This window comes from Streptomyces sp. NPDC050564, from assembly GCF_044457265.1.
Taxonomy (GTDB): Bacteria; Actinomycetota; Actinomycetes; order Streptomycetales; family Streptomycetaceae; genus Streptomyces.
Window position 1 is genome coordinate 188,542 of record NZ_JBITGS010000010.1, and the last position, 55,455, is coordinate 243,996.

The 55,455-nt window shown below is 69.0% G+C and carries 55 protein-coding genes, 1 tRNA gene, 1 pseudogene and 1 riboswitch (1 of these 58 only partly in view); of the genes and pseudogenes, 29 read left to right on the forward strand and 28 right to left on the reverse strand.

What is annotated here, in order from left to right:
• Window positions 1-136: 136 nt before the first annotated feature.
• Entirely contained in the window at window positions 137-592 is a 456-nt protein-coding gene (locus tag ACIBK0_RS18165) for a type II toxin-antitoxin system PemK/MazF family toxin (protein ID WP_399080737.1), read from the reverse strand.
• A gap of 260 nt (window positions 593-852) precedes the next feature.
• Here ACIBK0_RS18165 and ACIBK0_RS18170 point away from each other — a divergent pair, with 260 nt between their 5' ends.
• Window positions 853-1,605: an MBL fold metallo-hydrolase gene (locus tag ACIBK0_RS18170; RefSeq protein WP_399080739.1), complete on the forward strand. Its 753-nt coding sequence runs from the start codon at window positions 853-855 to the stop codon at window positions 1,603-1,605.
• Between the two features lie 69 nt (window positions 1,606-1,674).
• Here ACIBK0_RS18170 and ACIBK0_RS18175 read toward each other — a convergent pair whose 3' ends face one another.
• A complete protein-coding gene (locus ACIBK0_RS18175) occupies window positions 1,675-2,940 on the reverse strand; it encodes a PTS transporter subunit EIIC (protein WP_399080741.1) in 1,266 nt (421 codons plus the stop codon).
• Window positions 2,941-3,191: 251 nt separating this feature from the next.
• Window positions 3,192-4,481 carry a PTS transporter subunit EIIC gene (locus ACIBK0_RS18180; protein WP_399080743.1) on the reverse strand — a complete coding sequence of 430 codons (1,290 nt, stop codon included), beginning with the start codon at window positions 4,479-4,481 and terminating at the stop codon, window positions 3,192-3,194.
• Window positions 4,482-4,655: 174 nt separating this feature from the next.
• Between ACIBK0_RS18180 and ACIBK0_RS18185 the strand changes: the two genes are divergently transcribed.
• The 4 genes from ACIBK0_RS18185 to rdgB all read left to right on the forward strand — a co-directional run bounded on the left by ACIBK0_RS18185 (window position 4,656) and on the right by rdgB (window position 6,902).
• Window positions 4,656-4,889, forward strand: coding sequence for a PTS glucose/sucrose transporter subunit IIB (locus ACIBK0_RS18185; protein ID WP_362501359.1), 234 nt, complete (start codon window positions 4,656-4,658; stop codon window positions 4,887-4,889).
• 93 nt (window positions 4,890-4,982) lie between these two features.
• Complete coding sequence (gene rph / locus ACIBK0_RS18190; protein WP_399080746.1) at window positions 4,983-5,729, forward strand: ribonuclease PH; 747 nt, start codon at window positions 4,983-4,985, stop codon at window positions 5,727-5,729.
• A gap of 145 nt (window positions 5,730-5,874) precedes the next feature.
• Window positions 5,875-6,267, forward strand: a complete 393-nt coding sequence (locus tag ACIBK0_RS18195; RefSeq protein ID WP_399080748.1) for a hypothetical protein — start codon at window positions 5,875-5,877, stop codon at window positions 6,265-6,267.
• Window positions 6,268-6,299: 32 nt separating this feature from the next.
• Window positions 6,300-6,902: an RdgB/HAM1 family non-canonical purine NTP pyrophosphatase gene (gene rdgB / locus ACIBK0_RS18200; RefSeq protein ID WP_399080750.1), complete on the forward strand. Its 603-nt coding sequence runs from the start codon at window positions 6,300-6,302 to the stop codon at window positions 6,900-6,902.
• A 52-nt stretch (window positions 6,903-6,954) separates the two neighbouring features.
• Here the strand turns inward: rdgB and ACIBK0_RS18205 are convergent.
• The 3 genes from ACIBK0_RS18205 to bcp form a co-directional block, all read right to left on the reverse strand.
• Window positions 6,955-7,039 (reverse strand) — tRNA-Leu (locus tag ACIBK0_RS18205).
• A gap of 53 nt (window positions 7,040-7,092) precedes the next feature.
• Window positions 7,093-7,551, reverse strand: coding sequence for an HNH endonuclease (locus tag ACIBK0_RS18210; RefSeq protein WP_399080752.1), 459 nt, complete (start codon window positions 7,549-7,551; stop codon window positions 7,093-7,095).
• A gap of 424 nt (window positions 7,552-7,975) precedes the next feature.
• Entirely contained in the window at window positions 7,976-8,443 is a 468-nt protein-coding gene (gene bcp, locus ACIBK0_RS18215) for a thioredoxin-dependent thiol peroxidase (RefSeq protein ID WP_399080754.1), read from the reverse strand.
• A 134-nt stretch (window positions 8,444-8,577) separates the two neighbouring features.
• On the opposite strand from bcp, the gene ACIBK0_RS18220 reads away from it, so the two are divergent.
• The 3 genes from ACIBK0_RS18220 (at window position 8,578) to sugE (ending at window position 9,820) form a co-directional block, all read left to right on the forward strand.
• A complete protein-coding gene (locus ACIBK0_RS18220) occupies window positions 8,578-8,916 on the forward strand; it encodes a DUF3618 domain-containing protein (RefSeq protein ID WP_399080756.1) in 339 nt (112 codons plus the stop codon).
• A 98-nt stretch (window positions 8,917-9,014) separates the two neighbouring features.
• The gene (locus ACIBK0_RS18225) at window positions 9,015-9,317 is read left to right on the forward strand and encodes a co-chaperone GroES (RefSeq protein ID WP_187285621.1); all 303 of its coding nucleotides are present in this window, start codon (window positions 9,015-9,017) and stop codon (window positions 9,315-9,317) included.
• Between the two features lie 66 nt (window positions 9,318-9,383).
• A riboswitch (guanidine-III (ykkC-III) riboswitch) is annotated at window positions 9,384-9,470 on the forward strand.
• Between the two features lie 29 nt (window positions 9,471-9,499).
• Entirely contained in the window at window positions 9,500-9,820 is a 321-nt protein-coding gene (gene sugE / locus ACIBK0_RS18230) for a quaternary ammonium compound efflux SMR transporter SugE (RefSeq protein WP_399080759.1), read from the forward strand.
• 42 nt (window positions 9,821-9,862) lie between these two features.
• On the opposite strand, the gene ACIBK0_RS18235 is transcribed toward sugE, so the two are convergent.
• Window positions 9,863-12,343: a transglycosylase domain-containing protein gene (locus tag ACIBK0_RS18235; RefSeq protein ID WP_399080761.1), complete on the reverse strand. Its 2,481-nt coding sequence runs from the start codon at window positions 12,341-12,343 to the stop codon at window positions 9,863-9,865.
• Between the two features lie 202 nt (window positions 12,344-12,545).
• On the opposite strand from ACIBK0_RS18235, the gene ACIBK0_RS18240 reads away from it, so the two are divergent.
• From ACIBK0_RS18240 to ACIBK0_RS18255, 4 genes are all read left to right on the forward strand, one after another.
• Complete coding sequence (locus tag ACIBK0_RS18240) at window positions 12,546-13,346, forward strand: ABC transporter permease (RefSeq protein ID WP_399080763.1); 801 nt, start codon at window positions 12,546-12,548, stop codon at window positions 13,344-13,346.
• Between the two features lie 25 nt (window positions 13,347-13,371).
• The gene (locus ACIBK0_RS18245; protein WP_399080949.1) at window positions 13,372-14,223 is read left to right on the forward strand and encodes an ABC transporter permease; all 852 of its coding nucleotides are present in this window, start codon (window positions 13,372-13,374) and stop codon (window positions 14,221-14,223) included.
• 11 nt (window positions 14,224-14,234) lie between these two features.
• On the forward strand, window positions 14,235-15,245 hold the full coding sequence (locus ACIBK0_RS18250) for an ATP-binding cassette domain-containing protein (protein WP_399080765.1): 1,011 nt from the start codon (window positions 14,235-14,237) through the stop codon (window positions 15,243-15,245).
• 63 nt (window positions 15,246-15,308) lie between these two features.
• On the forward strand, window positions 15,309-16,169 hold the full coding sequence (locus ACIBK0_RS18255) for a DUF1707 domain-containing protein (protein ID WP_399080767.1): 861 nt from the start codon (window positions 15,309-15,311) through the stop codon (window positions 16,167-16,169).
• Window positions 16,170-16,274: 105 nt separating this feature from the next.
• On the opposite strand, the gene ACIBK0_RS18260 is transcribed toward ACIBK0_RS18255, so the two are convergent.
• Window positions 16,275-17,657, reverse strand: a complete 1,383-nt coding sequence (locus tag ACIBK0_RS18260) for an SGNH/GDSL hydrolase family protein (protein ID WP_399080769.1) — start codon at window positions 17,655-17,657, stop codon at window positions 16,275-16,277.
• A gap of 207 nt (window positions 17,658-17,864) precedes the next feature.
• Here ACIBK0_RS18260 and ACIBK0_RS18265 point away from each other — a divergent pair, with 207 nt between their 5' ends.
• The 3 genes from ACIBK0_RS18265 to ACIBK0_RS18275 all read left to right on the forward strand — a co-directional run bounded on the left by ACIBK0_RS18265 (window position 17,865) and on the right by ACIBK0_RS18275 (window position 21,347).
• Window positions 17,865-19,229, forward strand: coding sequence for a DUF445 domain-containing protein (locus tag ACIBK0_RS18265; protein WP_399080771.1), 1,365 nt, complete (start codon window positions 17,865-17,867; stop codon window positions 19,227-19,229).
• Between the two features lie 51 nt (window positions 19,230-19,280).
• Complete coding sequence (locus tag ACIBK0_RS18270) at window positions 19,281-20,783, forward strand: MFS transporter (protein ID WP_399080773.1); 1,503 nt, start codon at window positions 19,281-19,283, stop codon at window positions 20,781-20,783.
• A gap of 99 nt (window positions 20,784-20,882) precedes the next feature.
• Window positions 20,883-21,347 carry a hypothetical protein gene (locus ACIBK0_RS18275; protein ID WP_399080775.1) on the forward strand — a complete coding sequence of 155 codons (465 nt, stop codon included), beginning with the start codon at window positions 20,883-20,885 and terminating at the stop codon, window positions 21,345-21,347.
• Between the two features lie 99 nt (window positions 21,348-21,446).
• Here the strand turns inward: ACIBK0_RS18275 and ACIBK0_RS18280 are convergent, their stop codons facing one another.
• Together ACIBK0_RS18280 and ACIBK0_RS18285 are read right to left on the reverse strand one after the other, a co-directional pair.
• Window positions 21,447-21,956, reverse strand: coding sequence for a levansucrase (locus ACIBK0_RS18280; protein WP_399080777.1), 510 nt, complete (start codon window positions 21,954-21,956; stop codon window positions 21,447-21,449).
• Window positions 21,957-22,072: 116 nt separating this feature from the next.
• Window positions 22,073-22,549: a DUF2269 family protein gene (locus tag ACIBK0_RS18285; protein WP_399080779.1), complete on the reverse strand. Its 477-nt coding sequence runs from the start codon at window positions 22,547-22,549 to the stop codon at window positions 22,073-22,075.
• Window positions 22,550-22,756: 207 nt separating this feature from the next.
• Between ACIBK0_RS18285 and ACIBK0_RS18290 the strand changes: the two genes are divergently transcribed.
• On the forward strand, window positions 22,757-23,800 hold the full coding sequence (locus ACIBK0_RS18290) for a GlxA family transcriptional regulator (RefSeq protein WP_399080781.1): 1,044 nt from the start codon (window positions 22,757-22,759) through the stop codon (window positions 23,798-23,800).
• Between the two features lie 107 nt (window positions 23,801-23,907).
• Here ACIBK0_RS18290 and ACIBK0_RS18295 read toward each other — a convergent pair whose 3' ends face one another.
• Together ACIBK0_RS18295 and ACIBK0_RS18300 are read right to left on the reverse strand one after the other, a co-directional pair.
• Window positions 23,908-24,210, reverse strand: a complete 303-nt coding sequence (locus ACIBK0_RS18295; protein WP_399080783.1) for a hypothetical protein — start codon at window positions 24,208-24,210, stop codon at window positions 23,908-23,910.
• Between the two features lie 39 nt (window positions 24,211-24,249).
• A complete protein-coding gene (locus tag ACIBK0_RS18300) occupies window positions 24,250-24,528 on the reverse strand; it encodes a DUF3500 domain-containing protein (RefSeq protein ID WP_399080785.1) in 279 nt (92 codons plus the stop codon).
• A 53-nt stretch (window positions 24,529-24,581) separates the two neighbouring features.
• Between ACIBK0_RS18300 and ACIBK0_RS18305 the strand changes: the two genes are divergently transcribed.
• Entirely contained in the window at window positions 24,582-25,286 is a 705-nt protein-coding gene (locus ACIBK0_RS18305) for a hypothetical protein (RefSeq protein ID WP_399080787.1), read from the forward strand.
• A gap of 41 nt (window positions 25,287-25,327) precedes the next feature.
• On the opposite strand, the gene ACIBK0_RS18310 is transcribed toward ACIBK0_RS18305, so the two are convergent.
• Entirely contained in the window at window positions 25,328-25,867 is a 540-nt protein-coding gene (locus ACIBK0_RS18310; protein ID WP_399080789.1) for a hypothetical protein, read from the reverse strand.
• 191 nt (window positions 25,868-26,058) lie between these two features.
• Here ACIBK0_RS18310 and ACIBK0_RS18315 point away from each other — a divergent pair, with 191 nt between their 5' ends.
• Window positions 26,059-27,333, forward strand: coding sequence for a transcriptional regulator (locus tag ACIBK0_RS18315; protein WP_399080791.1), 1,275 nt, complete (start codon window positions 26,059-26,061; stop codon window positions 27,331-27,333).
• On the opposite strand, the gene ACIBK0_RS18320 is transcribed toward ACIBK0_RS18315, so the two are convergent.
• The 11 genes from ACIBK0_RS18320 to ACIBK0_RS18370 form a co-directional block, all read right to left on the reverse strand.
• Window positions 27,314-27,976: an HAD family hydrolase gene (locus tag ACIBK0_RS18320; RefSeq protein ID WP_399080793.1), complete on the reverse strand. Its 663-nt coding sequence runs from the start codon at window positions 27,974-27,976 to the stop codon at window positions 27,314-27,316. The genes ACIBK0_RS18315 and ACIBK0_RS18320 overlap by 20 nt on opposite strands.
• 59 nt (window positions 27,977-28,035) lie before the next feature.
• Entirely contained in the window at window positions 28,036-29,388 is a 1,353-nt protein-coding gene (locus ACIBK0_RS18325) for a DNA cytosine methyltransferase (RefSeq protein ID WP_399080795.1), read from the reverse strand.
• A gap of 9 nt (window positions 29,389-29,397) precedes the next feature.
• On the reverse strand, window positions 29,398-31,245 hold the full coding sequence (locus ACIBK0_RS18330) for a DUF6339 family protein (RefSeq protein ID WP_399080797.1): 1,848 nt from the start codon (window positions 31,243-31,245) through the stop codon (window positions 29,398-29,400).
• Window positions 31,242-32,069 carry a hypothetical protein gene (locus ACIBK0_RS18335; protein WP_399080799.1) on the reverse strand — a complete coding sequence of 276 codons (828 nt, stop codon included), beginning with the start codon at window positions 32,067-32,069 and terminating at the stop codon, window positions 31,242-31,244. Before ACIBK0_RS18335 ends, ACIBK0_RS18330 begins: the two co-directional genes overlap by 4 nt.
• A gap of 65 nt (window positions 32,070-32,134) precedes the next feature.
• Entirely contained in the window at window positions 32,135-34,132 is a 1,998-nt protein-coding gene (locus ACIBK0_RS18340; protein WP_399080801.1) for a hypothetical protein, read from the reverse strand.
• Window positions 34,129-35,154, reverse strand: a complete 1,026-nt coding sequence (locus ACIBK0_RS18345; protein ID WP_399080803.1) for a PD-(D/E)XK motif protein — start codon at window positions 35,152-35,154, stop codon at window positions 34,129-34,131. The genes ACIBK0_RS18340 and ACIBK0_RS18345 overlap by 4 nt, the downstream gene beginning before the upstream one ends.
• Window positions 35,151-37,706 carry a Z1 domain-containing protein gene (locus ACIBK0_RS18350; RefSeq protein ID WP_399080805.1) on the reverse strand — a complete coding sequence of 852 codons (2,556 nt, stop codon included), beginning with the start codon at window positions 37,704-37,706 and terminating at the stop codon, window positions 35,151-35,153. Before ACIBK0_RS18350 ends, ACIBK0_RS18345 begins: the two co-directional genes overlap by 4 nt.
• 164 nt (window positions 37,707-37,870) lie before the next feature.
• Entirely contained in the window at window positions 37,871-38,281 is a 411-nt protein-coding gene (locus ACIBK0_RS18355) for a very short patch repair endonuclease (RefSeq protein ID WP_399080807.1), read from the reverse strand.
• Between the two features lie 152 nt (window positions 38,282-38,433).
• On the reverse strand, window positions 38,434-39,453 hold the full coding sequence (locus tag ACIBK0_RS18360) for an SEC-C metal-binding domain-containing protein (RefSeq protein ID WP_399080809.1): 1,020 nt from the start codon (window positions 39,451-39,453) through the stop codon (window positions 38,434-38,436).
• A gap of 256 nt (window positions 39,454-39,709) precedes the next feature.
• The gene (locus ACIBK0_RS18365; RefSeq protein ID WP_399080811.1) at window positions 39,710-40,147 is read right to left on the reverse strand and encodes a DUF3592 domain-containing protein; all 438 of its coding nucleotides are present in this window, start codon (window positions 40,145-40,147) and stop codon (window positions 39,710-39,712) included.
• Between the two features lie 91 nt (window positions 40,148-40,238).
• Entirely contained in the window at window positions 40,239-41,714 is a 1,476-nt protein-coding gene (locus ACIBK0_RS18370) for a beta-1,6-galactanase (RefSeq protein ID WP_399080813.1), read from the reverse strand.
• Between the two features lie 347 nt (window positions 41,715-42,061).
• Between ACIBK0_RS18370 and ACIBK0_RS18375 the strand changes: the two genes are divergently transcribed.
• The gene (locus ACIBK0_RS18375; protein WP_399080815.1) at window positions 42,062-42,859 is read left to right on the forward strand and encodes a class E sortase; all 798 of its coding nucleotides are present in this window, start codon (window positions 42,062-42,064) and stop codon (window positions 42,857-42,859) included.
• 184 nt (window positions 42,860-43,043) lie between these two features.
• On the opposite strand, the gene ACIBK0_RS18380 is transcribed toward ACIBK0_RS18375, so the two are convergent.
• Both ACIBK0_RS18380 and ACIBK0_RS18385 read right to left on the reverse strand, forming a co-directional pair.
• Entirely contained in the window at window positions 43,044-43,640 is a 597-nt protein-coding gene (locus ACIBK0_RS18380) for a tetratricopeptide repeat protein (RefSeq protein ID WP_399080817.1), read from the reverse strand.
• Between the two features lie 25 nt (window positions 43,641-43,665).
• Window positions 43,666-45,081, reverse strand: coding sequence for an MFS transporter (locus ACIBK0_RS18385; protein WP_399080819.1), 1,416 nt, complete (start codon window positions 45,079-45,081; stop codon window positions 43,666-43,668).
• 114 nt (window positions 45,082-45,195) lie between these two features.
• Between ACIBK0_RS18385 and ACIBK0_RS18390 the strand changes: the two genes are divergently transcribed.
• From ACIBK0_RS18390 to ACIBK0_RS18405, 4 genes are all read left to right on the forward strand, one after another.
• The gene (locus ACIBK0_RS18390) at window positions 45,196-45,801 is read left to right on the forward strand and encodes a winged helix-turn-helix transcriptional regulator (protein ID WP_399080821.1); all 606 of its coding nucleotides are present in this window, start codon (window positions 45,196-45,198) and stop codon (window positions 45,799-45,801) included.
• Window positions 45,802-45,854: 53 nt separating this feature from the next.
• Complete coding sequence (locus ACIBK0_RS18395; protein ID WP_399080823.1) at window positions 45,855-46,172, forward strand: DUF6412 domain-containing protein; 318 nt, start codon at window positions 45,855-45,857, stop codon at window positions 46,170-46,172.
• A gap of 96 nt (window positions 46,173-46,268) precedes the next feature.
• Window positions 46,269-47,024: a YidC/Oxa1 family membrane protein insertase gene (locus tag ACIBK0_RS18400; RefSeq protein ID WP_399080951.1), complete on the forward strand. Its 756-nt coding sequence runs from the start codon at window positions 46,269-46,271 to the stop codon at window positions 47,022-47,024.
• 161 nt (window positions 47,025-47,185) lie between these two features.
• Window positions 47,186-48,043, forward strand: a complete 858-nt coding sequence (locus ACIBK0_RS18405; protein WP_399080825.1) for a fumarylacetoacetate hydrolase family protein — start codon at window positions 47,186-47,188, stop codon at window positions 48,041-48,043.
• 110 nt (window positions 48,044-48,153) lie between these two features.
• Here ACIBK0_RS18405 and ACIBK0_RS18410 read toward each other — a convergent pair whose 3' ends face one another.
• Window positions 48,154-48,618 (reverse strand): heme-degrading domain-containing protein, encoded by a 465-nt coding sequence (locus ACIBK0_RS18410; protein WP_399080828.1) that lies wholly within the window; start codon window positions 48,616-48,618, stop codon window positions 48,154-48,156.
• Window positions 48,615-49,700: a Gfo/Idh/MocA family oxidoreductase gene (locus ACIBK0_RS18415; protein WP_399080830.1), complete on the reverse strand. Its 1,086-nt coding sequence runs from the start codon at window positions 49,698-49,700 to the stop codon at window positions 48,615-48,617. Before ACIBK0_RS18415 ends, ACIBK0_RS18410 begins: the two co-directional genes overlap by 4 nt.
• Before the next feature lie 165 nt (window positions 49,701-49,865).
• Between ACIBK0_RS18415 and ACIBK0_RS18420 the strand changes: the two genes are divergently transcribed.
• From ACIBK0_RS18420 to ACIBK0_RS18445, 6 genes and pseudogenes are all read left to right on the forward strand, one after another.
• Window positions 49,866-51,038, forward strand: a complete 1,173-nt coding sequence (locus tag ACIBK0_RS18420; protein ID WP_399080953.1) for an ROK family protein — start codon at window positions 49,866-49,868, stop codon at window positions 51,036-51,038.
• A gap of 285 nt (window positions 51,039-51,323) precedes the next feature.
• Window positions 51,324-52,220, forward strand: coding sequence for a hypothetical protein (locus tag ACIBK0_RS18425; RefSeq protein WP_399080832.1), 897 nt, complete (start codon window positions 51,324-51,326; stop codon window positions 52,218-52,220).
• A gap of 243 nt (window positions 52,221-52,463) precedes the next feature.
• Entirely contained in the window at window positions 52,464-53,234 is a 771-nt protein-coding gene (locus ACIBK0_RS18430) for a GntR family transcriptional regulator (protein ID WP_399080834.1), read from the forward strand.
• Between the two features lie 183 nt (window positions 53,235-53,417).
• Window positions 53,418-54,542, forward strand: coding sequence for a TIGR03364 family FAD-dependent oxidoreductase (locus ACIBK0_RS18435; RefSeq protein WP_399080836.1), 1,125 nt, complete (start codon window positions 53,418-53,420; stop codon window positions 54,540-54,542).
• Window positions 54,536-55,273 (forward strand): HAD family hydrolase, encoded by a 738-nt coding sequence (locus ACIBK0_RS18440; protein ID WP_399080838.1) that lies wholly within the window; start codon window positions 54,536-54,538, stop codon window positions 55,271-55,273. Before ACIBK0_RS18435 ends, ACIBK0_RS18440 begins: the two co-directional genes overlap by 7 nt.
• Window positions 55,270-55,455, forward strand: a pseudogene (locus tag ACIBK0_RS18445) (ATP-binding cassette domain-containing protein); its annotated part runs 36 nt beyond the window's last position; the annotation flags it as partial. The gene ACIBK0_RS18440 and the pseudogene ACIBK0_RS18445, both read left to right, overlap by 4 nt.

A 55,455-nucleotide genomic window follows, 5' to 3' on the forward strand; every position in this document is an offset into this window, starting at 1 on the left:
TTTTTTCCCCCCCCCACCCCCACCCCCCGACCTTTCCGGGGGCGCTCCCCCCCACACCCCATTTTTTAAACACAGCGCGCGGGCCCCCCCCCCCCCCGGGCGCGGCGGGCCCCCCCCCCCCGTCCAGCACCTCGCCTCAGCCCGCCAGGTAGCGCACCTGGTCCCACAGCACCGGGTCCACGATCCCCACCCGGCGACGGAAGTCCCACACCGGGACGTCCCGCAGCTCATCCGTCTCCAGGAAGCTCGCCCGCCCGTGCGCGTCCCCCACGGCCCCCGGCGGCAACGGAATCACTCCGGCCCGCTCATCGTGGTACTTGCTGGTGATCTTCGCGACGGTAGCGCGATCCCCCCGCACGGCCAGCACCAGACAGGGTCGGTCCTTGACCCCTGGCCCGTCCTCGTACGGAACGTTCGCCCACCAGATCTCCGCCGGCCGCGGCCGAGGCGCGCCCCGCCGCAGACCCGCCCGTCCGGGCGGACGGGTACGCCGGGCAGGCCGACGCCCACGGCGCCCCCAGCCGTCCACCAGCGTCGCGACCAACGCGAGCAGCACCACCGCCGCCAGCGCGAGCCACCAGGACGTGTCCATACCGAAGAAGGTACCGGCGCGTATCCCCGCCCGCCCCCTGCCCGGAGCGACCCGCCGGGGCTCGGCCCACTCCACGTCCATCCGAACCGGTGACAGCACAGGTGAGTTCGCCCACAACGGCCCCTGGCGGAGGAGCGACCGGCCCTTTTGCGCCTTACGCTCGACGGACCGCACGACCCCCGTTTTCCGTAACTGCTCCGAGTATCTGCAGCCCGCATCTACTCTCTGCACTTCCTGCCAGCGCGGAGGTTCCAGCTCTTATGAAGCTCACCGTCGTCGGCTGCTCCGGGTCGTTCCCGTCCGCGGAATCGGCCTGCTCGAGCTACCTCGTAGAGGCCGACGGCTTCCGGCTGCTTCTCGACATGGGCAATGGTGCCCTTGGCGAGCTGCAGCGCCACTGCGGTCTCTACGACCTCGACGCGATCTTCCTCAGCCATCTGCACGCCGACCACTGCATCGACATGTGCGCGTACTTCGTCGCGCGCTACTACCGCCATGACGGCGGCCGCTGCGATCCGCTCCCCGTCTACGGACCCGAGGGCACCGAGCAGCGCCTGACCACCGCGTACGGGGACACCCCCACCGCCTCCTCGATGAGCGAGGTCTTCGACTTCCACACGGTCAAGCCGGGCACCTTCGAGATCGGCCCGTTCACCGTGCACACGGAGCGGGTGCGCCACCCTGTGGAGGCGTACGGCATCCGAGTGGAGCACGAGGGGAATGCGCTCACGTACTCCGGGGACACGGGAGTGACCGAGGCCCTGGACGAACTCGCCCGCGACACCGACCTGTTCCTGTGCGAGGCCGCGTTCACCCACGGCAAGGAGAACATCCCCGACCTGCACCTCAACGGCCGCGAGGCGGGCGAGACCGCCGCCCGCGCCGGCGCCCGCCGCCTGCTGCTCACCCACGTTCCGCCGTGGACGGACCCGCAGATCAATCTGGAGGACGCGCGGGCGGCGTACACGGGTCCGGCGGAACTGGCGATGCCCGGACTGTCGTACGAGATCTGACGGCCGGACCCCTACGCACGACAAGGCCCCCGGAGATCGCTCCGGGGGCCTTGTCGCGTGTCGGGGAGGCTACTTGGCCTCGGCCTTCTGCAGCTCCGCCAACTCCTCGTCGGACTCGCGGCCCGGCGTCGGCAGATTGAACTTGGTGATCGCGAAGCGGAAGACCACGTAGTAGACCGCCGCGAAACACAGGCCCACCAGGACCAGGCCCCACGGGTTGGTCGCGATGCCGAGGTTCAGGCCGAAGTCGACCGCGCCGGCCGAGAAGCCGAAGCCGTCCTTCATTCCGAGGGCCCAGGTCAGCGCCATGGAGACACCGGTCAGCACCGCGTGGATCGCGTACAGGACCGGCGCGATGAACATGAAGGTGAACTCGATCGGCTCGGTGACACCCGTGACGAAGGAGGTCAGCGCGAGCGAGAACATCATGCCGCCGACGACCTTGCGGCGCTCGGGACGGGCGCAGTGCACGATCGCGAGGCAGGCGGCGGGCAGCGCGAACATCATGATCGGGAAGAAGCCGGTCATGAACTGTCCGGCGCTCGGGTCACCGGCCAGGAAGCGCGAGATGTCACCGCTCTTGCCGTGATATTCGCCGGCCTGGAACCAGGGGTAGGAGTTCAGCAGGTGGTGCATGCCGATCGGGATCAGCGCGCGGTTGGCGACGCCGAAGATGCCGGCGCCGATCGCACCCGAATTGACCAGCTTCTCACCGAAGTTGTGCAGACCGGTGCCGAGGACCGGCCAGATGTAGCCGAAGACGATGCCGATCAGCAGGCCCGCGAAGGCGGAGAGGATCGGGACGAGCCGGCGGCCGCCGAAGAAGCCCGCCCAGTCGGGCAGCTTGGTCCGGTAGAACTTCTGGTACAGCAGGGCGACGACTATGCCCATCACCACACCGCCGAGGACCTTGGCGTCCACCGGGGCGTCGACCATGACCACCTTGCCGTCGACGGCCGTGGCGACCTTCGGCAGGTTCTTGTCGGTGAACGTGGCGAGCACGTTCTTGAAGACCAGGTAGCCCACCACGGCCGCCAGCGCCGTCGAGCCGTCCGACTTCTTCGCGAAGCCGATCGCGATGCCCACGGCGAACAGCAGCGCCATGTTGTCGAGGATCGCGTTGCCGCCGGCCGACATGAAGCCGGCGATCTTGGTGAGGAACGTGGGGAAGGACGGGCGGCCGAGCATGTCAGCATTGCCGAGGCGCACCAGAAGCGCGGCGGCGGGCAGAACGGCGACCGGCAGCATCAGGCTTCGGCCGATGCGCTGCAGAACAGCCATCGCGCCGGCGCCCTTCTTCTTGTCGGCCGCGGGAGCGGCGCTGGCCGTGGACACAACTTCCTCCTGGGGGTCCCCCCGGCCGGAGGCTGGGGGAGGGCAAGGCGCCGCCCAGGGGACAAGGGGGTTGGGACGGCGTGGTCTACACCACTCAGTGGTGTAGACCTGTTGTAGCACGGTGAAGGCTGGATAAGGAACCCGCGAATTTTGTGGCCTGGACCATAAAGGGAAGAAGCGGTTCCGGAAGCGGTTCGGCGCATGACAAAAAGCGCCCCGGAAAGGGGCGCGAGGCTGCGACGTCGTGCGGATTACGCCTTGGTGATGTCCTCCCGCTCCTCCTCCGGCTCCCGCCCCGGCGTCGTCAGATCGAACTTCGTGATCGCGAACCGGAAGATCACGTAGTACACGGCGGCGAAGCACAGTCCGATCGGGATGATCGCCCACGGTTTCGTCGCCAGGTTCCAGTTGATGACGTAGTCGATGAGGCCTGCCGAGAAGCTGAACCCGTCGTGCACCCCCAGCCCCCAGGTCACCGCCATCGACGCACCCGTGAGCAACGCGTGGACCACGTACAGCAGCGGCGCGACGAACAGGAAGGAGTACTCGATCGGCTCGGTGATGCCCGTGACGAACGAGGTCAGCGCCACCGAGAGCATCAGCCCGCCGACCTCCTTGCGGCGGTTCGGCCGTGCGCAGTGCGTGATCGCCAGGGCCGCCGCGGGCAGCGCGAACATCATGATCGGGAAGAAGCCCGAGGTGAACTGGCCCGCGCTCGGGTCGCCCGCCAGGAACATGTTGATGTCACCGTGCTTCACCTGGCCTTCCGGCGTCGTATAACTGCCGAACTGGAACCAGATGGGCACGTTCAGGAACTGGTGCAGCCCGATCACGAGCAGCGCGCGGTTGGCCACACCGAAGACGCCGGCACCCCAGGCGCCCAGCCCCACCAGCCAGTCGCTGAAGCTCTCCAGCGCGTCACCGATCGGCGGCCAGATCCACAGGCACAGCGCGGCGAACGCGATGGCCACGAACGACATGATGATCGGCACCAGTCGGCGCCCGTTGAAGAAGCCGAGCCAGTCCACCAGTCTGGTGCGGTGGTATCGCTGCCAGAAGTGCGCGGTCAGCAGCCCCATGATGATCCCGCCGAAGACCCCCGGATTCTGGTAGGTGAACCCCGTCACGGAGAAGTCGGGTGCCTGGCAGCCGATGTCCTGGATGACCTTCGCCTGCTGTGCGCAGCGCTCCGGGAACTCGTGCAGCACGCCGAAGTAGACGAGGAACCCCGCGACCGCCGCCAGCGCGGTGGACCCGTCCGCCTTCTTCGCCATGCCGATGGAGACACCGACGCAGAACAGCAGGGGCAGCCCGAGCTCGCCGTCCAGCAGCGCGCCGCCCGCGCCCTTCATGACCTTGGAGACGCTGTCCCAGCCGAGCCCGTCGGGGCCGAACACGTCCGGCTGGCCAAGCCGGTTGAGGATGCCGGCGGCCGGCAACACCGCGATGGGGAGCTGAAGGCTGCGACCCATCTTCTGCAGGCCCTGGAACAGAGTGTTCCAACGGGCGCGCGCGGGCGAGACAGCGCTGTCGGCACTCATCGGTGTCCTCCCGGCGGGGCCGGTTTGGCGACTGCCCGCACACTGGTGTAGACCAGTTGGCGACCGGTCGCTCTGTCGTGATCGCCATCATTCGGTACGTACGACATGACCGCTCGCGAAGATGGGCCAACTGTGGGTTACTGCGACAAAGCGGTTCGGATCAGGGAGTAGGACATGGCCACCAAGGCTGAGAAGATCGTCGCCGGGCTCGGCGGCATCGACAACATCGAAGAGGTCGAGGGCTGCATCACCCGCCTGCGCACCGAGGTGAACGACCCCTCGCTGGTCGACGAAGCCGCCCTGAAGGCCGCCGGTGCCCACGGAGTCGTCAAGATGGGCACCGCCATCCAGGTCGTCATCGGCACGGACGCCGACCCGATCGCCGGGGAGATCGAAGACATGATGTGAGACCGGGGTCCTTCGGACCTCCGGCTCACCCCTGAGGGGCTGCTTCCGTTACCGGCGGCAGCCCCTCACCCGTATACGGCTAGGCTCATCGGCATGTCTCGAATCGACGGCCGCACCCCCGAACAGCTGCGCCCCATCACCATCCAGCGTGGCTGGAGCAAGCACGCCGAGGGCTCCGTCCTCGTCTCCTTCGGTGACACCAAGGTGTTCTGCACCGCCTCCGTCACCGAGGGCGTCCCGCGCTGGCGCAAGGGCAGCGGCGAGGGCTGGGTCACCGCCGAGTACTCCATGCTTCCCCGCGCCACCAACACCCGCGGCGACCGCGAATCCGTACGCGGCAAGATCGGCGGCCGTACCCACGAGATCAGCCGCCTCATCGGCCGCTCGCTGCGCGCCGTCATCGACTACAAGGCGCTCGGCGAGAACACCATCGTCCTCGACTGCGACGTCCTGCAGGCCGACGGCGGCACGCGTACGGCGGCCATCACCGGCGCGTACGTGGCGCTCGCCGACGCGGTCACCTGGGCGCAGGGCAAGAAGCTGGTGAAGGCGGGCCGCAAACCGCTGACCGGCACGGTGAGCGCCGTTTCCGTGGGCATCGTCGGCGGAGTCCCGCTCCTCGACCTCTGCTACGAGGAGGACGTGAAGGCCGACACCGACATGAACGTCGTCTGCACCGGCGACGGCCGCTTCGTCGAGGTCCAGGGCACCGCGGAGGCAGAGCCCTTCGACCGCAAGGAGCTCAACGCGCTGCTGGACCTGGCGGTCGCGGGCTGCGACGAACTCGCGGCCATCCAGCGCGCGGCCCTGGAAGCGACGATCGAGGCAACCGCGCGTTAACCCTTAGCGTTCTTAGAGGTACGGGCGTACGGTCCAGCCGTGCGCCCCGCCGATCACGTCACGGGGGCGAGCCGACCGCATCACCGGTCGAGCCGACCGCACCACGGGGTCGGACCACATCATGCCCACGGGGAGGGACCGTTCCATGGCCGCGCGCCACCGCCGCCGCACCGCCGCATTCGCCGTCGTCGCCGCACTCGTCGCCCTGCCGGCGGCCGTCGGCTGCGACGCGGTCGACAAGGCCCTGGACTGCGTCCAGACCGCCGACTCCATCGCCGACAGCGTCACCGACCTCCAACAGGCCGTCGAGAACGCGGCGAACGACCCGACGCAGACCGACGAGTCCCTCAACTCGATAGAGAAGAACCTCGACAAGATCGGCGACAAGACGGACAACGCCGACGTCAACAAGGCGGTCGACGACCTCAACAAGGCCGTCGGCAATGTCCGTACGGCCGTCAAGAACGGCGACAACACCCCCGACATCAGCCCGGTCACGGACGCGGCGGGCGAACTGACGAAGGTCTGCACGCCGTAAGCCGACGGGTGAACTCGGAGATACTGGCGACCATGACCCGCCTGATCCTCGCCACCCGTAACGCCGGAAAGATCACCGAGCTGAAGGCGATCCTCGCCGACGCAGGTCTCACCCACGACCTCGTCGGCGCGGACGCCTACCCCGACATCCCCGACGTCAAGGAAACCGGCGTCACCTTCGCCGAGAACGCCCTGCTGAAGGCCCACGCCCTGGCGCAGGCCACGGGCCTGCCCGCCGTCGCGGACGACTCGGGCCTCTGCGTCGACGTCCTGAACGGCGCCCCCGGCATCTTCTCCGCCCGCTGGTCCGGCCGCCACGGCGACGACAAGGCCAACCTCGACCTCCTCCTCGCCCAGCTCGCCGACATCGACGAGTCCCACAGGGGCGCCCACTTCGCCTGCGCCGCGGCCCTCGCCCTGCCGGACGGCACGGAGCGAGTGGTCGAGGGCCAACTGCGAGGCACCCTCCGCCACGCCCCCAGGGGCACCAACGGCTTCGGCTACGACCCGATCCTCCAGCCGGAGGGGGAGACACGCACCTGCGCGGAGCTGAGCGCGGAGGAGAAGAACGCGATCAGCCACCGGGGGAAAGCGTTTCGGGCGCTGGTGCCGGTGGTGCGGGAGCTGTTGGGCTGAGGCCACGCACGAGAACGGCCTGCGTATCCTTCGATTCGCAGGCCGTTTGCTGTGCGGCGGAAGGGATTCGAACCCTCAAGCCGTTTCACGGGCCACAGATCCTAAGTCTGCTGCGTCAGCCGTTGCGCCACCGCCGCTAGCCGTCTGACATCGTACCGGTCACGGGGCTGTCGCTGAGTAAGGGTTTCTGTCACGCCGTTCCCCCGCTTCGGCTGTCTCCCCTGCACCAGGTGCTGGTGATCGCATGACAGTTGGGACACAACAGCCGCAGGTTCTCGCGTCGATCATCGCTCCAGTCGCCGTTGATGTGGTCGATCTCCCGTGTCATGGGTTTGCCGTTCCACTCGGGTGGAGTCCCGCACTCGTCGCACCGCTCAGGAACACCGATCTCCGACAGGGCTCGGCGCAGCAAAACCGTGCGTGTGCGATGCGGTCCGTCGTGCTTGGCGAGGATGTCCTCCGCATGTCTCACCGGTGTGGTCCCGGGTCTTCCTCGCCGATGGGCTTGCCCGAGAAAGTGAGTGATCGAGAGCCCGTCTTGCTCGATCCATTCGCTCAAGGCGGCCCTTCGGCTGCCGTTGTCGGGAAACCCGGGCCGCCCACAACTTCCAGGCCGAGATGGCGGAGTACGTCGTTCACTGACCCGCATGCCGCCACGGCGGGTGCGAGTACCTCTCTGCTCCAGCGCGTTCCCTCGCGCTCGAAGTGGGACGTGTTCACCCCCAGCCTCTTCATCCGTCCCCGGATGTACTTCCGAGTCGAACTCCTCGGATCCACCCCGAGCTTCGTCAGTGCCTCCGACAACGTCCGCGACGAACGGGCTGCCTCCTCCAGGCGCTCCTCGGTGTACGGGCTGACCGGCATGCTGTCCCTCCGTTCCGGTCACACGTTCGTGACCTCGCACGGAGTAACGAACGATTTATCGGATGGTCACGTCCCTTGGTGTCCTGCTGATCAGCAGTCAAGCCTTTCGGGCCGGGACACATGCCTGGACCGAGGAGCGCAGGCCGGTCATGGGTCGACCGAACCTGCCGCGCGATGTCTGGATCTCGTTCGGACGGGCCTCGACGGGCCTAGATCCCCAGGTCCTTGATGACCTTCGCCACGTGACCCGTCGCCTTCACGTTGTACAGGGCCCGCTCGACCTTGCCCTCCTCGTCCACGACGATCGTGGAGCGGATGACGCCGACGTACGTCTTGCCGTAGTTCTTCTTCTCGCCGTAGGCGCCGTAGGCCTCGATGACAGTCGTGTCGGGGTCTCCGACAAGCGTCACCTTCAGGTTCTCCTTCTCGCGGAACTTGGCGAGCTTCTCGGGCTTGTCGGGGGAGACGCCGATGACGTCGTAGCCGGCGCTCGCGAGGACGTCGAGGTTGTCCGTGAAGTCGCAGGCCTGCTTGGTGCAGCCGGGGGTCAGGGCGGCCGGGTAGAAGTAGACGATGACCTTGCGGCCCTTGTGGTCGGCGAGGGAGACCTCGTTGCCGTCGGCGTCGGGCAGGGTGAAGGCTGGGGCGGTGTCGCCGGGCTGAAGTCGCTCGCTCATCGGTACCTCACGTGGCCGGGGAATGGATACGGATACGGAACGAGCGTAATGGGGGGTGCCGAGGGGTGCGGCTCGGTCCGAGCTGACAGACTGTCGACTGCAGGGACTTCAGACACGACCACGGAGGCAGCGCGGTGTCGGATACGTCGAGAACGTCGGATACCAGGACTCCGGCGCAGATCGAGGCGGACATCAAGCGCCGCCGCGAAACGCTCGCGGAGACGCTCGACGAGATCGGCGTGCGCGTGCACCCGAAGACGATCGTCGGGGACGCCAAGGCCAGGGTCGCCTCCCATGTCGATCACACGTTGGGCCGCGCCTACGTCGGCGTCAACCGTGTCGTCAGCGATGTGAAGGGCCAGCTCGTGACGGAGGACGGCGCGCCGCGGCTGGAGCGCATCGTGCCGGTGGCGCTGGTCGTGGTGGGGGTCGTCGGGCTGTTCACCTTGGGCTCGCGGCGGCGCAAGGGCTGACCCTCCGACGCACGAAAGCGGCCGAGGGCAGGTAGGTTCGGGGCGTGAGCGCCAATCGGGAAAAGCACAGCACCCAACACGACAAGTTGCCCATCCGGATGCTGCACGACCGCGTGCTGGTGCGGCAGGACGCCGCCGAGGGCGAGCGGCGTTCCGGCGGTGGCATCCTGATCCCCGCGACGGCGGCCGTCGGCCGGCGTCTCGCCTGGGCCGAGGTCGTCGCGGTCGGGCAGAACGTCCGGACGGTGGAGCCGGGCGACCGCGTCCTGTACGACCCGGAGGACCGCGCCGAGGTCGAGGTGCGCGGGATCGCGTATGTGCTGATGCGTGAGCGGGATCTGCACGCGGTGGCCGCGGACCGGTTCGAGGGGTCCGAGGACTCGACCGGCCTGTATCTGTAACGACTGTCTTTGCCTGTGGATCGCAGGTGAAAGGGGCCGGTGACCCTCGTCACCGGCCCCCTTTGCTGTTTCTTTGCTACCTTTGAAGGACCCCGACGAGACGCGCCGTACCGGGCGGAGAGCGAAAGAGCCTCCGGGCAAAGACGACGCACCCCTGTTGATCGATCACGGAGGTGCCTCTCATGGCCTGGGTCCTGCTGCTCGTCGCCGGTCTGCTGGAGGTCGGCTGGTCGATCGGTATGAAGTACACCGACGGATTCACCCGCCTCGTCCCGAGCGTCCTCACGGGCGCGGGCATCATCGCGAGCATGGTCCTGCTGTCCTACGCCGCCAAGTCCCTGCCCATCGGCACCGCCTACGGCGTCTGGGTCGGCATCGGCGCGGCGGGGGCGGCGGTGCTCGGCATGGTCGTACTCGGTGAGCCGGCGACCGCCGCCCGGATCTTCTTCGTCTGTCTGCTGCTGGTGGCCGTGGTGGGCCTGAAGGTCACCTCCGGGCACTGATCGGCCGGGCCGGGCCTTGCTCAGTGCTCCCGGCCTTCCTCCTCAGTGTTTTCGTGAGGTGAGCCCGCTGAGCGGCCCGGCCCCGGCGGTGGTCCCCGTGGTCCCGCCGTCCGTGGTTCCGCCGTCCGAGGTGCTGCCGTCCGTTGTCCCGCCCGTGGTGGTGCCACCGTCCGAGGTGTCCCCGGTGGTGGTGCCGCCGTTCGTCTGGCCCTCGGTCTGGCCTTGGGACTGCCCTTCGGTCTGGCCCTCGGTCTGCCCTTCGGTCCGGCCCTGGGTCTGGCCCTCGGTCTGCCCCTCGGTCTGGCCCTGGGTCTGGCCTTCGGTGTCCTGGCCGCCGGTCCCCGTGCCGCCGTCGTCCTGGCCTTCGGTGGGCGTCGTGCTGGGTTCGAGCGTCGGGAGCTGCTGCTGCTCGGCGCCCGGCTGGAGCTGGAGGTCGAAGCCCGTCGCGGGGGTGCCCTTGAGGGCGGCCTTCGTGAACTGGGCCCAGATCTGCGCGGGGTAGCCGCCGCCGTTGATGCGGTTCTGGCCGAGCGCGCCGTACAGGGGCTTGTGGGCGCCCGTCTCGGGGTCCTGGCCCATGACGGAGACGACGGTGGCGAGGTCGGGGGTGTAGCCCGCGAACCAGGCGGCCTGGTCCTCCTCGGCTGTGCCGGTCTTGCCCGCGGCGGGGCGGCCGGCGGCCAGCGCGGCCGTGCCCGTGCCGCCCTCGACGACACTCTGCAGCATGGAGGTGGTCGTGTCCGCGGCCTCCCGGCTCACTGCCTGCTTCGTGTCCTTGGCCGGGAGCTGCACATCCGCCGCCCCGTCGTTGGTGATCTTCTCGATGAGTGTGTACGTGCCGTGCTTGCCGTGGTTGGCGAGTGTGGCGTACGCCTCCGTCATGTCGAGGACGCTGGCGGTGGCCGAGCCGAGCGCGATGGACGGGGAGGCGGTCAGGTCCGGGGTGTTGGACGGGATGCCGAGGCTGACGGCCGTCTGCTTGACCTTGTCCGAGCCGACATCCACGGCCATCTGCGCGTACACCGCGTTCACCGACTTGTCGGTGGCGGTGCGCACGGTGATGTCGCCGTATGAGCGGCCGTCCTCGTTCTCGGGCGCGTAGTAGCCGCCGTTCCAGCCCTGCACGGGGCGTTTGTTGGTGCCGTCGTAGATGGTGTTCGGCGTGATGGCGCGGCCGTCCTGCGTCGTCGAGCCGTTCTGCACGGCGGAGGTGAACACGAACGGCTTGAAGGTGGAGCCGACTTGGTAGTCGCGGCGGGTCGCGTTGTTGACGTACTGCTTGGTGTAGTCGATGCCGCCGTACATCGCGACGACCTTGCCGCTGGACGGGTCGATGGCGACGCCGCCGGCGCGGACGTAGTTGTCGACCTTGCGGTCCTTCTTGTCGAGCTTGTCCATCACCTGGTCGTTGACGGCCTTCACGAAGGCGTCCTGCCTGGGCTTCTGCAGGGTGGTCGTGATGCGGTAGCCGCCGGTGGCGAGGGTGTCCTCGTCGAGAATCTTGTTGCTCGTCAGGTAGTCCTTGACGGCTTGCACGAGATAGCCGCGCTGCCCCGACATGCCCGCCGAGCCCTTGGCCTGCTTCGGCATCGGGAACTTGACGTTGTTCCGGTCCGACGGGGTCAGCCACTTCTTCTTGACCATGCCGTCGAGTACGTAGTTCCAGCGGGCGACGGCCGCGGCCTTGTTCTCGGGGTGCGCGATCACGTCGTACTCGCTGGGCGCGTTGAGGAGCGCGGCGAGGTAGGCACCCTGGCCGACCGTCAGGTTCTTGGCGTCGACGCCGTAGTAGGCCTGGGCGGCGGCCTGGATGCCGTACGCGTTGCGGCCGAAGTAGCTGGTGTTGAGGTAGCCCTCCAGGATGTCGTCCTTGCTCTTCTCGCGGTCGAGCTTGATGGAGATGAAGAACTCCTTGAACTTCCGCGTGGCGGTCTGTTCCTGGCCCAGGTAGTAGTTCTTCACGTACTGCTGCGTGATCGTCGAGCCGGACTGCCTGCCCTTGCCGGTGACCGTGTTCCAGGCGGCGCGGATCATCGCCTGCGGGTCGACGGCCGACTCGGAGTAGAAGTCGCGGTCCTCGGCGGCGAGAGTCGCGTGCTGGGCGTCCTTGGAGACCTGCGCGAGCGACACGCTCTCCCGGTTGACCTCGCCGTCGCGGGCGAGTTGGCTGCCGTCCGCGTACAGGTAGACGTTGCTCTGCTTGGTCGCGGCGGCGTTCGCGGGCGGGATCTTCACCAGGTAGTAGCCGAGCGCGAAGAAGCCGATCAGGAGCAGTATCACGCCGAGGAGCGTGCAGAGCAGGATCCGCCAGGTCGGGACGAGCCGGCGCCACCCGGTGCGCTGCCGCTTCTGCTTCTTGCCGGGCTTGCCCGGTGCACCCTGCGGCACCGGTCCCGGGCCCGGTCCCGTTGCCATGGCCGGACCCGGACCCGGTCCCGTTGCCGTGGCCGATCCCGGACCCGGTGCCGGATCCCTGGGTGCCCAGCCCTGGCTGTTCTGCTGCGGCTGCGGCTCGTTGCTCATTTGTCGCCGGACTCCTGTTTCGCGTGCGTACGTTCCCGTACGCCCTCGTACGCCTTATGCGCCCCCTCTTGAAGACTGTCGCACCAAGGGTTCCGTTCCCTCGGCCCGGCACGCTTCGGGCCCGGAAAATGCCTGGCGGGCCACGTCAATTCGGGGCTAGGCTCCTGCGCTTTGGCTCAACGCGGCGAAGAGGGGCGGGGTTGTGGGCACAGGGCGGTTGTACGCGGCCGTCGCGGTGGGCGGGTTCCGGCGCTTCGCCACCTATCGGACGGCCACGGCGGCGGGGGTGTTCACCAACACGGTCTTCGGGCTGATCCTGGCGTACGTCTTCATCGCGCTGTGGGACACCAAACCGCACCTCGGCGGCTACGACCAGGCGCAGGCGCTCACCTATGTGTGGCTGGGCCAGGCGCTGCTCATGGTGGTGGCGGTGATGGGCGGCGGCTTCGAGGACGAGCTGATCGAGAGAATCCGTACGGGGGACATCGCGATCGACCTGTACCGGCCGGCCGACCTCCAGCTGTGGTGGCTGGCCCAGGACGCGGGGCGGGCGTTGTTCCACCTGCTGGGTCGCGGGGTGATCCCGCTCGCCTTCGGCGCGGTCTTCTTCGATCTCTCCCTGCCCGCCTCCCCGTTGACCTGGGTCGCCTTTCTCGTCGCGGTGGCCCTCGGGGTGGTCGTCAGTTTCGCCCTCCGCTTCCTGGTGGCGCTGTCCGCGTTCTGGCTCCTGGACGGGGCGGGTGCGGCCCAACTCGCCTGGATCGCGGGGATCTTCTGCTCGGGGATGCTGCTGCCGCTCAATGTCTTCCCGGGCGCCCTCGGCGAGTTCGTACGGGCCCTGCCCTGGTCGTCATTGATCCAGGCGCCGGTGGACGTCCTGCTCGGCACCGCCGATCCGCTGGGCACGTACGCCTTCCAGGCCGCCTGGGCGGTCGGGCTGCTGGCGGCCGGGCGGCTGGTCCAGTCGGTGGCTACGCGCAGGGTGGTGGTGCAGGGTGGCTAGGGGTTTCTTCGAGCCGCTCGGCCCGGTGGACGAGCGGTACGCGTCATGGGCCGGGAAGGGGGCGTACGCCCGCCTGCGGGAGGGAGTGCGCGCCTACCGCATGATCGCCGCCATGTGGATCCGCTCCACGATGGCCTACCGCGCCTCCTTCGCGATGACCACCCTGGGCAACTTCGCGGCGACCGCGCTCGACTTCGTCGCGATCCTGCTGATGTTCTCCCAGGTCGACCGGCTCGGCGGCTACTCGCTGCCCGAGGTCGCCTTCCTGTACGGCGTCGCGGGCACCGCCTTCGGGATCGCCGACCTGGCGCTCGGCTCGATGGACCGGCTCGGGCGCCGGGTGCGCGACGGAACGCTCGACACGCTCCTGGTGCGCCCCGTGCCCGTTCTCGCCCAGGTCGCCGCGGACCGCTTCGCGCTGCGCCGCCTCGGCAGGATCACGCAGGGACTGCTGGTCCTCGGGTACGCCATCGCCGTACTCGACATCTCCTGGACCCCGCTCCGGCTGCTGATGATCCCGCTGATGCTGCTCAGCGGCGGCGTCATCTTCTCGGCCGTGTTCGTGGCGGGCGCGGCCTTCCAGTTCGTCGCGCAGGACGCCTCCGAGGTGCAGAACTCCTTCACGTACGGCGGCGGTACGCTCCTGCAGTACCCGCCGACCGTCTTCGCCAAGGACCTGCTGCGCGGGGTGACCTTCGTGCTCCCGCTCGCCTTCGTCAACTGGCTGCCCGCGCTGTACGTGCTGGGCCGGCCCTATCCGCTCGACCTGCCGACGTGGGTCGCCTTCACACCGCCGCTGGTGGCGGCGGGCTGCTGTGCGCTGGCCGGGGTCGCCTGGCGTGCCGGCCTTCGGTCGTATCGAAGTACGGGGAGTTAGGGGAGTTGGACGTGGCAGTCGGAGTGGACGGTCAATTCAGCGGCGCGGAGGGTGACTTCATTGAGCTCGACGGTGTCGAGAAGGTCTTCGACGTGCGCAAGAAGACCGGCTTCCTGCGCAGTGAGCGGCGGCAGGTGCGCGCCGTCGACTCCCTCTCCTTCACCGTGCCGCGCGGTGAGATGGTCGGCTACATCGGCCCGAACGGTGCGGGCAAGTCCACCACCATCAAGATGCTGACCGGCATCCTCACCCCGAGCGGCGGCCGGCTACGGGTCGCCGGCATCGACCCGTCGCGCGAGCGGACGCGGCTCGCGCAGCGCATCGGGGTCGTGTTCGGGCAGCGTACGACCCTGTGGTGGGACCTCCCGCTGATCGACTCGTACCGCCTGATGCACCGCATGTACCGGATCCCGGACGGGCGTTACCGCGAGAACCTCGACCGCTGTGTCGAACTCCTGGAACTGGCCGACCTGTTGGATGTGCCCGTGCGCCAGCTCTCCCTGGGGCAGCGGATGCGCGGCGACATCGCGGCCGCGCTGCTGCACGACCCGGAGGTCCTCTATCTCGACGAGCCGACCATCGGTCTCGACGTGATCAGCAAGGCGCGGGTCCGGGAGTTCCTGCGCGAGCTGAACGTCGAGCGGGGCACGACCGTCCTGCTCACCACGCACGACCTCACCGACATCGAGCAGCTGTGCCGGCGGGTGATGGTCATCGACCACGGGCGGCTGATGTACGACGGCCCGCTGACCGGGCTGCACGAGGTGGGGGAGAGCGAGCGGACGCTGGTCGTGGACCTGGAGCGGGAGCTGCCGCCGATCGAGGTGGAGTCGGCGCGGGTGGTGAAGGTGGAGGGGCCGCGGCAGTGGCTCGCCTTCCCCGCGGCTCGGTCGGCGGCTCCGCTCGTGGCGCGTATCGCGGCGGAGTATCCGCTGGTGGATCTTTCGGTGCGGGAGCCGGACATCGAGGCGGTCATTGCCAAGATGTACGCACAAAGTGGCGCGGAGAAAGCGGTCTCGTAGCGAGTCTTCGCGGATTGGCGGGCCGCATGGCCCAGGGGCCGGGGAACTCGTAGGCTGCTGTACATGACCGACGACGAACTCCCGGAGCTGCGTGCCTCCGACGCCGATCGTGAACGAGTCGCCGAACAGCTGAGGGACGCCCTCGCGGAGGGCCGTCTCGACATGGAGGAGTTCGAGGAGCGGCTGGAGGCGACGTACAAGGCGCGCACGTACGGGGAGCTGACGCCGATCACCCGTGATCTGCCGGGCGCGGCGACCGCGGCCCCCGTCTCCATGGTCAAGCAGCCTGTGGCGAGCGGGAGTTGGGCGGCGCGGATCGTCGGCGGCGAGGGTTCGTCCTCGTGGGGTGTGGCGATCCTGTCCGGGTTCGAGCGCAAGGGGCGCTGGACCGTGCCGCGGCGCTTCAATTCCTTCGCCTTCATGGGCGGCGGTGAGATCGACCTGCGCGAGGCGAACTTCGCGGACCGCGAGGTCGTCATCAACTGCGTCGCCGTCATGGGCGGGGTGAACGTGGTCGTACCGCCCGGCGTCGAGGTCGTCGTGCGCGGCATCGGCATCATGGGCGGCTTCGACCACCGCGAGGAGGGTCAGCCCGGGGAGCCCGGCGCCCCGCGCGTGATCGTCACGGGCTTCGCCTTCTGGGGCGGCGTCGGCGTCGAACGCAAGCTGACCCGCGCCGAGCGGCTCCGCATCAAGGAGGAGCGCCGCCAGGAGAAGCTGGAACGCAAGGCGGCCCGCAAGGAGTTGCAGGGGTCCCAGGGGGCGCGGAGCGACGGTCTCGGCGACATGTACGACGCGCTCGACGAGGCCCGCGACCTGATCCGCGAACGCCACGAGGAGCGCCGCGAACGGCACGAGGAGCGCAGGGAACGCCACCGGGAGCGCCGAGAGGCCCGGGACAGGCGCCGTCACGGCGACTATTGACCCGCGGCCGGTCGGAGCGCCCCTTCAGCGGCGCGGGGCTGTGACATGGTGCGGCTCCGCCGCGTGTGCGTGACCGGCCACAACGAACCCGCAGCCGAAGGACCACTACAGCTGCGCCGGAGCCGACCCCTTCAAGTCCTCCAGGTCGAACACCTCCGCCATCCGCTTGTACCCCTTGTCGCTGGGGTGCAAGTGATCCCCCGAGTCGTAATCGCCCCGCAGCCGCCGGGGGTTGTAAGGATCACGAAGCGCCGCGTCGAAGTCGACGACGGCGTCGTACACCTTCCCCGCCCGGATCTCCGCGTTGACGGCCTGCCGCACTGCGTCCCGCGCGTCCGTGTACCCCCGGTGCCCCTGAAACGGCATCAGAGTGGCCCCGACGACCCGCAGTCCGCGGGCGTGCGCCTGCCGCACCAGCTTCCGCAGCCCGTCGGTGACGGTCCGGGGATCCACCTGATGCGGATTGCGCAGAATGTCGTTGACCCCGAGATCGATGACGACGGCCTTGACGTTCGTACGGTCGAGCACGTCACGCCCGAAGCGGGAGAGGCCACTTGGGTTGTCGGCGGGGCGGCCGAGCCCCGCGGCGAGGATCTGGTTCCCGCTGATGCCCTGGTTGACGACGCTGTAGCGCGGCACGTCGTCGGACCCCGCCGCGTCGCGCAGCCGGTCCGAAAGGGCGTCGGTCCAACGATGGTTGGCCCCGACCGTGGAGGTGATGCCGTCGGTGAGCGAGTCGCCCAGCACGACGACCGTGCCTGCCGACTCGTCGCTCAGCACGTCGAGGGCGGTCAGATAGCGCCAGTACTCGCTCTGTTCGGTGTACGCGGTGCCGGTCACGTCCTCCGTGCGGTCGCCGTCGGCGACGTACGACATCTGTCGCGCGTGCGGGTGGTAGGTGACCGGGCCGGACGGGGTGGGCGTGTACGTCGTCACGAGGACGTCCGAGCCGTGCGGGATCCGCACGCGCACGGCGTCGCTCATCACCTGCTCGCCGGCCGGGATGATGACCGAGGTGCCGCCGCCGAAGGTGAGGCGACGCATGGTGTCGGTCACGGCGGCGGCGTTGTTCACGGTCGCGGCGACGGCGATCGTGGCGTGGGTGATGCTCAGCGGCTGCTGCCCGTAGAGGTTGGACAGCGTGACGCGGGCACTCGTACCACCGGCGCTCGCGTGCACGACGTTGCGCACGGAGTGGCCCGCCATGCCGGTCGTCTCGGTGCCGGGCTCGGCTCCGACGGGGGAGGCCGACCAGGCGCCGACCCAGGTGCCGGTGGAGGCGGGGGCGGCGGAGTTGTGCGGGGCGCGGCCGCTGGCGAGGTTGTTCTGGTCGCCGCCCTCGTCGGCCGAGACGCCGACGTATATGGCGGCGGAAAGAAACACGATCACGGCAATGATCGCGGCGAGCATGGCGCCGTGCCTTGCGGGGGCTGCTGACATCGGCTGCTCCGCAGCGGGCCCCGCACCCCCGGCGTGACGCTTGGTCATGCGGTGTGTGTCTCCTCGGGCGATGGAGCCCGAGGCTCCGATGTGATCACCCCATGATGCGTCATGGGGTGGAAGAACACCGACAGCGCCCCTTAAGGGTCCCCCCGGACTATTCCCCGTCCGAACAGACGCTGGGAACTCCTGTTTCGTTCCAGGAGTCGGTCAGGAAGGGACAATGTGTACGAGGTCACTGGACGGGTGGAGCGGATGGAACGCACGAAACGGGAAGAAGCGGGTGCCGAAGGGCAGCATGCCCGGCCGGGCGCCGCCGTGAACCCCGCGGGGACCGCCCCCGCGCCGGGCCGGGCGATGACCTTCTTCAGCCCAGCCGACGAGGAGAAGCGCCGGGGCGTCCGCCGGATGAAGATCACGGCGACCGGCCTGCTGCTCTTCGTCGCCCTGGTGTACGTCCTCGCCAAGTGGGGGCAGAACTCGGGTGCCGGTGCCTGGGCGGGCTATGTCGCGGCGGCCGCCGAGGCCGGCATGGTCGGCGCGCTCGCCGACTGGTTCGCGGTCACGGCCCTCTTCCGTCACCCGCTCGGCCTGCCCATCCCGCACACCGCGATCATCCCCAACAAGAAAGACCAGCTGGGCGTCTCGCTCGGCGAGTTCGTCGGGGAGAACTTCCTCTCCGAGGAGGTCGTACGACAGCGGCTGCGTGCCGTCGGCATCGGCAGCCGGCTCGGCGCCTGGCTCGCCGAACCGGAGCACGCCGACCGTGTGACGGCGGAGCTCTCCGCTGCCCTGCGCGGCGCGCTCACCGTGCTCCGCGACTCCGATGTGCAGGCGGTCGTCGGTGAGGCGATCACCCGGCGTGCCGACGCTCAGGAGATCGCGCCCGGCATAGGGAAGATGCTGGAGAAGATCGTCCTGGACGGCGGCCACGAGCGGGTCGTCGACCTGATCTGCGTCCGCGCCCAGGAGTGGCTGGTGCTGCACGACGAGCAGGTCATGGACGCGATCGAGGGCGGCGCGCCCGGCTGGACCCCCCGTTTCGTCGACAGGAAGGTCGGCGAGCGGGTCTACAAGGAGCTGCTCCGCTTCGTCACCGAGATGCGCGACGCCCCCTCCCACCCGGCCCGCGGCGCCCTCGACCGGTTCCTCACCGACTTCGCCCGCGACCTCCAGTCCGACACGGACACGCGGGCCCGCGTGGAGCGCCTGAAGGGCGAGGTCCTCGGCCGCGGCGAGGTCCAGGACCTGATCGCCTCCGCATGGACGGCCGTGCGGTCCATGATGGTGTCCGCCGCTGAGGACGAGCGCAGCGAGTTGCGGCTGCGGGTCCGGGCTTCCTTGTTGTCCCTGGGTGCCCGGATGTCGGTGGAGCCCAAGCTCCAGGCCAAGGTCGACAGCTGGGTCGAGGGCGCGGCGGTGTACGTGGTGACGACGTACCGCAAGGAGATCACCTCGCTCATCACCGACACCGTCGCGGGCTGGGACGCCGAGCACACGACCCGGAAGATCGAGGCCCACATCGGCCGCGACCTGCAGTTCATCCGGATCAACGGCACGGTGGTGGGTTCGCTGGCGGGGCTGCTGATCTACGTCGTGTCGCGGGGACTGGGGGCGTAACGGACCCTGGGAGGGGAACCCGGGCGGGGTTCACTCAAGGGAGAGGGAGCCATGACCCCACCGGCCTCACCGGCATCCGTACCGGCCTCCACCGGAACCGTCACGACGAACGTACCCGCCCGCCTGGACCGGCTGCCGTGGTCCAAGTGGCACTGGATGATCGTGATCGGCCTGGGAACGGTCTGGATCCTGGACGGCCTGGAGGTCACCACCGTCGGCAACATCGCGGGCCGGCTCTCCGAGGACGGCAGCGGGCTGTCCATCTCCTCGGCCCAGGTCACAGGTGTCGCGGCGGCTCTCTATGTGGCGGGTGCCTGCGTGGGCGCGCTCTTCTTCGGCTGGCTGACCGACCGCCACGGCCGCAAGAAGCTCTTCATGGTGACCCTCGCCTTCTACCTCTCCGCGACCGCGCTGACCGCGCTGTCCTTCGACGCCTGGTGGTTCTTCACCTTCCGCTTCCTGACCGGCTTCGGCATCGGCGGTGAGTACGCGGCCATCAACTCGGCGATCGACGAGCTCATCCCCGCCAAGTTCCGCGGCCGGGTCGACCTGATCATCAACGGCAGCTACTGGCTCGGCGCGATCGGCGGCGCGCTGTTGTCCATCCTGATGCTGAACACCGACATCTTCCCCAAGGACCTCGGCTGGCGGCTGACCTTCGGTCTCGGAGTGGTCCTCGGGCTGGTGATCCTGCTGGTCAGGCGGCATGTGCCGGAGAGCCCGCGGTGGCAGTTCGTACACGGTCGCGGAGAAGACGCGCAGGCGCTGGTCAGCGGGGTGGAGCGGGCGATCGAGGAGGAGAAGGGCAAGCCACTGCCGCGCCCGCAGGGCGAGATCACCATCCAGCAGCGCAAGAGCATCGGCTTCGGCATCATCGCGAGGACCGTCTTCAGGCACTACCCGAAACGGGCCGTGCTCGGCCTCGCCCTCTTCATCGGTCAGGCCTTCCTCTACAACGCGATCACCTTCGGCTTCGGCGCCATCCTCACCAAGTTCTTCGACGTGCCCTCCGGGGGAACCGGTTACTACTTCGCCGTCATCGCGGCCGGCAACTTCCTCGGCCCACTGCTGCTGGGCAAGCTCTTCGACACGGTCGGCCGCCGGGTGATGATCTCCTCGACGTATCTGATCTCGGGTCTGCTGCTCTTCGGCACGGCGTGGCTCTTCGACCGGGGCTCGCTGAGCGCGGTGACGATGACGACGTGCTGGTGCGTGGTGCTGTTCTTCGCCTCGGCGGGCGCCTCCAGCGCGTATCTGACCGTCTCGGAGATCTTCCCGCTGGAGACGCGAGCGATGGCCATCGCCTTCTTCTACGCCATCGGAACGGCCGCCGGCGGCATCAGCGGCCCGCTCGTCTTCGCCGACCTCACCGAGTCCGGAGTCGTCGGCGACACGGTGCTCGCCTTCCAGATCGGCGCGGGCCTGATGTGCGCGGCGGGCCTGGTCGCCGCGTTCCTCGCGGTGAACGCCGAGCGCCGCTCCCTGGAGGACATCGCCACACCGCTGTCGGTGGCACCGGCCGGGGCCGCCGCGTCCGCCAGGTCGGCGACATGACGTCGCTCGCCCCCGGGCATGGCTGAGTAGCGGCTGAGTATGTGGTTCTGAGTACGCGTACTCTGTCGGCCCGCCGCCCGGGCAGGAACCCTCGTACGCATGACCGAGAAGCTGCTCCGCCCCTTGCGAACGCGCCCTTGGCCGGAACGCTGGCTGACGCGCGTGCTCGGCGCCGCCCTCTCCGCGGCGGCGTATCTCCTCTGCCTGCCCTGGGATCTGCGCAACCGCCCCGAGACGGCGGATTCGAGCCTCGAGACGACGCCGGTGACCAACCTGGGCGTCGTGTTCCTCGCCCTGATCCTGCTGCTCCTCGCCGCCTACTTCGGCCACCGGGACGCGCTGGCCTGGCCGTTGCTGCTGGTGGCGGTGCCGCCGGCGGCCCTGCTGTACGTGTCCCTGCGCACGCACCCCGGGCCGCCCGACGGCTTCGCGAACGCGTGGCCGCTGGCGTGGGCGTTCTTCACGCTGCTGGGGGCCGCCGGGGTACTCGTCGTGGCCACGGTGGCACGGCAGTTCAGGGCCGACCTGGTGGACGAGGAGCTGACCCTGGCCCACCACATGTGACAGGGGTGGAGGCGTCGGGGGCGCCCGAGGGCCTCTGGCCGGCGGCCCCCGACGTCTCACCCGCCGCCGACCCACGTCCCACTGGCGGCCACCCACCTCTCACTGGCCGTAGAAGTACCGCGACCCCTTCTCGATGAAGTACGAGGCGTAGACGCGCCCGAGGGCCGGCTTGCCGCGGTACATGCCCACGTACTGGCGGGCGCTGTCGACCACGACGGGCCGCGTCATACAGGCGAACTTGATGCGCTGCTGCTCCTCCGCCCACCGCACGGCGGCCGGATCGACCCGGTCGCTGACGAGCAACGGGAAGGCGCCGACCCCGTTCTGCATGCCGACGGGGAGGCCGCCCTTGGTGTCCTTGGCGTACTTCATCACCTGGTCGGTGAAGGCGGCGATGGCGGGGACCGTTATCTCCGGGACCGCCGCGGCCACGGTGAACAGGTGCAGCTTCGTGGCCATCCAGCGCATCTTGAAGTCGGCCCGCCGCCCCACGAGGACGGGCACCCCGGCCCAGTCCTCCCATCGTGTGGCACACCCGTCGGCCGTGAGCCGACCTTCCACCGAGGCGAGGTAGGCCTGCGGCGCCGCTTGCTCTTGCTGTCCGTACATGGGCGGGATCCTAAGCCCCTGTGCCGGGCAGCCGGTCGGCGGTGGTCCTGCCGCACGACATGGACTAGGAATGCCGTATCCGCAGAGAGGTCCGACAAGCGTGAGCCGTGCAGGGGCTACGCCCCCGTGGTGGATCCCGGGCGAATGATCATCAGGATCGTGACGGTGGCCCAGAGAAGGTTGAAGATCCCGGTGAACATGGCGAGCCGAACGGTCGCGTTCCGGGCAACCGTGACCTCCCCGCCCCCGGCATCCCGTACCCCCTCCGCGATCGCGTCCTGCCCGGGCAGGACCAGGGCGATGAGCACGACCGCGGCGACGGCCGTCAGCGCGATCGAGACGATCAGCCAGGTGTCGCCGAGTACGCCCATGTTGCTCGCCGTGGCGAACCCGAAGACGGGAACGACGACGCCGACGGTGGCGTACATCCGGCAGATGCGGTGCAGCAGCCGCACGGTCGACACGGCCTGGGTGTTTTTCGGATCGGCGAGGGCCTTGCGCGCACTGGGCGGGAACATGCTCGCGGCGACGGTGACGGGCCCGACGGCGATGATCGCTGCGAGGACGTGAACGGCGAGGAGGAACTTGGTCACAGGGTGACGCTATGGGCGGCGCGGATCTTGGAGAAGTGGCGGTTCTGCCAGTGCTCAACGGATTCTCGCCAGCGGCCGCCAAAGAGGTCCACGACGCGGCTGAGAAGCGGCGCCGCGCCTGACAGGGTTCTCACCCGGGGGTTTCCAGGCTGCCGGTGCCGGCTGGACGGCGCTGACTGGATCCCGTTGGAGCCTTATCCTCCAGCCATGCACACCGTGGCCGTACTGGCGCTCGACCAGGTCATCCCGTTCGACCTCTCCGCCCCGATCGACACCTTCGGCTGGGCCCGGCTGCCGGACGGCCGGGCGGCGTACCGGATCCGGGTCTGTTCGGTCACGGCGGACGAGGAGGTGAGCGCGGGCCCGTTCGCGGTGCGTGCCCCCTACGGTCTGGAGGCGCTGGCGGAAGCGGACACGATCGTCCTGCCCGGCATCGCCGACCCCACCGTCCCGCTCCCGCCGGGCGTGGCGGAGGCGCTGCGCGCGGCGGCCGCGAACGGCACCCGGATCGCCTCGATCTGCGTCGGCGCCTTCGTCTTCGCCGCCACCGGCCTGCTGGACGGGCTGCGCGCGACCACCCACTGGGTCGCGGCCCAGGACCTGGCGGCCATGTACCCGGCGGTGGCCGTCGATCCGAACGTCCTCTACGTCGACAACGGCCAGTTCCTCACCTCGGCGGGCGCGGCCGCGGCCCTCGACATGTGCCTGCACATGATCCGCAAGGACCACGGCTCCGCCGTCGCCGCGCATGCCGCCCGGATGTCCGTCATGCCGCTCGAACGGGAGGGCGGCCAGGCCCAGTTCATCGTCCATGACCAGCCGCCGGTACCGGTCGGCGCCACGATGGAGCCCTTCCTCGCCTGGCTGGAGGAGAACGCGGGCCACGACCTGACCCTGGAGGACATCGCCGCCCGCGCCGGCATGAGCACCCGCACCCTCAACCGCCGCTTCCGCGAACAGACCGGCACGACGCCCCTCCAGTGGCTGCACCGGGCGCGGGTACGGCGCGCCCAGTACCTCCTGGAGACGACCACGTACCCGGTCGAACGCATCGCGGTCCAGGCGGGGTTCGGCTCGCCGACGGCGTTCCGGGAACGGTTCAAGCGGGTGGCGGGAACGAGCCCCAACGCGTATCGGCGGGCGTTTCAGGGGGCGGGCTCGGTCGCGGGGCCCGCGTCAGCGCCTTCGTCCGGGGCCGTGTCAGCGTCCGCATCCGGCGCGGCATCCGTGTCCGCCGCGGCGGCCTCGTAGGCGCGCAAGGTGTCGTGACGTCGTCCAGGTGACGGCGCCGCCGCCCGGCTGTGGTCGGCGTGGCGTCCGACGTGACGCCGCCGCCCCCGGCTGTGGCGTGGGCCGGCTCAGGCCCGCCGGTCGGCCACGGCCCACGAGGCGAGGGCCACGGCTCCGGCGACGCCGAACACGGCGGGCCAGGCACCCACCTTCTTGGCCAGCGGATGAGACCCGGCGAAGGCGGCGACGTAGGCGGCGGTCAGCGCCCCGGCGGCCTTCCCGCCGGCCTGCTGCTTCCACTGCTGCGCGGCCGTGGCCCCGGCGGCGGCCAGCACGACCCCGCCCAGCTGCCGCTTCTTGGTCCAACGGGCCACGCCGTACCCACCGATGAGTCCACTCGCGGCCACCGCCGCGGCCGGTACCTTCGCCATTGCTGCCTCCCGCTGCTGCGTCTGTCGAACGAACCGAGGCTAACTCGCCCGTGCTCGTCGACGGACGCCCGCCCGGTCATGCCTTGTTGTTCGGCATGGCGAAGCCGGCCGCGGCGACCTCAGGGCTCGCCGGTATCCATCGACGTTGCTCCAGGCCGGCCATTCGTCGTCGTCGACGTCGAACACCGAGGCCCGCCGCTCCTTGGTGGACAGCCCGTCCAGGAAGGCATGCGCGGCATTGACCACCGCGTCGGTGGAGACGTCGGTGGAGTGGATCGCGAGGTCGTCGGCGACCTTGCCGTCGGTGGTGACGCCCACGGTTAGACCCCCCTCCGGCGGGACTGTCAGTGGCACCCGCTTGGATGTGCCCCATGACTGCTCACGACGTCGCCCGGGCGCTCCCCGACATCGAATCCCTGAAAGACCTCTGCCGCTCGATGGCCATGGCCGAGGCGATAGTCAACCCCGAAGGCGAGCGCTACTACTCGTACGACGCCAAGTGGTCGGACACCGAGGAACTGGCCTCGATGAGCAACGGATCCGGCGACGAGTACGACATAGTCTTCGCCCCCACCGGCGCCTACATCCGCGGCTTCGACCACGAGTCCCCCCTGAGCCCGTACCACCACGACGACGTGCCCGCTCCATGGCCGGGTGTCCTGGACTCCGTACCCGAGCCCTTCCAGTGTTACGTCGACGAGCCCGCCTTCACGGACGAGGACGGAACGCCCGTGGTGACGGTGTGCGTGTGGCGCGAGTCGACAGACCGGTCCTGGAAAACCGGAGAGATCACCTTCCCCGAAGGACACCCGGACCCCGACGGCTCGGACTGGCTGTTCGAACTGCTCCTCGCCCCGACGCCGGAGGCCTTCCAGGAGTTCGCAGAGGACTACTACGAGACGACCATCGACATCGAGCCCGTACGCCACCTGTACGACCTGCGCCCACTGGACCGGGCGCAGATCACCAAACTCAACCCCTCGGCGTCCCTGGAGGATGTCGCTGAAGCCGCTGCGGAAATCGGCTATCCGATGGCGAACGACATGCCGTCGTCGAAGTCTCCGAGGTCGATGTAGTGCGTCGCCACATCAGGGAGCGGTCCTATCGCCTGGGTCGCTCAAGTGATCGCTGGGGTGCCGTCACAGCTTCGCTGGTTGGATGAGCACAGCCCCGCTGTCTCGATGAGTCGCCGCTGCCCGGCCTCGACCAGGGCGGCCACAGCCTGCGACGGACAAAGGTCGCCGGGGTACCGCGGTGTCACCACCCAATAGGTGCCAGGTGGTTCACGGCGGTCGATGCGAGGTACACCCAGGTAGGTGCCCTGCCCAAGGCAAGGTGCGACATCGGCGTGCGGCCAGACGAGTTCGGTGTCCCGCTGGATCAGGGCGTAGTACGTGACACCTACGGCTCGACGGTCGTAGACGACTGGGCCGCACAGCAACTCTCGTAGCGCTGCCGCCACTTCGGTCGAGTCGTCGGAATCGACGACGGCGTGAACGGCATCCGTGGTCATCCGCACCGCGGCGAACCGTTTGCCGAGTGGCAGCAGGGCGACACCGTGCGTCGACCATTCCGTCCAGACCTGCCGCGGCACTGGGTGCTCCATGGTGAGCCACTCGGCAATTTCCCTGTCCGTCGTCTGCTGTGTGTCGCCCACGGCGTACCCCTGTCCTCATCGGCGGTTTCGCTGGTGAGACTCAGACTGGACGTCCACTGCATTCGATTCGAGGACCTTTGGAGGCCATCAAGAGGACATCTATAGGGCTTACTTGGCGCCTTTGAGTGACGAGACGCGCCACATCGGACTTACTGTGGGGCGATGAGCACAGTCTCCCTGAGGAGGAACTCATGCCCCGTCCCACTGGCAATGTCCGCCTGAAGGCCGCTCGCGTGGCCGCAGGTTTCAACTCGCAGCAGAATTTGGCCGATGCCCTGACCGAGGCCGCTCAGCAGCTTGGCCTCCGCGGCTTGTCGATCGGTGTACGTCAGGTCCGGCGCTGGGAGTCCGAGAGCCCTCCGTGGCCGCAACCGGACTGTCAGCGGGTACTCGTCCATTTGCTTGGGCAGAGCGTGGAATCCCTTGGCTTCACGCCTCCGTGGGGTTCTGACGGGACACACCCCGATCGCATGCGTCGCACTCTTGTGACCGGCGGCGCAGCCGCTGTCGGGCTTGCCTTCGTACCGGGGCGAGCGGCTGCGACAACACAACCGGCCAGCGCCGGCGTGGATTTCGAGGCCGTGACGCGATCGCACCGGCGGCTGTACTGGTCGGTGTCCCCGGACAAGCTGCATCCCGCTGTGACCGCGCACGCCGCGTTGGGATGCGCGCTGCTGTCGGAGACGAGTGGTTCCACACGCCGTACCGTGGCTGCGGCACTGGCCGAGTCCTACCTCCTGGCGGGCCGGATCGAGTTCTTCGATCGCCGCGAACCGAGCACCGCGAACGACACCCTCCTCTTGGCTCTCCAGGCCGCGGGCGAGGCCGATGACCCTCTTCTCGGCTCGGCGGTCATCGCACATATGGCGTTCATCCCCGGCTGGGTGGGCGACAGCGACGCGGCACTGGAGCGGATGGTCGCGGCACGCACGTACGCCCGTCGCGCCCCTGCCTCCGCGGAGTTCCTCGCGTGGCTCGACGCTGTCGAAGCCGAATGCGAGACCCGTTGCGGGAACACGCGTACCGCACTCCACCTGATCGGGCACGCCGAAGACGTGATCACCACTGGGAACGAGTACGCGTCGCCCGAGTGGATGGACTGGTTCTCTCCCGCCCGTCTGGCAGCCTTCAAGGGCAACACCCAGCTGATCGCCGGGCACCTCCCTCAAGCGCGCGAGACCCTGCTCCGTGTTCTGGACGAGATGCCAGTGAGCGAGGACAAGCAACGCACCGTTGTCTACGGTGACTTGGCCGCCGTCGAAGCCGCTTCGGGAAAGCCGGGGCAGGCGTGCGAGTACGTGGGTCGCGCTCTCGACCAGCTCGCCCTCACGTGGTACGCGACCGGAATGGACCGAGTGCGAGAGGTTAGGCGAGCGCTGGCCCCCCACCAACACGAGCCCTGCGTCCGCGACCTCGACGACCGGATCTACGGATGGTCGACGACACTCAGCGCGCTGAGCCGTTGAAGTCGTGGATCAACCTCGAGAGTTCTAGGAGGCTGCCGACGCGAAACGTCGGCAATTGCCGGGCCTCGGGGCTTTTCCACTGGATCGTGGCCCACGGTCCGCGACGCACGAGCGCGGTGTGCATCCCCGCCTCTACGGCGGGTCGGATGTCGTTGTCGCACCGATCCCCGACGTAGAGGATCTCGTCACTCTCGAAGGGCACTACGGCCGCGACGCGCTTGAAGAACTCCGGGTCGGGCTTACTGGCACCCCAATCGTCCGACGTGCCGATCAGATCGACGTCCTCGGAGAACAGTGAGCGGAGAATGCGCCCCGCGCGCACAGTCTGGTTGCCCGCGATACCGAGCCACAGGCCATCGGCGCGGAGCTCTGCCAGAGCGGGTCGGACGTCTTCGTACAGGTCGTCTTCCCCGAATGTTTCCGGTTGGCCAGAAGCGGCCCGCTTCTCGCGCTCCGCGTACAGGTCGAACCCGGGCCGGAACTCCTCGAACGTCTCGCGATAGTCGCGGCCTTGCGCGATCACCGCGCCGAACATCGCGTGAAAGGTGTGCCGAGACACGCCCAGCCAGTCGGCCCAAGTCCCGTACTCACGGGTCTCGTCCACCAGGCATTCACCGACGTCGAACACGACTGCGCGAATCATGGCGGCAGGGTATCGAGGTGCGCACCGGAGGTCGGTCGGGGCCCCCGTACCCGGCTTGGTCAACCGCGCAGGTAGGTGTGGATCGCCGAGGCAATGGCCGTGCCGAGGGGGATGGGTACGGCGTTGCCGATCTGTCGGGCGATGTCCGTTTTCGAGCCGCACCAGCGAAAGTCGACGGGGAAGCCCTGTATGCGGGCGGCCTCATAGTGAGTGATCGGACGAGAGGCCGTCGGGTGGAGGTATCGACCCTTCTCGGGCTTGAAGAACTCGGTTCGGATGGTCACTGAGGGCTCACCGAGACGGAGACGACCCATGACGTCCCCAGTACCTGTGTTGTGATTGTCCCAGCTCTCGGTCGAGAGATACTTGACCAGCGTTTTCACGCCCGGAGGGTTCGGAGTTTCGAAGATTTCGATTTCTCCGCTCCCGTGTACCGTGTACCACTTGTCGCGCAGATCCTTGCGGTTCCCGCCCGGGGGAATGGCTTCGTAACGCGCGATCGAAAGTGGTTCCGGATTGCGGCCGAAATGAAGTTCGCGTGTCGTGAAAATACCCGGCAGGACGGCGTCCACTTCAGGAATGTAATCCTTGCCGTCCGGAAGTTCGGTGCCTCGGACGGGCAAAAGGTGCGATTCCTTGAATACGCTGTCGACCGCTCGCCAATATGAGGGCCCCACGTCGACACCGTCGAGCGGCTGAGTCGAGACATCGTTGCTGCGCTTCGGGCGTCGGACATGCGTGGTGGCGGGGTATGCCATCGCGCGACCGTTGTCGAGATCGCGGCGCACGCCGATGACAATGGCTCGCCGACGCGCTTGGACTGCACCGTAGTCGGCGGCGTTGAGGAGATACCGCTTGTACTTCTCCTCGTCTGTGTCGGTCGGTTCGTGGCCGAGAGGATCGACGAGTCGGTACTCGGCCAGAAGGCCGCCCTCTTTCACCTCGCTGAGCAGATTGCGGAACTCGTCCGACTTGAGGAAACGATCGACGTTCTCAATGACGAAGACCTTGGGGCGAATCTTGGCGACGATGCGCACATATTCCTCCCACAGGCGATTGCGCTCGGCGCCCTTCTTGTGCCGGTTCAAGGCCGAAAAGCCCTGGCAGGGAGGTCCTCCGACCACTACGTCCGCGTGGAGGGCATCTTCCGTCGGCTTCCAGTCCTCGATGTCTTGGAGGTGGACGCGGGCGGCTGGAAGATGCTCGTCCAGCCGGCGGCTTCCGAAGTTCGCGGCGTACGTGGCAGCCGCAGCAGCGTCGTGTTCGACAGCCGCGACGCTGTGGAAGGCAGGTCCGTTGTCCCCCGCCCCCTCCGGGCGGAACTCGTGAAACCCCTGGGTGAAGCCGCCACAGCCCGAAAAAAGATCCAGGACGGTGATGGGCTCGGGAGAGAGGGGACGGGGCGTGCGCATGAGGGGATCTTAGCTGCGCAGGGCGGCCGCGATGGCCCGTCCTACGGCTGCCGCGAGAGGCGGCGGCATCGCATGGCCGATCTGACGATACCTGGACGTCTTGCCACCGAAGAAGCGCCATTCCTGGGGGATGGCCTGGATCAGTGCGGCCTGGTCGACGGTCAGCCTGGGCTGACCTTCTGTGGGGAAGTCCTTGCCCGGGGGTTCGTCGCCGAGGCTGTTGCCGTTCACGCCGAGCGAAGCCCATGCCTTCTTGGTCCCGGTGGGGCCGAGGTCGGCACCGCCTCGCCGGTCGGAGCCCCCGACAAGCGCGGGTGCGATGCGGTCGGCGGCCTTGACCCAGCGTTCAACGCCGGGCCATCCGGACGCTGACATGGAAGGGCCCAGGACCTCGCCGACGGTCGGGGGCGGCAGCTTGTTCGGCTCGGGCCAGGAGAAGCGGGAGAAGTAGGGTTCTTGCAGGGCGACCAGGAAGCCGCTGCTGCGGTTCTGCGGTACGCCGAAGTCCCCGGCGTTGAGGACACGCCAACTCCATCTGTAGCCCGCATTCCTGAGTTCGGTCTCGATCCATGAGCGGTCCGCCTCGAAGCTCGGGTTCTCGACCAGGTCGGGGACGTTCTCCAGGAGCACAGCTTTCGGGTTGATGTCGCGCACCAGCCCGATCGCAGCCCTGAGGACTCCTCGCTCCTCGGTGTCCTCGGCGCGACCGACGGTTGCCGAGGACTTCACGCGGGGGAGTCCACCGCTGACGAGATCGACGCCTACGGCCTCGGGCCGCATGCTCGGGCGGAAATCTACGACGTCCATGCAAATCACGTCCCACGAGGGCCGGTTGAGGTCGATCGTGAAGCAGGCGTCGGCCTTGCTGTCGATGAGCAACACTGGGTCGAACCCGGCGCGCTCGAGTCCAAGCGCCTGCGCACCGGCTCCGGCGCAGATCTCCACCGACTTGAAGCGACGGGAATCGACGGACGCCACCGGAAAAGCATCTGGAGTCCGTGATTGCTCCCCCGAAGAGGCTGTTGCGGGCCATTCGGTGGCCAGGCCGCTTCGGGTCGTGTCCCGCCCGGTCTCCGCGGGAACGTCCTCGGTTGCCTGAGAGGTTGGGCGTTGAGCGTCGACCGACTCCTGTGCAACCGCGCGTAGTTCGTCGTCCAGGGCCAGTTCCTCGATGCCGTCGAAAAGGACGAATGGGGCCAGTCGCAGGAGCCTCTTGAGGAAGTCACGCAGGGTTTCGCGTTCGTTCAGGCCGGTGAGGTCGAGATCCTTCCAGACGCGGAGGATGGCCCTGACCATGTGGGGGCTTCCGCCGAGCGCGGCTCGACGTGCGTAGATCTGGTCGAACGCGGCCTCGCCGAGAATCTTGAGGGCGCTGTACGGTTCCGGGTCGTCGGAGGAGCGCACGAGCTGGGCCCGCCACCACAGGCGCCCGAAGACGTGGCGCGTGAGGTCCGTGCCCAGGACGCGGTCTCTCGGCGGTTGCGGATAGCGCCAGAAGGCGACATCCGGGAGTAGGACCAGCGCGAGGAAGGCCCAAACGTCTCGTGAGGCGGCTTCGGCGGGCACCATGCCCATCTCGGCATGCAGCAGGGCGGCGAGCCGGAGGTCGAAGTCGGCGTTGCCGGCGCGGTCGGACTCATCGGGGAAACCGGCGCGCTTCGCGAGGTCGACGACGCCGGCACGCAGTTCATGAAGCCGGTCGACGGAGACCCGATCGCCACCGGTGGCCACATACACAGCCGACTCGTGGGCACCGGAGACCCGACCCGCCAACTCGGCGGTCGTCAGGTGTCGGTATTCCTCGAAGAGCGGTCTGGCCTGTTCGGCGAGCAACCGGGGGTACAGGAAGCTCATCATGACACCTCGAAGATCTTGACCGCCGCCTGCAGATCCGAGGCGAACAGAGCGGGTGACTGCCGTCGGCGCAAACGAATGTCAGTGATCGACTGACCAGGGAAGAGTTGGTCGAACAGGCTCAACAGGGTGGCACCCAGTGAGCCGTCGGAGAAGTCTGCGTCCTCGGCGAAGTCGTCGTGATTGAGCGCGTGCTCGATGAGGGTTCGAGCGGCGTCCGCGTATACGGCGGAGAGCACTATTCGATCCACCGGACGGGGTTTTCCGGCGTTCTCGAATGCCGTGGCCGTTACCGCGTTCCGCTCATTGACGAGTAGAAGCAGGGACCCCATGGTGGCGCTCTCCAGACCTCCGCTGATCTGTAGATGCCAGGCTGCGTCATCGGGAAAGGAGGTTCGCGCGAAGTCGATCACAGCCATGGGGAACTGCGGCGCGTCCCCCTGCAGACGGAGGGACTCCCGATCACTCCACAGCACGGACCCGGCCCGGCGGGGCGAGGAGGGGCGGGCGTCGCTCCGGCGCTCGGCCAGGACCAGGGCGGTGTCCAGGAGGAGGAGACCGCCCAGATCGGCACCCCGCAGTCGGACATCCAACTCCACCGTGTTCGTCCCGCCGGTGGTCAGGCGCAGATGCTGTGCCGGACCGCTGAGGTTGGACCCGGTGGCCGTCCACACGGCGGCGAGTATGAGCGCGGCGTCGGACGGAAGGCCCGACTGCGAGCGCGCGCGGTCCAGGTCGACACGAACGGTCCTGCGCAGGTGCAGGTCCATCTGGTAGTCCCAGTCCGGCAGCGCCTCGGGCATGTCGACGTCGCCGTCCTCCGTCACCAGCAACCATGCCTCGGTCGTTATGACGTCCTCGGTCGGGACACGGTATGGAAGAACGCGACGAGTCACGGAGTCTTCACCGCCTCGACCTTGATGCCGATTTCGGTCATGGTGTCCGGGGCCGGGCGAACGAGTGCACGCCAGACGGACTCGCTGCCCTCGATCACGTATGTCTCGGCGGCATACAGGCGACCGTCGCCGTCCTCCCAACCGAGGAGCACGGGCATGCTCGCCCCGATGGGCGGATCCGTCTCTCGCCCGCCGGTACCGGGAAGAGTGACGGCAAGGTCGATGCGTACCCGCTGCGGTCCAGGCACAGGCAGCCGGAACGCCTGGACGAGTACGGATGCGTCGCCGCGTTCGTCGTAGTAGGGGTCACCGATGTACTGGACTCGTGGACGACGGCGAGGCGTGCCGGTCCCATCGCTCCCCTGTGTTTCTGCGAACGACTGCCCATCGTCCTCGAAACCCCCCTGGCCGGCAGTTCCACCGGAGCGCAGTCGCCCGGTATCGGAGGGTGTCGCTTTCAGCGCGGGACGGCCTGATGCCGGGCGGGCCGTGCCGTCCTCGCTTTCGCCCGGTTGCGAGGCGCGTGTGGCAGTGCTGCCCGGTTTGGAGTATGCCGTGGCTCCGCCGATCCCCCAGGCTCCGCCCACCAACCCGGAGAAGAGGGAACTGGCTGCGCCCAGCGCGACATTGCTGGCTCCAGGACGCGCAACACCACTGAGGGAGAGGAGCCGCGCCTGAGCCTCGGCGATGCGCGTGAACGTTGTCTGCACGAAGGTGCTTTCGGGCCTGTCGAGCGACTGAGGGTTCCAGGCGTCGTGCGTGGGCGGTTCGGCCTTTGCGTAGATCTCGTCCATGTCTTCGTCTGCGCGGAAGACGCCGGCGTAGCCCTGATTCACGCTGGGGGGCTTCGGCCCGGGCTGATACGTGACGACAAGTTCTGCGGGCCGCATCAGACATACGTGATGGACGAGATCCTCGATGTCGAGCATGCGGGAAGCACGGGTCGGCTCCAGCGGCGGCATGATCCGTTTCACCATCCCGAGGCGCCCCAGATATCGCTTGGGCTTCATGCAGTGCAGATCGCCGCCGCCAGGGCCGGTCATCGTCTCGTAGGCCGCGACGAACATGTTGAGTGGGCGGGTCTCCCGCGGATCCGGCACAGAGTGTTGGACGCCGTCACAGGTGACGGTGAAGTTCATGGCGGGTGGCCTGCCATCGGTCGAGATCATCTTTGGCCAGAGGTGCCAGGTGATGGTCTCTGCCAGGTAGTCGGCCGCATCGGACGGTTCGAGTTCGTCCAGGTTCGGATCGATGACGACGACGGTCGTCCCGGTCTCCTCGGGACCGAATGTTCTGAGACCGAGACGCTGAGCAGTTGCTTCCGCCTCCTGGCCGACCAAGGGCTCGACGACATCTCCCGACGTGTTGCCCCACCAGTGCCGACCGGTGTAGCGGCGGTTACCCGAGGGCTCGGCGGCAACGTAGCTCTTCCAGAGGGTGCAGCCGATGAGCCGGGTCTCGTGACCTCCTTGCGCTGTGCGGCATCGGGAGTGCACAAGGACGGTTCCGGACTTGGACAGCAGGTAGAAGATGCCTTTGCCGAAGCCGTAGGTGCCACCGCCCAGAGCCGTGTCGCGCGGCTCGCCGATGTTGCGGATGAAGGAGACGAAGTCGCGATCTGGGCCCACCGCGTTGTCGGCACGGGTTGGTCCTCCAAGCCCTCGCGTGCCTCGGTCGGAGACGGCCAGGACTCGTATCGGGCCGTGCCTGAGGGTCTCGCGCAAGGGGAAGGTCTCAACGCCGGCGGGTGCGCCCTCGACCAGAAGGTCTCGCCATGCGCCGGTGTGGGCCGGGCCGACCGTCCACATGTCGATGCGGTAGTCGACCGGAGCAGCGGACAGCATGAGACGGGCGTCCCAGCTGTTCTGGGCGGACTCGCGCACGAGAATCGTGAGCAGGTCGAGTTCCGGGCGTCCGAGCTGATTGCGGATGCCCTCGGCGGCGCTCGCGCCTTCCGGTGGGTAGGGCTGGGAGAACCAGCGGGGCCCTGTCACGCAGACTCCTGGATCATGTTGTCGATCACCTGGGATACTTCGGCAGGGAGCAGCGGAGCAGGGATCTCACCGGACAGGTCGATGCTGTACTCGACGTCCAGCGCCGACACCGACAGGCCGGCCAACTTGAGTGCGCGGCCCGTGAGTCCCGGGAAATCGGGACCGACTCGATACCACCTCTCCTCACTGACCGCGAAGTGCACATCGTGATAGTGGTCTGCGTCCGAGAGGCGGTATCCGGCTCCGGCCAGCAGTTCCAGGAGTGCGCCCTCGTCGTCGCACAGGCGAAGCGCTCGTTCGGCCAATTCCACGAATGCGGTGCTCGAACTGTTTGCTGTGGTGCGCTGCAGGCGGAACCATGCCAGACAGAGGGTCCCGCCCTCCGGCGCTTCGAGTTGGTCGAGCCCGTGTATCCGCGGCCTTCGCCCTTCGCTCACGGCACTCGACTTGACCTCGATGGCAGTGGCACCGGCTGAGAAGTCGTGACGGTGCCCTTCGGGGCCGCGCCACAGCCAATGCGCGCTCGAGTCCTCCTCGAGTATTCGGTTGAGCACCATCAATTCGCCGAAGAGCCCGGCAAGTTGATCGGGCCCCAACGGTGTTCCCTGCGTTCGGAAGAGGGCCTTCCAGCGGTCGAGAACGCGATAGAGCGCCTTGACGGGGTTTTCGGACAGCTCGGTCGTTGCTCCCAGCACGTCCACGCACAGCTCGGTGAACAGATCGCTGAGGTCGTCGCGGAGGCAGGCCAGGTCGGCGTAGGTCTGGTAGGTCTCCTCGTCCTCGAGTGTCCTTCTGCGCAACCTGAGTACCGGCCCGTCCAGGCCGGGACGGACCTTGCGATGCGAGTGGATCGGTACCAGGAGATGACGGTGCGCGTCGTGGTCGACGGCCACCACCAACGGCTCGCCCTTCGCAGCAACAGGCAGCTGGGAGACGCGCAGGCGCCGTTCACTTGTGGTCTGCTCGGCATCGAGCGCGGTCCAGCGCTCCTCGACGAGCGTGCGGAGCGCGTCGTCGTTCATGCGTCCTCACTGACGAGCAGGCTGTAGTCCTCGTCCTCGATCCTTACGTTGGACAGGTCGGCGGAAATGTACTTTTCTACCGTTGCGTCCTGGTCTCGGGGCTCAGGGAAGACCAGCCCAACGCCGATGACGTGCTCCTCGGCATTCAGCGATGCACGCAGCTTTTTCGACGGACTGGGCTCGGACAGTTTGTCGATCGGATACAGGACGAGCAGGCCGGTGTCCGGAAGTTTGGCGCGACGCATGTCTTTGATGCCTTTTTCGTTGAGCTTCGCGGCGTCCCCGTCCAGATCCACCGCGGCGTCGCGACGGCTCATGAGTGTCTTGATGTCGGCGAAGTCCGGATCGGGGTTGTCGCCTATTCGGGCACGGATGTTGCGCCCGACGGTCACACCACGAGCAAAGGTGAAGTCGGCGCCCCTTCCCCGCGGGTTGCCGACGATTGCAACGTTCCATCGCCCGAGGGAGCCGACCGTGGCGACTCGCTTCCGGATGTAGTCGATGATCAGATCGGCATCGTTCTCCGGCGACTTTTCGTGGAACCTGTAGGTCGACAGGAATTCGGTCACGATCTCGTGCGGTACGTCACGGAAGACGTATCGACCTTCAGCCGATCGCTCCTCCACTCTGATCGCGTTGGTGATCGAGGCGGAGACCAGAGCGCGTGCCGCGTCGATGTTCCCGCGCAGCCAATCGCCGTTGGTGTGGAAGTAATGGGTCTGGATCCGCTTGCCGCCGTAGGACGAAGCCGCCGTCACCGCGTCACGCATCTTTGCGGCTGCGGTCACTCGCAGTGCGGGGTGTGTGCGGAGGCGTACGGCGAAGGTCAGAGGAGTCTCGTCCTCGGTCATGTAGATGTCGATGTCGCGGCGCATCTCGGTTTCGACCGTGGCCAGATGCCGGAACCACTCGGACAGCTCGTCGGTCATCCAGATCCGAGGCAGGTCGGCGTATCCGTTGCGGAAGCCGAACCAACGCCCCATTTGCAACAGAGTGTCGTACGCCGAGACGGCTCGAACGAAGTAGCTGACCGACAGGCCCTCCAGCGTCAGTCCTCGGGAGAGGGTGTTGCCGCCCACCGCGATCGCCACGACCGGACCGTTCTCGTAGTCGAGGCGGTCCTCGCTGCTGGAGTTGTCCATGATGACACGACAGTTGTCGAGGACTTGCGGCAGCTCGGGTACCAACTCCTCGAACGGCACCTTCGCTTCGCCGAAGTCTTCGGCCGGAACACGGTTGGTCTCGCGCTCCCACAGGTCACGCAACTGTGCCAGGAAGGCGGCGTCCTTCAGGGACCGAGCGGACCGGTCCCGCAGATGCTTCAGCGGCCTCTCGAAGCTGTTGTGCACGGAGGTGTTGACGCTGGTGTGGATCAGCATCGTGCTGTGCGGATTGCCGGTTCGTCGTACGCGACGGGCGGCCGTGACGAGCCAGAAGTACTCGACTGCCTTACGGAGAGTCTCCGTGATGACAGGCTCGAAGCCCTCGACGTCGGCCCTCGTCTCGGGACGTACACATGGAACGTCGTCCTCGGGGATCGAACGGATCATGTCGTACCCGTCGTCGACCTGCTCCGGATCCTCGCCGTCGAGCGCATAACGCCCAAAGAGGACCTCCGTTCCGAAGTGCCCTTGAGGCTTGGGAAGGTTGACGACGAAGTCCTGGGGATACAGGTCCTCGGCGCTCGGGTCGATCAGCAGGTTCGCGAACGGCGAGGCCGTGTATCCGACGTAGGCGCTTCTCGGCAACGAGCTCATGATGTCGAGGATCAGTGGGTTGATCGACTTGGTCGCCACCGTGGCCTGGTCTGCCTCGTCGTCGATGATCAGCGCGGGGCAGTCCTCGAGGTAGTCGGATGCCTTCTCGAGCCATCGGGCGAGCTTGCGCAGTACCGTCGCATTCTTCTTCACGACGCACAGGACGCGTGTCTTGTTGCTCTTCCCGAAATACGAGGCCGGGTTCTCCTGCGGAGTGAAGTCCTTGTCGAGGCCGGTCAGCTGCGACCACATCGAGGGATTCGGCTCCACCAACTGCTGCACCAGTCGTGCCTGCGTCTGACGCCGAAGGCCGTTGTGGATGCCGGCCAGCACGATGAAAAGTTTGTAGCCGCGGTCGGCGGCTTTGGCCATGACCGAGGTGAAGTTGGTCGTTTTGCCGGACTGTACATAGCCGACAACCAGGCCCCGGGTGGAGAACGCTCTCTCCTTCGGGTGGTTCAGCAGCGAGACGACACGGGTGGAGGATTCGTCGAGACTCCTGATCGAGGGCTCCTCGGACCAGCCGTCCTTGCGAAGCAGGTTCACGATCGCAGGCCAGCATTTGTCCCTGGCCTGCGGACCCGTGTACCAGGTGTCGCGGTTGCCCAGAATCACCGCATGTGGCTCTTCGAGTTCCTTGATGCTTATGGTCTGCTGCTCGTGCCGCTCACGGATCCGCTCGACGACGTCGGGACTGGCGCCGAGCTGCTCCAGCCGCTTGATTGCTTCCGCAGGAGGAAACGCGTCCAAGAGCGCCTTGAACGTCTCGTACATGCCATCGAATTCGTCGGTCATGGGAGTCGACCGTTCCCCCGCTCTCGTTCTCTGAAGCCAACTGCGCCGCAGCGCCTCCGTCGAATGCCCCCCTCGACGGCAAGGCACCCTGATGCGGGTGCCGGCGCGCCACTCTTGCACAACTTCTACACACTATTGGGTGTGATGGACACCGATACGCGAAATCAAGGCTCACAGGGCACGTCAGGGACCCCGGGGGACGGCTGTTGGGCTGCCAGAGCGGCACGGATCCGGCGCGCGACGTCCTCTGCAGATTCGTGCTCCCAGAACCTCAGGACGGTCCAACCCGCGGCGCGCAGATGATCGGTCGTCTCACGATCGCGTGCCATGTTCTTGTCCAGCTTGGCGCGCCACCACTCAGCATTGGCCTTGGGCTGAGTCGCGTGCTTGGGGCAGCCGTGCCAGAAACAGCCGTCCATGAAGATCGCGATCTTGGCCTTGCCGAACACGATGTCGATCGTGCGGCGCGGTACGCCGGGCACCGGCACGTTCACTCGGTAGCGCAACCCCGAGGCGTGCAGGAGGCGTCGCACCGCGACTTCCGGTGCCGTGTCACGGGAGCCTTGGCGGCTCATACGGGCAGAGACCCCAGGGGAAGACGGAACAGCAGGCACGGGAGCATTGTCTCAGCACGATCAGCATTCCGTCCGGCAAGTGTCCACGAGATACGCGGCACCTCGGGCGCCGGGTATGCGCTGTGTGTGGCGCCCGAGGGCGGATCCGGTACTCAGGCCCTGTGGCACTCCCCATAAACCCGCCCAGACCCACACCAGCAAGCCGCCCCCCGCTGCGGCGGCCAAGCCACAGCTCGCCCCCGGGCCGCCAGTGTCGTCGCGTACTGCGGCAGCAGCGTCGCGTCTGCCGGGGAGGATGCCTCCGAGGCGGCGAAGGCCTCGTAGGACGGGACCGTGCCCGTCACGATGCCGAGGTTCGGGGTGCCGGAGGCCGCCAGTTCGCGTAGGGAGGCCTCTATGGTCGCGAGGTGCTCGTCGTGGGAGGAGTACTCCGCGGACAGGGGCGGGTACGCCGTCAGAAGTTCCGCCAGTTCGTTCGTCGGCCAGTGCAGGACCGCCACCGGGAACGGGCGGGAGAGGGCCTCCCTGTACGTGCTCAGCTCGGCCCGGAGGCGGCTGATCTCCGCCTGGAGCTCTGCCGGGTTGTCCGAGCCCAGGGACCAGACGCGCTTCGGGTCGTGGAGTTCGTCCAGGGAGATGGGGGACGAGTGGAGGGTGTCGGCCAGGGTGTCCCAGTCGTCGTGGGGCATGCCCAGCATGCGGCGGACGCGGTGGCGGCCGAAGAGGAGGGGGAGGGTGGAGTAGGGGGGCTCCGACACGTCCGTCAGGAGGAGCTGGGCGCCCTGTGTGAAGGTCTCCTGCGCCGACTCCAGCTCGTCGTGGGACTCCAAGGCCTCCGCCACGATCACCCAGGGGGCTGCGTCGCGGGGGGACGCCGTCCGTACTCCGTCGATGATCGCGCGGGCTTCCGCCTCGTGGCCGTACTCCCAGAGGTTCGACGCCTTGAGGGCTCGTACCAGATGGGGGTTCTCGAGGGAACTCGGAGAATCCAAGGACGACAGCAGGCGGTCGTAGAGCGCTGTCGCGGCGGGGCGGTCGCCGGCCAGTTCCAGATGGGCCGCGGCCTGCAGCAGCAGGTTCTCCGTGTCCTCCGGATACAGGGAAGCAGTCCGCTCCAGGCGTGCTGCTTCCGCGTTGTGGTCGACGTTCTCGGCAGGCGTGTCGGGGCGCATGGGGGACACCGTACTGCCGCCGCCATACGAAAAGAGAGATGGGTGTCAAGCCAGGGCGAGCAGGCCCACACCGCCTGGCCAGTACGGAGTCACCGCCCGGCGCATTGCCCGGACCCGTGCCGACCCCGTGCCGACCCCGTGCCAGACCGGCGCCGGACCCGTGCCGGACCGGCGCCGGGCCCGCGCCGACCCCGTACCCGGCCCGTGCCGGCCCCGTACCGGACCGGCGCCGGGCCCGCGCCGACCCCGTACCGGCTCAGTACCGGTACGGGGCCGGCAGCAGCGTCGCGATCCGGATCAGTACCGCCGTCAGCGCGCCTGCCCACAGCAGGACGCCGAGCCACGCGCCGATCACCGCCGACCGGTAGCGGTCCGGTGCGTCCAGGGTCACCGAGTCGGGGGCGCCCGGCGTGCACAGGAGGCGGACGCGGCTGCCCTCGGGCAGGGCGTGGGCGCCGATCGTGTCGGGAACGGCGCGTTCGTACTCCCGCCCGTCGTCGCCGGTCCAGCGGACGACGGGGTGCAGGGTGGCGTACGTCGCCTCGCGGGACGCTATGTGACCGGTGACCGTGCCCTCCACGCGGCGGGCGGTGCGGCGCAGGACGTGTTCGGTGAGGGCGACCATGCCCTGCTGGCCGGTCACCGCCAGGCCCGCGAGGAAGGGGATCAGGGTCAGTAGCCAGTACGCGCTCATGGCCAGGGAGTTTATGGGGGTGGGGAGTTGGGGCCTCGGCGTGCCCGGGTCGGCGCCTCCGGGCCGGGTCTTTTTGCTGTATGCGGGCCCCTCACACCACCACCCCATCCACCTGCAACGTCTGAACCGCCCCCGCCGCGAAGGGCACGGCGACCGACTTGCCGCTCAGGTGCGTGTCCGAGTGCGAGGTGTACCGGTCGCCGGACCCCGACGTCAGCGTGTTCCAGCGGGGGACCAGGCCGCCCGTGCCGCCCGACACCGTGGTGAAGCGGGAGAGGTCGAAGGTCAGGGTCTGGGCGGAGGAGGACTTGTTGACCGCCGCGATCACCAGGCGTTTCGCCGTCGCGTCGTAGGCCGCCACCGCGTAGTCCACTCCCGTGTCGACGATCGTCATTCCGGGGCGGATGTGGCGGGTGAACTGGGCCATTACGTAATACTTCGTCTGGATCGCCCCGGGCGTCAGGGTGCTCGCGTCGTACGCGATGGTCGCCCAGCCCGACGAGGGGTCCATGACCTGCCAGTACACCCAGGCGGTCGGGTGCAGCCAGCGGAAGTCCAGGAGGAGGTTGCTCGCCAGGGTGAGGCCGGTGCCGTCGCTGTCGCCGTACTCGGAGTTCCACAGGCTCTTGCCGGCGGTCGTCACCGCGTCGGTGTAGAGGAGGTCCCGGCGGCCGCCCGAGCCCTGGTAGCCGTGCACGTTGACCCGGTTCACGTATCCCTTCGTCGTCGACGAGAAGGAATTCCATGTCGTGCGGGCCAGGTCGTAGCTCGTCTCGTCGGACGCCGAGATCTTCGTGCTCGTCAGGCCGCGCTTGTCCAACTCGCTGCGCAGGTACGGGAGTACGGCCGACTGGACCGACGCGTCCATGTGGCAGCCCTCCTGGGTGCCGGTGGCGGTCCACCAGCTGGAGGAGGGTTCGTTGAAGGCCTCGACGGTGGAGAAGTTCACGCCCCAGTTGTTCTTCGCGTAGAGGGCTACTGCCGCCAGGTGGGAGGCGTGCTGGCGGTAGTTCCAGGACTGGAGGTTGTTGCCGCCGCCGGACGCGCCCGACGGGTTGTGGTTCAGGCACATCCACCACATCGGGGAGTTGGCGAACAGCTCGCTCGTCGCACCCCGTGACGTCGCCTTCAGCAGCATGGCCCGCTGGGTGGCGTCGGCCGTCCACTTCCAGGCCGAGGAGGTGGGGTCCTCGTTGTTCCAGTCCTGCCAGTAGCCCTCGATCTGCTTGAAGGAGGGGATGTTGGCGGAGGCGACCATCGACTCGCCGTTCACGCTGTTCCAGCTGCACCCGCCCAGGTTGTATCGGGCGATGTTCAGGCCCAGGCCGGGAAGCGAAGTTCCGTTGTACGTCGTCGACTTGGTGGTGAAGAAGATGTCGGCGAAGTCGTCGCGTGCGCCGAACACGTTGGCCCACCACGCCAGCGAGGTGCCCCAGCCCTCCCATTTCCCGTACGTCGTAGCGGGGTTGACGGCGATGGTCGCGTCCGCGCGGGCGGTGCCCGTCGCCAGGGCGCTGCCGAAGACCGTACCCCCCGCGGCCGCCAGCAGTGTTCTACGTCGGATCATGGCTTCTCCGTCCCGCTCGATCGCCGGTCGTCCCACCGGCGTCGGCTCGTCGACTCGATCGCCTTTCACCCCAACGGAGTCGGCCCATCGGCTCAGCTGCCGGCCACGCGACGGGCACTGGCCAGTCGGCCCCATTTGCCCGTCACGCCACCGGTACTGGCTCGCCCCGCTGATGCCATCAGGAAGCATCGGGTGTGACGGGTGGGGTTGTCGAGGGTTGCGACACCCCTTTCTCACCCCTTTCTAAAACCGGTATATGAAGCCCCTGGTTGGGCGTCGGGGCGTACGGGGCTGGTGACTTGAGGAGGCAGCACCTATCGTGCGGGCCCGGCGAAGGAGGCGTACGGATGCGGGCTCCCGGGATCGTGCACCACGGCACTCGGCGGCGGCGCGCCGCGTACCGGCGGGTGGTGTGGGGCGGGGCCGAGGTGTTCGTCACCGTGGGGGTGGTGCTCCTGCTTCTCGTCGTGCACCAGCTCTGGTGGACCAACCGGGAGGCCCGGCACGACGCCGCGCGCAAGGTGCAGGCGCTGGAAAGGGAGTGGGAGGCGCCGGGGGCCGCCGTGGCGCCGAGCGCGGATCCGGGCGGCGGTGAGGGCGAGGGGGACAGCGGTGGCGACTCAGGCGGCGCGCGGAACCCCTCCTCGCGCGAACGGCAGGCCACCGTCAACAGCGCCCAGGCGCAGCCCCGTTGGTCTCAGGCCTACGCCATCCTCGCCATCCCCCGCCTCTCCCTGCGCGTCCCGGTCGCCGAGGGCGTCAGCAAGCAGAACGTGCTCAACAAGGGGTACGTCGGTCACTACAAGGGCACCCAACAGCCGGGTCAGGCAGGGAACTTCGCGCTCGCCGGGCACCGGAACACCCACGGCGAACCCTTCCGGTACATCACCCGGCTGAAGCGCGGCGACACGATCACGGTCGAGACGAAGGCCGCGCTCTACACGTACGTCGTCGACAAGACCCTTCCGCAGACCTCGGCGCGGGACAGCGGGGTCATCCGCGGTGTGCCGCGCAGTACCGTGCGGCCGTCGTACGGGTACAGCGAGCCCGGGTACTACATCACCCTCACCACGTGCACTCCCGAGTACACCTCCAAGTACCGGATGGCGGTGTGGGGGAAGCTGCGGTCGATGCGGCCCCGGTAGACCCGGGGGTGGAGCACGCGGGGCTGAGCGGCCTCGGGGAAGTGGGGTGCGTTTCCGCGTCGTCCGGTGCGGTGCATCGCGTGCTGCCGCGTCGCCCTCGTACTGGATGTACTGGGTGATGTGGCAGTGCGGCGAGGTGCCGTGGCGGGCGGCGTGGGGGCGTGCCTCACTTACCCGAGGCCGCTCAGAGACTCGGCGGACGCGGCGGAGTCACCGCCGGTCCCTTCCCCTGTGCGTGCAGCAGCGCCCCGAGCTCGTACTGGGCCACCACATCGCCCCCTTCGGCGTGCGGGCGGTACAGCGCCTCCGCCTCGGCGTAACGGCCCAGGGTCGTCAGGCACCAGCCGAGATCCCGCCAGCAGAAGCGGTGCCCGAGCTCGACCGCGAGGCGGTACCACTCCACGGCGCCCGCCGGGTCGCCGTCCCGCCGCTTCCAGTAGCCCAGTTGACCGGCGGCACGTGCGCTGCCCGCCCGTGCCATCCCGGCCACCAGGTCCTCGGCCTCGGCCACCCGTCCCGACGCCCAGCGGCGCATTTCCTGCGCCATCGTGACCAGCCAGTCGGGGTCCTGTCGTACCTCGGCCTCGCGGCGCAGCCAGTGCTCGGCCTCGGCCTCGTAGCGGGCGTCCTTGTGCGCGAGTCTGCTCGCGCTCCAGGCCAGCTCGCGCACCGCTTCCGCGTGACCGGCCTCCGCCAGGGGAACCAGCCAACGCTTCGCTTCCTCGCGGCGCCCTTGTCGCAGCAGGTCGCTGCCGCGTTCGTACGGGGCTGAGATGTCCATGATCAGAACTCTAGAGGTGTGGGTGTCAGCTCCGCTCCCGAAGCGCCAGCACGCTCACCGCCGCCACCCCCGCGAGTCCCGCCGACACGGCGATCGCGATGTCCCAGCCGTGGGCGATCCCGCCGGAGGAGGTCACCAGCGCGATCGTGAGGGCGACGCCGGCGCAGGAACCGATGTAGCGGAACGTCTGCTGCGCGCCCGAGCCCATCGCGGCGCGGGTCGCGGGGACGGACTCGACGGCGAGGTGCGGAAGGGAGGCGTTCAACAGGCCGCTGCCCACGCCGGAGACGATGAAGCCGGGGAGCAGTCGTGTCCAGGAACCGGCGTCGAGCGCGCCGAGCATCGTCAGGACGCCGACCGCGTGCAGCGCGAAGCCCAGTGCGAGCTGGTGGCGTGGTGAGATCCGGCCCGCGAGGCGCCGCGCCTGCAGGGCGACCGCGAAGGACAGCCCCGACCAGAGCAGGACCAGCCACGCCGTTTCCAGCGTCGACAGGCCGAGCGTCCGCTGGATCAGCGCCGGCAGGAAGCTGAACACGCCGATCACCGCGATGCCCGTGAACAGCCCGCCCGCGGACGAGGCGAGGAAGCGGCGGTGCCGGAACAGACCGAGGTCGATCATGGGCGTACGGCTACGGCTCTCGATGACGACGAACACGGCCATCAGAACGAGGAACGCCACCAGCAGCAGGCCCACCGGGGCGCGCAGCCAGCCGTCGCGGCCCAGGGTGAGCGCGGCCACCAGAGCCATCAGCGCCAGACCGAAGGTCAGAGCTCCCGCCAGGTCGGGGCGGCCGCCCCGGGGCGCGCGGGACTCCGTGAGACCGCGGGTCCCCAGTACGGCGACGATCAACGCGGCCGCGCCCAGCACCGCGTACGCCAGCCGCCAGTCCCACTCGGCTATCCCGCCCGCGAGCAGCGGGCCCACCGCGATGCCGCCGCTGACGAAGGCGCCCCAGACGCCGGTCGCGTGCAGCCGCCCGCGCGGGTTCGGGAAGGCGTGGACGATCAGCCCCAGGCTGCTCGCGAGGATCGCCGCGCTCGCCGCGCCCTGCGCGATGCGGGCCAGCGTGAACAGCCAGGTCGAGTTCGCGAGCGCGCCCAGTGCCGTGGTGATGCCGAGCGCGACCGTGCCGGCCAGGAAGATCCTGCGGCGGCCGTAGTCGTCCGCGAGGCTGCCGGCGACCAGGAGCAGCGCGGCCAGGCCCAGCGGGGTGCCGTTGAGCAGCCAGGCCTGGGCGGAGACCGAGGTGTGCAGCGCGGCGGCGGTGTCGGGAAGCGTGACCAGCGGCGCGGTGTACGTCATCAGGGCCACGGCGGTGGCGGCGCTGGTGAGGGCGAGGGTGGCGCCCGCGCGGGGGATGGCCTGCGTCGACGCGGGTGCTTCGGGTGCGGCGGATGTCGGGTGCGTGGTGATCCCGGCGGTCCGGTCGAGCCGGGTCATGGCTTGCCCCTTCGGGACGGGTGAGTTCGTTCAATGAACCTATGCATGCGTCGACCGTAGCACCCTAGGTTCGTTCACTGAACCAATAAGTCGGAAAGTGGCTACAGTGGGGTCATGGCTTTGGGCAAGGACTACGCGACACAGGAGTGCTCGATCGCCCGCGCGCTCGAAATCGTCGGCGAGCGCTGGACGCTCCTCGTCATACGCGACGCGCTCTATGGCGTACGGCGCTACAACGACTTCCTCGTCCACCTCGGCATCCCACGCGCCGTCCTCGCGGCCCGCCTTCAGCTGCTCACCACCGAGGGCATCCTCGAAAAGCGCCGCTACCAGGAGTCGCCGCCGCGCGACGAGTACGTCGTCACCGACCGCGGCATCGCGCTCTGGCCGACCCTGCGTTCGCTCGGCCTGTGGGGCCGCGAGCACTTCAGCGAGACTCAGCTGCGCTCCTTCCGGCACGCGGCCTGCGGCACGGAGCTGGGTCCGTACGGCGAATGTCCCGCCTGCGGAACCGTCGTACCCGTCCCGGACGTCGAAATGGTGCCGGGACCGGGACTCGATGCGGAGCCGACGAATCCGGTCAGCCGGGCGCTGCTCAAGCCCAAGCGGCTGCTTGAGCCGATCGAGACGGATTCGGTGCGGGCCGTCGAGTCGGTTCCCGCACAGCAGGCCGCCGAGCCGGGTCCTGCACAGCAGGCCGCCGAGTCGGGTCCTGTATAACGGCAGGACATGCAGGACATGTACGAGTGCGCGCGCGAGGGGAGGGGCAGTCCATGATCCGGAGCTGGGCGAACATGCGTCCCGCCGCCGTGCTGCTGCTTCTGCTGCTCGAAGTCGCGCTGCTCGACACCGGCAGCCTCTCCGCCGCCGTAGCCGTCGCGTTCACCGCGACCGCCGCGGCCGGCTCCGCGCTCGCCGTCAGCGCCCTCATCGGCTCACGCTGCGCGCCCGCCGTCCCCCGTACGCGGGTCCGGACGGCCATCCGCGACCGTGAGCACCGTACGGCCTTCCTGCCTCAACGTGATCCCGACGCGGCGGGGCGCAGGCGCCCCCGAGCGCCGGGGCGTGCCCTCCTGACGGCCGCCGCGTAGGGATATCCCACAGCCGGACCCCGCGCGGGTCGTCATGCCGCATTCCGTAACCACGGCACGACGAGACCCCCGGAGGGCTCACCCATGTCCACGTTCATGTCCGTTTTCGCGAGCCTGGTCGAGCAGCTCGCCGACCTGCTCCAGCCCCTGTTCCACGCCTCGGCGGCGGCCGCCGCGATCGTCCTGTTCACCGCGCTCGTACGACTTCTCGTGCATCCCCTGTCGCGGGCGGCGGCGCGCGGTCAGCGGGCGCGCGCCAAGCTTCAGCCGAAGGTCGCGGAGCTGCGCAAGAAGCACGCGAAGGATCCCGAGAAACTGCAGAAGGCGGTGCTGGCGCTGCACGCGGAGGAGAAGGTGTCGCCGCTGTCCGGCTGTCTGCCCAGCCTGCTCCAGCTGCCGGCCTTCTTCCTCCTCTACCACCTGTTCTCGAACTCGACGATCGGCGGCGAGGCCAACGCTCTGCTCGGCCACAAGCTGTTCGCCGCGCCGCTGGGTGACCGGTGGGCGGACGCGCTGGGGGCCGGGGGAGTGTTCGGGGCGTCCGGGCTCGTCTACCTCGGGCTGTTCGCCCTCGTCGCCGCGGTCGCGACCTTCAATTTCCTGCGTACGAAGCGGATGATGGCCGCCTCCGCTCCGGTGGCCGGCGGCGATCAGCAGGTGCCCGGGTTTGCCTCGGTCAACAAGATCATGCCGTTCATGTCCTTCTTCACGCTCTTCACCGTGGCGGTGGTGCCGCTGGCCGCCGCGTTGTATGTGGTGACCAGTACGACGTGGAGCGCGGTGGAGCGGGCGGTGCTGTACTCCGGGCCCGTTGAAGGGTCCGAGCGGTCCGGGCCCGTTCAGGCGGTCTGAGCGGTCCGGCCCTGGTCGAAAGGCCGAACGGCCTGAGCGGTTGGTTACGGTCCAGTCCGTGAACGGGGTATTGCGGACTGGACGGAGAGCTTGGAGGATCGACCAGTCCTCCGATGGCTGCACCCATCGGTCGACTGCCGCGATCGAGGGAGATTGTGATCATGAAGCTGCTGCGAGTCGGTACGGCGGGGTCGGAGCGGCCCGCGCTGCTCGACGCCGAGGGGACCCTCCGGGACCTGTCGGGCATCGTCCCGGACATCGACGGGGCACTGCTCGCCGACGACGCGGCGCTCGGCCGGATCCGTTCCGCCGCCGAGGCCGGTGAGCTGCCCACGCTGGACGCGACCGGACTGCGCGTCGGGCCGCCGCTCGCCCGCATCGGCAAGGTCGTGTGCATCGGGCTGAACTACCACGACCACGCCCGCGAGACCGGCGCCGAGCCGCCCACCGAGCCGGTGATCTTCTTCAAGGCGGCGGACACGGTGGTCGGCCCGAACGACACGGTGCTCGTGCCGCGCAGCTCGGTGAAGACCGACTGGGAGGTCGAGCTGGCGGTCGTCATCGGCCGTACCGCCCGTTATCTGGAATCCGGTGAGGAGGCGCTCGCGCACGTCGCCGGGTACGCGGTGGCGCACGACGTCTCCGAGCGCGAGTTCCAGATCGAGCGGGGCGGCACCTGGGACAAGGGCAAGAACTGCGAGACGTTCAATCCGCTGGGGCCGTGGCTGGTGACGGCCGACGAGGTCGCCGACCCGCAGAACCTCTCCCTGAAGCTCTGGGTCAACGGAGAGCTCAAGCAGGACGGGACGACGGCCGAGCAGATCTTCCCGGTCGCCGAAGTGGTGCGGTATGTCAGCCAGTTCATGACCCTCTACCCGGGCGATGTGATCAACACCGGTACGCCGGCGGGGGTCGCGCTCGGGCAGCCCGAGCCGAAGCCGTTCCTGCGGGCGGGTGACGTGGTCGAGCTGGAGATCGAGGGGCTCGGGCGGCAGCGGCAGGAATTGAAGGACGCGTAGGCGCTCCGCCGCGTGGGCGGGGAGGTGGGGCGGGGAACTGCGGGCGCTTCGTGCGCTGCGAGCCCGTTGTGGCTGATCACGCAGTTCCCCGCGCCCCCGGCGGGGTGGCCCTAGCCCGAGGTGAAGAGTTCCAGGGCCTCCACCACCAGGCTGTGGTCCTCGAGCTGCGGCAGCCCCGACACCACCACGGTTCCGATCACTCCCACACCCTCGACCGTGATCGGGAACGCGCCGCCGTGGGCCGCGTACACGTCGGGGTCGAGGCGCGAGGAGTCCTCGAACGTCGTGCCCTTGGCGCGGAAGCGGGAGCCGACCAGGAGCGAGGAGCAGCCGTAGCGCTCGACGACGCGGCGCTTGCGGTCGATCCAGGCGTCGTTGTCCGGGGTCGAGCCCGGCAGTGCCGCGTGGAAGAGCTGCTGGCCGCCGCGGCGGATGTCGACGGCGACGGGTGCGTGACGGTCCCGGGCCAGCTCGACGAGGAGCGTGCCGAGGGTCCACGCGTCGTCGTGCGTGAAGTGGGGGAGCGTCAAGCGGCGCTCCTGTTCCTCGAGTTCGGAGATCTTCGGCGCGTTCACAGGGACACCACCACTGCCTCGCGGGCGGAGCGGCGGGCCGCCTCCAGGACGTCGAGGGCGGCTGCCGCCTCCAGCGCGGTCACCGGGTTCTCGCCCTTGCCCCGCAGTGCCGCGGCGATCGCCGCGTAGTACGCGGGGTACGCGCCGGGGAGCGTGGGCTCGGGGCTGCCGCCACCCGTGAGCGGGGATTCCCCGGCGCCGACGCGGCCCCACAGGGACTCGGGCTCGACGCCCCACTCGGCCGACGTGCCGGGCCGCTTGCCCTCGCGCAGGTCCGCCTCCTGGGGGTCGAGGCCGTACTTCACGTAACCGGCCTGCGAGCCCAGCACGCGGAACCGCGGGCCGAGTTGGGCGGTCGTCGCGGAGACGTAGAGGTGGGAGCGCACGCCGTTCGCGTGCGTGATCGCGATGAAGGTGTCGTCGTCGGTCCGAGCGCCGGAGCGGCGGATGTCCGACTCGGCGTACACCGAGGTCGCGGGGCCGAAGAGGACCAGCGCCTGGTCGACGACGTGGCTGCCGAGGTCGTAGAGGAGACCTCCGATCTCTGCCGGGTCGCCGGACTCGCGCCAGCCGCCCTTGGGCTGCGGGCGCCACCGCTCGAAGCGGGACTCGAAGCGCCAGACGTCGCCCAACTCGCCCTCGGTGAGCAGCTTGCGGAGGGTCAGGAAGTCGTTGTCCCAGCGGCGGTTCTGGAAGACCGAGAGGAGGAGGCCGCGTTCGTCGGCCAGGGCGGCCAGCTCGCGGGCCTCCGCCGCCGTACCGGCGATGGGCTTGTCGACCACGACCGGGAGGCCCGCCTTGAGGGCGGCCGTCGCGATCGGGACGTGGGTCTTGTTCGGGGACGCGATGACGATCAGGTCCAGTTCGTCGGCGCGCGCCCACAGCTCGTCGGGCGTGGCGGCGAACCGGAGGCCGTCGCCGAACTCGGCGCGGGCCTGCTCCTGCCGCTCCGGGTCGGACGTGACGACCGTGTCGAGGGCCAGCCCCTCGGTCGCGGCGATCAGCGGGGCGTGGAAGACGGAGCCCGCGAGGCCGTAGCCGACGAGGCCCACACGGAGGGGGGTATCAGTCATGCCTGTCATGGTGGCCACTTTCGCAACGCTGTTGCCAAAGTGCAAGCGCGGGGGACAATGGGGGACGTGAACAGGAGCGATGCGGGCGATGAGGACGCTGTGGCGTCGGGTGCGGGGGCGCCGGGGGTGCGTCGGCAGCAGGGGCGGGAGCGGAGCGTGGCGGCGGGGCCGGGCGTGGCGGCGGGAGCGGCCTCGTCCGGTTTGCGGGGCCGGTACGCGGAGGCCGGGCCCGGAGTGAATCTGCTCGCCCTGCGCAGTCACAACGCCGCGCTCGTGCTGGACCTGCTGCGCACGGCCGGGCCGTCCGGGATCAGCCGGCTCGAACTCGCCGAGCGGACCGGGCTGACCCCGCAGGCCGTCAGCAAGATCACTGCCCGGCTGCGGGCGGACGGCCTCGCGGCGGAGGCGGGGCGCCGCGCGTCCACCGGCGGCAAGCCCCGTACGGTGCTGCGGCTCGTTCCCGAAGCCGGGCACGCGGTCGGGCTGCACCTCGACCGGGACGAGCTGACGGCGGTGCTCTCCGATCTCACGGGGGCCGTGGTGGACGAGCGGAGGGCTCCGCTGGACCTGGGCTCCGGAGCGGAGGCGGTCGTCGAGGGGGCGGCGAGCGAGGTGGAGGCCCTGATCGTGGGGGCGTCCGTGCTGGGGGTGGGGGTCGCGCTGCCGGGGCCTCTCGATCATGTGCGGGGGGTTTTGCACCGGGTCACCGGGTTTCCCGAGTGGGACGGGTTTCCGTTGCGGGACGCGCTGGCGGGGCGGTTGGGGCTGCCGGTGGTGGTCGACAAGGACACGAACGCGGCCGCGTTGGGGGTTGCGGTGGGGGGCGGCGCCCCAGGGGGCTCCGGGGCTGTCGGGGCTGCAGGGGTTGCCGGGGACGTCGGGGGTTCCTTCGCGTATCTGCATCTGGGTACGGGGCTGGGGGCCGGGCTTGTCATCGGTGGGGGCGTGCATCGCGGGGCCCGTACCGGGGCGGGGGAGTTCGGGCATCAGGTCATTCAGCTGGACGGGCCGGTGTGCGGGTGCGGCAACCGCGGGTGCATCGAGGTGTTGTGTCTGGAGGCGGTGAGGCGGGGGGCCGTGGAGGAGGCGGCGCGGGTGCTGGGCGCGGGCGCGGCAAATCTCGTGGGGCTGCTGGACATCGATCTCGTGCTGCTGGGCGGGCGCACGGTCGCGGCCCATCAGGAGGCCTTCGTGCGGGGGGTCGGGGCGGTGCTGGAGGAGCGGGCTCGGCGGGAGGGGGTGGACGTGGCGGTACCGGTGCGGGTCGCTCCCGGTGGGGCGCGGGGGGTTGCGGAGGGGGCGGCGCAGTTGTTGTTGGCGCCGTTGTTCGGGCGGGGGGAGGGGTGACGGTCGGCGGGGGTGCCGGTGGGTGGGTTTTCGCCCCCTCCGCCCCTGCCCGTCCCGTACCTGGGGGCTGCGCCCCCAGATCCCCGGGTTGCTTTTCTGCTGCGGGTGGGTGGCGGCTTGTCGCGCAGTTCCCCGCGCCCCTTGTGGGCCGAACGGGGGGTGTGGTGGGCGTGGCGGGGCGGTGGGGGCGGGAGGGCGTGGCAGTGTCGTGGGTGCCGTTGCCCTGTATCGCCTGATGTTTCCGGTCCCGATTCCTCCTGTCCCCGATCGGCCGAAGGCCCCCTCATGCGACTGCGCAAGACCCTCCCGCTCGCTCTGACCGCCACCCCCGCCCTGGCCCTCGTGCCCGTCCCCGCTCACGCGCTCACCCAGCCACTCGCCCCCGCGAGTCCCCGCCCCACCTGCGCCGCCCCCGACACGCGGGACTTCCCCATCAAGACCCGTATCCACGGTGGTCCCGCCACCTATGACGTCGGCGGTGACTTCCGGACCTGGTACATCGACCTCACCAACACCACGGCGCACTCCTGTGGGGACATTCACCCGATCGTCGTGCTGGTGGACGCGAAGCGGGTGTTGCGGCCGGGGCAGGCGCGGTTGGAGTTCTACGAGGGCGCGCGGCCGCATCCGGTGACCTTCGAGACGAGTGACGACGCCGAGAACGTGGGGGCGTTCGACGACGGGTTCCCGGGGTTCACCGTGGGACCCGGGCGGACGCTCACCGTGAAGGTGCGCCTCTCCGTGACCTCCGACGCGGCCGTCCCGAACGATGTCGTCGCGAACGCGGCCGTCGTGCAGCGGCACAACGACGACGGGGACTGGGTGGGGCAGTCGAACGACTACCGGTTCCGCATCCAGGACGAGGGGCAGGACGAGAGCCCGAGCGAGAGCCCGAGCGGGAGCCAGAGCCCGAGCGGGAGCCAGAGCCCGAGCCACAGCCCGAGCGCGAGGGAGAGCACTGCCCAGGACGCCGACGCCGGGGTCGTGCCCAGCGCCGGCTCGGACGGCGGTGATGGGAGTGGCGGCAACGCCATGCAGAACCAGGACCTGTCCCGGGACGAGCTGGCCCGCACCGGCCCGGGCGCAACGCACCGGCTCGGCGTGACCACCGGCCTCGTGCTGCTCGCCGCGGGAGCCGCCTTGCTCGCCGTGACTCGCCGGGTACGCCTCCGCCGTCGCTGATTCCTGTGTCGCCTTCTGCGTCACTCGTGCCGCCGGTGCCACCTGTGCGGTCTTCTGTGTCACCCGTGTCTCCTGTCATGAAGGAGATGACGGACCGGCCGGTCCGCCTGTGCCGCCGGTGTCACCTGTACCGCCTTCGGCGCCACCTGCGCCGTACGGGTCACCCGTGCCCCCTCGGAGTCACCGGCGCCGCCCGTGTCACCTGGAACTCGTGGCGCGAACCCCGTCTGGGACGATCCCCCCGTGGACTACCCGAACGACCAGGCCCCCGGCGCCCCCGTCCGCTCCGGCATCCCGGAGCACGGCCGTATCCCGAAGTACTACGCGGTGAAGGCGCACGTTGCCCTGCTGATCGAGGAGTTGGGCGAGGGGGGCCTCCTTCCCACCGAGCGTGATCTCGCGGAGAAGTACGAGGTCGCCCGCGAGACCGTGCGCCAGGCCCTGCGCGAGTTGCTGCTCGAAGGGAGGCTACGGCGGCAGGGGCGCGGGACGGTCGTCGCGGGACCGAAACTGGAGCAGCCGCTCTCCCTCGCCAGCTACACCGAGGGCGTACGGCGGCAGGGGCGCACCCCCGGACGTACGCTCATCTCGCTCGACCGCTTCCCCTGCCCCGAGGCACTGGCCGCCGAGGCCGGGCTCACGCGGGGCGAACCCGTGTGGCACATGGAGCGGGTTCTGCTCGCGGACGACGAGCGGGTCGGCCTGGAGAGCACGTACGTCGCCGTGGCGCGTGTGCCGGGGCTCGACCGTGACTTCGACCCGGACTCCTCCTTCTACGCGTACCTCCATGAACGGCTCGGTATCGCGTTCGGCGACGCCGACGAGCGGATCGAGACGGTGCTCGCCACCCCGCGCGAGGCCCTGCTCATCGGGACGCCGCCCGCGCTGCCGATGCTGCTGATCCACCGGGTCTCGCGGGACACGGAGGGGCAGCCGCTGGAGCGGGTGCGGACGCTGTACCGGGGGGATCGCTTCTCCTTCACGGCACACCTGAGGGGTCACCTCGACGGCTGATCTCGGCAGATTTCCGCCGATTCCGGGCGGCTTTCGTCCGCTCCAGCCGTGAGCGGGCGGGCCTCGGGCCGCCCTCTTTTTATAACGACAAGATAACAGGTCTAGCCCAAACGTGATGGGCGGTTCACCATCTGGTTGCCGGTCGGATCCTTCCGATTCCCCCGTCCCGAGGAGTTTGCCGCCGTGAGAGTGATAGTCGTCGGAGCCGGAGTGGTGGGCACCCTGCATGCCTGGCATGCAGTGGAGCGCGGCCACGAGGTCGTCCAGATCGAGCGTGAGACGGAGGCCCGCGGGGCCTCGCTGCGCAACTTCGGGCAGATCTGGGTGAGTGGTCGCGCCGGAGGCGAGGAGCTCGAAACCGCCCTGCGGGCGCGGGAGTTGTGGGAGGCGATCGGGGCGCGCGTCCCGGGGCTCGGGTTTCGGGCGTGCGGGTCACTGACCCCCGTACGGGGAGACCTCGAACTGGCCGTCGCCGAAGCCGCTTCGGCCCGCCCGGACGCTGCCGCACGCGGCTACAAGATGCTCACGGCGGGCGAGGCGCGCGCGATGAACCCGGCGCTGCGGGGCGCGTTCGACGCCGCCCTGTACTGCGAGCGCGACGCCGCCGTCGAGCCCCGTACCGCCCAACTCGCCCTCCGGGAAGAGCTGTCGCGGTCCCCGAACTACACCTTCCTGCCGGGGCGCGAGGTCCGTGACGTCGTCGGTGGGAACGCCGTGCGCGACGACCACGGGGACGTGCACACCGGTGACGTCGTCGTGCTGTGCACGGGGGCCTGGCTGAGCGGTCTCGTACGGGAGTTGGCGGGGCCCGAGCTGCCCGTGCGGCGCGTACGGCTGCAGATGATGCAGACCGATCCGCTCGGCGAGCCGCTCACCACCTCCGTCGCCGACGCGGACAGCTTCCGCTACTACCCCGCGTACCGCAGCCCCGCCCTCGACGAACTCGACGCGCACCAGCCGCAGGCCGCGACCGCCGCCGTGCACCGGATGCAGCTGCTCATGGTGCAGCGCGCGAACGGCGGGCTGACCATCGGCGACACCCACGAGTATGAGCACCCGTTCGCCTTCGACACCCTCGAAGACCCCTACGACCACCTCATCGAGGTCGTCGAGTCCTTCCTCGGACGGCCGCTGCCGAAGATCCGGCGCCGCTGGGCGGGGGTGTACGCGCAGTGCACCGACCCGAGCCGGGTCGTGCACCGGCAGCGCGTACGGGACGGGGTGTGGCTGGTCACCGGGCCCGGCGGGCGCGGTATGACCTGTTCGCCCGCCATTGCCGAGACAACCGCCGACGAGCTGGGATGGTGACCGAGTTGAACCCCGTACGTCTTGTCGTCCTCGACATGGCCGGCACCACCGTCGCCGACGGCGGGCTGGTGGAACAGGCCTTCGCCGTGGCCGCCGGAGAGCTGGGCGTCGAACCCGGCTCCGCCGACCACGCCGAGAAGCTCGACCACGTCAGGGCCACCATGGGCGAGTCCAAGATCTCCGTCTTCCGGCATCTGTTCGGCGACGAGGCGCTCGCCCAGCGGGCCAACTCCGCCTTCGAGAAGGCGTACGGGGAACTGGTCGACGGTGGCTGTATCGAGCCGATCCCCGGGGCCCGCGAGGCGATCGAGGCGCTCGCCGAAGCCGGGCGGACGGTCGTACTCACCACCGGGTTCGCCCGCGTCACCCGGGACGCCATCCTCGACGCCCTGGGCTGGCGGGACCTGGTGCCGCTCACCTTGTGCCCGGCGGACGCGGGGGGCCGTGGACGGCCCTACCCCGACATGGTGCTGGAGGCCTTTTTGCGGACCAAGGCCGCCGAGGGCGTCCAGCAGGTCGCCGTCGTGGGCGACACCTCGTACGACATGCTCAGCGGCGTCCGCGCCGGGGCGGGAGTCGTCGCCGGAGTGCTGACCGGGGCCCATGACGACCGGGCGCTGCGCGCGGCCGGGGCCGGGCACGTGCTCGGTTCCGTGGCCGAGCTGCCCGCGCTGCTCGACGGGCCCGCGCTGCTCGACGGAGGCGGGCTGCTCGACGGAGGCGGGCGATGAGCAGCGGTATCCGTTTCGACCGGGTGCCCGCCGTGTACGGGGGCACCACGGTTCTCGACTCGCTCGACCTCACTGCCGAGCCCGGCGAGGTGATGGCGCTGCTCGGGCCGTCCGGGTCCGGGAAGACCACCGCGCTGCGGGCCCTCGCCGGATTCGTGCGGTCCGCCTCCGGGCGGGTGTTC

Coding starts and splice junctions, on each gene's coding strand:
- ACIBK0_RS18165 (WP_399080737.1), bottom strand. CDS start 592: ATGGACACGTCCTGGTGGCTCGCGCTGGCGGCGGTGGTGCTGCTCGCG.
- ACIBK0_RS18170 (WP_399080739.1), top strand. CDS start 853: ATGAAGCTCACCGTCGTCGGCTGCTCCGGGTCGTTCCCGTCCGCGGAA.
- ACIBK0_RS18180 (WP_399080743.1), bottom strand. CDS start 4,481: ATGAGTGCCGACAGCGCTGTCTCGCCCGCGCGCGCCCGTTGGAACACT.
- ACIBK0_RS18185 (WP_362501359.1), top strand. CDS start 4,656: ATGGCCACCAAGGCTGAGAAGATCGTCGCCGGGCTCGGCGGCATCGAC.
- rph (WP_399080746.1), top strand. CDS start 4,983: ATGTCTCGAATCGACGGCCGCACCCCCGAACAGCTGCGCCCCATCACC.
- ACIBK0_RS18195 (WP_399080748.1), top strand. CDS start 5,875: ATGGCCGCGCGCCACCGCCGCCGCACCGCCGCATTCGCCGTCGTCGCC.
- rdgB (WP_399080750.1), top strand. CDS start 6,300: ATGACCCGCCTGATCCTCGCCACCCGTAACGCCGGAAAGATCACCGAG.
- ACIBK0_RS18210 (WP_399080752.1), bottom strand. CDS start 7,551: ATGCGGGTCAGTGAACGACGTACTCCGCCATCTCGGCCTGGAAGTTGT.
- bcp (WP_399080754.1), bottom strand. CDS start 8,443: ATGAGCGAGCGACTTCAGCCCGGCGACACCGCCCCAGCCTTCACCCTG.
- ACIBK0_RS18225 (WP_187285621.1), top strand. CDS start 9,015: ATGCTGCACGACCGCGTGCTGGTGCGGCAGGACGCCGCCGAGGGCGAG.
- sugE (WP_399080759.1), top strand. CDS start 9,500: ATGGCCTGGGTCCTGCTGCTCGTCGCCGGTCTGCTGGAGGTCGGCTGG.
- ACIBK0_RS18235 (WP_399080761.1), bottom strand. CDS start 12,343: ATGAGCAACGAGCCGCAGCCGCAGCAGAACAGCCAGGGCTGGGCACCC.
- ACIBK0_RS18255 (WP_399080767.1), top strand. CDS start 15,309: ATGACCGACGACGAACTCCCGGAGCTGCGTGCCTCCGACGCCGATCGT.
- ACIBK0_RS18260 (WP_399080769.1), bottom strand. CDS start 17,657: ATGACCAAGCGTCACGCCGGGGGTGCGGGGCCCGCTGCGGAGCAGCCG.
- ACIBK0_RS18265 (WP_399080771.1), top strand. CDS start 17,865: ATGGAACGCACGAAACGGGAAGAAGCGGGTGCCGAAGGGCAGCATGCC.
- ACIBK0_RS18270 (WP_399080773.1), top strand. CDS start 19,281: ATGACCCCACCGGCCTCACCGGCATCCGTACCGGCCTCCACCGGAACC.
- ACIBK0_RS18275 (WP_399080775.1), top strand. CDS start 20,883: ATGACCGAGAAGCTGCTCCGCCCCTTGCGAACGCGCCCTTGGCCGGAA.
- ACIBK0_RS18280 (WP_399080777.1), bottom strand. CDS start 21,956: ATGTACGGACAGCAAGAGCAAGCGGCGCCGCAGGCCTACCTCGCCTCG.
- ACIBK0_RS18290 (WP_399080781.1), top strand. CDS start 22,757: ATGCACACCGTGGCCGTACTGGCGCTCGACCAGGTCATCCCGTTCGAC.
- ACIBK0_RS18295 (WP_399080783.1), bottom strand. CDS start 24,210: ATGGCGAAGGTACCGGCCGCGGCGGTGGCCGCGAGTGGACTCATCGGT.
- ACIBK0_RS18305 (WP_399080787.1), top strand. CDS start 24,582: ATGACTGCTCACGACGTCGCCCGGGCGCTCCCCGACATCGAATCCCTG.
- ACIBK0_RS18315 (WP_399080791.1), top strand. CDS start 26,059: ATGCCCCGTCCCACTGGCAATGTCCGCCTGAAGGCCGCTCGCGTGGCC.
- ACIBK0_RS18320 (WP_399080793.1), bottom strand. CDS start 27,976: ATGATTCGCGCAGTCGTGTTCGACGTCGGTGAATGCCTGGTGGACGAG.
- ACIBK0_RS18325 (WP_399080795.1), bottom strand. CDS start 29,388: ATGCGCACGCCCCGTCCCCTCTCTCCCGAGCCCATCACCGTCCTGGAT.
- ACIBK0_RS18330 (WP_399080797.1), bottom strand. CDS start 31,245: ATGATGAGCTTCCTGTACCCCCGGTTGCTCGCCGAACAGGCCAGACCG.
- ACIBK0_RS18345 (WP_399080803.1), bottom strand. CDS start 35,154: ATGAACGACGACGCGCTCCGCACGCTCGTCGAGGAGCGCTGGACCGCG.
- ACIBK0_RS18350 (WP_399080805.1), bottom strand. CDS start 37,706: ATGACCGACGAATTCGATGGCATGTACGAGACGTTCAAGGCGCTCTTG.
- ACIBK0_RS18355 (WP_399080807.1), bottom strand. CDS start 38,281: ATGAGCCGCCAAGGCTCCCGTGACACGGCACCGGAAGTCGCGGTGCGA.
- ACIBK0_RS18360 (WP_399080809.1), bottom strand. CDS start 39,453: ATGCGCCCCGACACGCCTGCCGAGAACGTCGACCACAACGCGGAAGCA.
- ACIBK0_RS18365 (WP_399080811.1), bottom strand. CDS start 40,147: ATGAGCGCGTACTGGCTACTGACCCTGATCCCCTTCCTCGCGGGCCTG.
- ACIBK0_RS18370 (WP_399080813.1), bottom strand. CDS start 41,714: ATGATCCGACGTAGAACACTGCTGGCGGCCGCGGGGGGTACGGTCTTC.
- ACIBK0_RS18375 (WP_399080815.1), top strand. CDS start 42,062: ATGCGGGCTCCCGGGATCGTGCACCACGGCACTCGGCGGCGGCGCGCC.
- ACIBK0_RS18380 (WP_399080817.1), bottom strand. CDS start 43,640: ATGGACATCTCAGCCCCGTACGAACGCGGCAGCGACCTGCTGCGACAA.
- ACIBK0_RS18385 (WP_399080819.1), bottom strand. CDS start 45,081: ATGACCCGGCTCGACCGGACCGCCGGGATCACCACGCACCCGACATCC.
- ACIBK0_RS18390 (WP_399080821.1), top strand. CDS start 45,196: ATGGCTTTGGGCAAGGACTACGCGACACAGGAGTGCTCGATCGCCCGC.
- ACIBK0_RS18395 (WP_399080823.1), top strand. CDS start 45,855: ATGATCCGGAGCTGGGCGAACATGCGTCCCGCCGCCGTGCTGCTGCTT.
- ACIBK0_RS18400 (WP_399080951.1), top strand. CDS start 46,269: ATGTCCGTTTTCGCGAGCCTGGTCGAGCAGCTCGCCGACCTGCTCCAG.
- ACIBK0_RS18405 (WP_399080825.1), top strand. CDS start 47,186: ATGAAGCTGCTGCGAGTCGGTACGGCGGGGTCGGAGCGGCCCGCGCTG.
- ACIBK0_RS18415 (WP_399080830.1), bottom strand. CDS start 49,700: ATGACAGGCATGACTGATACCCCCCTCCGTGTGGGCCTCGTCGGCTAC.
- ACIBK0_RS18425 (WP_399080832.1), top strand. CDS start 51,324: ATGCGACTGCGCAAGACCCTCCCGCTCGCTCTGACCGCCACCCCCGCC.
- ACIBK0_RS18440 (WP_399080838.1), top strand. CDS start 54,536: ATGGTGACCGAGTTGAACCCCGTACGTCTTGTCGTCCTCGACATGGCC.